The organism is Vibrio sp. E150_018 (assembly GCF_053544035.1).
Genome location: NZ_JBHGNY010000005.1, coordinates 115,344 through 173,014, shown reverse-complemented (window position 1 = coordinate 173,014; position 57,671 = coordinate 115,344). Strand labels below are relative to the sequence as shown.

Annotated in this window: 49 protein-coding genes (1 of these 49 only partly in view); 23 read left to right on the top strand and 26 right to left on the bottom strand. The window is 39.9% G+C overall.

All coding sequences use genetic code 11. From position 1 onward, the window contains the following. Positions 1 to 238: 238 nt before the first annotated feature. Positions 239 to 2,113, top strand: a complete 1,875-nt coding sequence (locus ACE3G9_RS07895; RefSeq protein ID WP_449218858.1) for a polysaccharide biosynthesis protein — start codon at positions 239 to 241, stop codon at positions 2,111 to 2,113. Positions 2,114 to 2,412: 299 nt separating this feature from the next. Here the strand turns inward: ACE3G9_RS07895 and ACE3G9_RS07890 are convergent, their stop codons facing one another. The 10 genes from ACE3G9_RS07890 to ACE3G9_RS07845 form a co-directional block, all read right to left on the bottom strand. Beyond that, a complete protein-coding gene (locus tag ACE3G9_RS07890; RefSeq protein WP_449218857.1) occupies positions 2,413 to 3,330 on the bottom strand; it encodes a glycosyltransferase in 918 nt (305 codons plus the stop codon). A gap of 10 nt (positions 3,331 to 3,340) precedes the next feature. Next, the gene (glf, locus tag ACE3G9_RS07885; protein WP_449218856.1) at positions 3,341 to 4,489 is read right to left on the bottom strand and encodes a UDP-galactopyranose mutase; all 1,149 of its coding nucleotides are present in this window, start codon (positions 4,487 to 4,489) and stop codon (positions 3,341 to 3,343) included. A 1-nt stretch (position 4,490) separates the two neighbouring features. Beyond that, entirely contained in the window at positions 4,491 to 5,843 is a 1,353-nt protein-coding gene (locus ACE3G9_RS07880; RefSeq protein WP_449218855.1) for a glycosyltransferase family 2 protein, read from the bottom strand. Continuing rightward, the gene (locus tag ACE3G9_RS07875) at positions 5,812 to 6,819 is read right to left on the bottom strand and encodes a glycosyltransferase family 2 protein (protein ID WP_449218854.1); all 1,008 of its coding nucleotides are present in this window, start codon (positions 6,817 to 6,819) and stop codon (positions 5,812 to 5,814) included. The genes ACE3G9_RS07880 and ACE3G9_RS07875 overlap by 32 nt, the downstream gene beginning before the upstream one ends. 241 nt (positions 6,820 to 7,060) lie before the next feature. Further along, positions 7,061 to 9,466, bottom strand: coding sequence for a CDP-glycerol glycerophosphotransferase family protein (locus ACE3G9_RS07870; RefSeq protein WP_449218853.1), 2,406 nt, complete (start codon positions 9,464 to 9,466; stop codon positions 7,061 to 7,063). A 12-nt stretch (positions 9,467 to 9,478) separates the two neighbouring features. Then, positions 9,479 to 10,219, bottom strand: a complete 741-nt coding sequence (locus ACE3G9_RS07865) for an ABC transporter ATP-binding protein (RefSeq protein ID WP_449218852.1) — start codon at positions 10,217 to 10,219, stop codon at positions 9,479 to 9,481. A gap of 1 nt (position 10,220) precedes the next feature. Further along, positions 10,221 to 10,985 (bottom strand): ABC transporter permease, encoded by a 765-nt coding sequence (locus ACE3G9_RS07860; RefSeq protein WP_449218851.1) that lies wholly within the window; start codon positions 10,983 to 10,985, stop codon positions 10,221 to 10,223. Positions 10,986 to 11,004: 19 nt separating this feature from the next. Continuing rightward, positions 11,005 to 12,186, bottom strand: coding sequence for a CDP-glycerol glycerophosphotransferase family protein (locus ACE3G9_RS07855; RefSeq protein WP_449218850.1), 1,182 nt, complete (start codon positions 12,184 to 12,186; stop codon positions 11,005 to 11,007). Positions 12,187 to 12,201: 15 nt separating this feature from the next. After that, a complete protein-coding gene (locus ACE3G9_RS07850) occupies positions 12,202 to 12,597 on the bottom strand; it encodes an adenylyltransferase/cytidyltransferase family protein (RefSeq protein ID WP_417879634.1) in 396 nt (131 codons plus the stop codon). Positions 12,598 to 12,600: 3 nt separating this feature from the next. After that, positions 12,601 to 13,824 (bottom strand): CDP-glycerol glycerophosphotransferase family protein, encoded by a 1,224-nt coding sequence (locus ACE3G9_RS07845; RefSeq protein ID WP_449218849.1) that lies wholly within the window; start codon positions 13,822 to 13,824, stop codon positions 12,601 to 12,603. 238 nt (positions 13,825 to 14,062) lie between these two features. On the opposite strand from ACE3G9_RS07845, the gene ACE3G9_RS07840 reads away from it, so the two are divergent. The 4 genes from ACE3G9_RS07840 to ACE3G9_RS07825 all read left to right on the top strand — a co-directional run bounded on the left by ACE3G9_RS07840 (position 14,063) and on the right by ACE3G9_RS07825 (position 18,647). After that, positions 14,063 to 15,586, top strand: a complete 1,524-nt coding sequence (locus tag ACE3G9_RS07840; protein WP_449218848.1) for an MBL fold metallo-hydrolase RNA specificity domain-containing protein — start codon at positions 14,063 to 14,065, stop codon at positions 15,584 to 15,586. 324 nt (positions 15,587 to 15,910) lie between these two features. Beyond that, positions 15,911 to 16,198 (top strand): GIY-YIG nuclease family protein, encoded by a 288-nt coding sequence (locus ACE3G9_RS07835; protein ID WP_417879631.1) that lies wholly within the window; start codon positions 15,911 to 15,913, stop codon positions 16,196 to 16,198. 193 nt (positions 16,199 to 16,391) lie between these two features. Then, on the top strand, positions 16,392 to 17,351 hold the full coding sequence (gene rfaD / locus ACE3G9_RS07830) for an ADP-glyceromanno-heptose 6-epimerase (RefSeq protein ID WP_417879630.1): 960 nt from the start codon (positions 16,392 to 16,394) through the stop codon (positions 17,349 to 17,351). Positions 17,352 to 17,546: 195 nt separating this feature from the next. Next, positions 17,547 to 18,647: an O-antigen ligase family protein gene (locus ACE3G9_RS07825; protein ID WP_449218847.1), complete on the top strand. Its 1,101-nt coding sequence runs from the start codon at positions 17,547 to 17,549 to the stop codon at positions 18,645 to 18,647. On the opposite strand, the gene ACE3G9_RS07820 is transcribed toward ACE3G9_RS07825, so the two are convergent. Next, on the bottom strand, positions 18,615 to 19,712 hold the full coding sequence (locus tag ACE3G9_RS07820) for a glycosyltransferase (protein ID WP_449218846.1): 1,098 nt from the start codon (positions 19,710 to 19,712) through the stop codon (positions 18,615 to 18,617). The genes ACE3G9_RS07825 and ACE3G9_RS07820 overlap by 33 nt on opposite strands. A 193-nt stretch (positions 19,713 to 19,905) precedes the next feature. On the opposite strand from ACE3G9_RS07820, the gene lpxM reads away from it, so the two are divergent. From lpxM to waaA, 5 genes are read left to right on the top strand one after another with little or no spacing between them, the layout of a single operon-like run. Further along, complete coding sequence (gene lpxM, locus ACE3G9_RS07815; protein WP_449218845.1) at positions 19,906 to 20,862, top strand: lauroyl-Kdo(2)-lipid IV(A) myristoyltransferase; 957 nt, start codon at positions 19,906 to 19,908, stop codon at positions 20,860 to 20,862. Positions 20,863 to 20,906: 44 nt separating this feature from the next. Continuing rightward, positions 20,907 to 22,001, top strand: a complete 1,095-nt coding sequence (locus ACE3G9_RS07810; protein WP_449218844.1) for a glycosyltransferase family 4 protein — start codon at positions 20,907 to 20,909, stop codon at positions 21,999 to 22,001. Between the two features lie 15 nt (positions 22,002 to 22,016). Next, positions 22,017 to 23,105: a glycosyltransferase family 9 protein gene (locus ACE3G9_RS07805; protein ID WP_449218843.1), complete on the top strand. Its 1,089-nt coding sequence runs from the start codon at positions 22,017 to 22,019 to the stop codon at positions 23,103 to 23,105. Positions 23,106 to 23,117: 12 nt separating this feature from the next. Next, positions 23,118 to 24,149, top strand: coding sequence for a lipopolysaccharide heptosyltransferase II (gene waaF / locus ACE3G9_RS07800; RefSeq protein ID WP_417879625.1), 1,032 nt, complete (start codon positions 23,118 to 23,120; stop codon positions 24,147 to 24,149). A gap of 12 nt (positions 24,150 to 24,161) precedes the next feature. Further along, positions 24,162 to 25,430 (top strand): lipid IV(A) 3-deoxy-D-manno-octulosonic acid transferase, encoded by a 1,269-nt coding sequence (gene waaA / locus ACE3G9_RS07795; protein WP_449218842.1) that lies wholly within the window; start codon positions 24,162 to 24,164, stop codon positions 25,428 to 25,430. Positions 25,431 to 25,449: 19 nt separating this feature from the next. On the opposite strand, the gene ACE3G9_RS07790 is transcribed toward waaA, so the two are convergent. Next, complete coding sequence (locus ACE3G9_RS07790) at positions 25,450 to 26,169, bottom strand: 3-deoxy-D-manno-octulosonic acid kinase (protein ID WP_449218841.1); 720 nt, start codon at positions 26,167 to 26,169, stop codon at positions 25,450 to 25,452. 252 nt (positions 26,170 to 26,421) lie between these two features. Between ACE3G9_RS07790 and ACE3G9_RS07785 the strand changes: the two genes are divergently transcribed. Both ACE3G9_RS07785 and ACE3G9_RS07780 read left to right on the top strand, forming a co-directional pair. Continuing rightward, positions 26,422 to 27,483 (top strand): glycosyltransferase family 9 protein, encoded by a 1,062-nt coding sequence (locus ACE3G9_RS07785; protein WP_417879622.1) that lies wholly within the window; start codon positions 26,422 to 26,424, stop codon positions 27,481 to 27,483. Beyond that, positions 27,480 to 28,262 (top strand): glycosyltransferase family 2 protein, encoded by a 783-nt coding sequence (locus tag ACE3G9_RS07780; protein ID WP_449218840.1) that lies wholly within the window; start codon positions 27,480 to 27,482, stop codon positions 28,260 to 28,262. The genes ACE3G9_RS07785 and ACE3G9_RS07780 overlap by 4 nt, the downstream gene beginning before the upstream one ends. Before the next feature lie 46 nt (positions 28,263 to 28,308). Here the strand turns inward: ACE3G9_RS07780 and ACE3G9_RS07775 are convergent, their stop codons facing one another. Further along, on the bottom strand, positions 28,309 to 29,313 hold the full coding sequence (locus ACE3G9_RS07775; RefSeq protein WP_449218839.1) for an NAD-dependent epimerase: 1,005 nt from the start codon (positions 29,311 to 29,313) through the stop codon (positions 28,309 to 28,311). A 166-nt stretch (positions 29,314 to 29,479) separates the two neighbouring features. Here ACE3G9_RS07775 and ACE3G9_RS07770 point away from each other — a divergent pair, with 166 nt between their 5' ends. Beyond that, positions 29,480 to 30,520 carry a glycosyltransferase family 4 protein gene (locus tag ACE3G9_RS07770; RefSeq protein WP_449218838.1) on the top strand — a complete coding sequence of 347 codons (1,041 nt, stop codon included), beginning with the start codon at positions 29,480 to 29,482 and terminating at the stop codon, positions 30,518 to 30,520. Continuing rightward, the gene (gene coaD / locus ACE3G9_RS07765; protein ID WP_449218837.1) at positions 30,517 to 31,011 is read left to right on the top strand and encodes a pantetheine-phosphate adenylyltransferase; all 495 of its coding nucleotides are present in this window, start codon (positions 30,517 to 30,519) and stop codon (positions 31,009 to 31,011) included. The genes ACE3G9_RS07770 and coaD overlap by 4 nt, the downstream gene beginning before the upstream one ends. A 499-nt stretch (positions 31,012 to 31,510) precedes the next feature. Here the strand turns inward: coaD and mutM are convergent, their stop codons facing one another. From mutM to radC, 5 genes are all read right to left on the bottom strand, one after another. Continuing rightward, a complete protein-coding gene (gene mutM, locus ACE3G9_RS07760; RefSeq protein WP_417879619.1) occupies positions 31,511 to 32,332 on the bottom strand; it encodes a bifunctional DNA-formamidopyrimidine glycosylase/DNA-(apurinic or apyrimidinic site) lyase in 822 nt (273 codons plus the stop codon). Positions 32,333 to 32,863: 531 nt separating this feature from the next. Continuing rightward, entirely contained in the window at positions 32,864 to 33,031 is a 168-nt protein-coding gene (rpmG, locus tag ACE3G9_RS07755; protein WP_002535344.1) for a 50S ribosomal protein L33, read from the bottom strand. Positions 33,032 to 33,044: 13 nt separating this feature from the next. Beyond that, a complete protein-coding gene (gene rpmB / locus ACE3G9_RS07750; RefSeq protein WP_004728407.1) occupies positions 33,045 to 33,281 on the bottom strand; it encodes a 50S ribosomal protein L28 in 237 nt (78 codons plus the stop codon). Between the two features lie 378 nt (positions 33,282 to 33,659). Beyond that, on the bottom strand, positions 33,660 to 34,016 hold the full coding sequence (locus ACE3G9_RS07745) for a four helix bundle protein (RefSeq protein WP_449218836.1): 357 nt from the start codon (positions 34,014 to 34,016) through the stop codon (positions 33,660 to 33,662). Between the two features lie 89 nt (positions 34,017 to 34,105). Next, positions 34,106 to 34,780, bottom strand: a complete 675-nt coding sequence (radC, locus tag ACE3G9_RS07740) for a RadC family protein (RefSeq protein ID WP_417879617.1) — start codon at positions 34,778 to 34,780, stop codon at positions 34,106 to 34,108. A gap of 327 nt (positions 34,781 to 35,107) precedes the next feature. On the opposite strand from radC, the gene coaBC reads away from it, so the two are divergent. The 6 genes from coaBC (at position 35,108) to ACE3G9_RS07710 (ending at position 43,097) form a co-directional block, all read left to right on the top strand. Beyond that, the gene (gene coaBC, locus ACE3G9_RS07735; RefSeq protein ID WP_449218865.1) at positions 35,108 to 36,316 is read left to right on the top strand and encodes a bifunctional phosphopantothenoylcysteine decarboxylase/phosphopantothenate--cysteine ligase CoaBC; all 1,209 of its coding nucleotides are present in this window, start codon (positions 35,108 to 35,110) and stop codon (positions 36,314 to 36,316) included. A gap of 15 nt (positions 36,317 to 36,331) precedes the next feature. Further along, positions 36,332 to 36,790 carry a dUTP diphosphatase gene (gene dut, locus ACE3G9_RS07730; RefSeq protein WP_449218835.1) on the top strand — a complete coding sequence of 153 codons (459 nt, stop codon included), beginning with the start codon at positions 36,332 to 36,334 and terminating at the stop codon, positions 36,788 to 36,790. A 162-nt stretch (positions 36,791 to 36,952) separates the two neighbouring features. Then, complete coding sequence (gene slmA / locus ACE3G9_RS07725) at positions 36,953 to 37,543, top strand: nucleoid occlusion factor SlmA (RefSeq protein WP_192999792.1); 591 nt, start codon at positions 36,953 to 36,955, stop codon at positions 37,541 to 37,543. 160 nt (positions 37,544 to 37,703) lie between these two features. Further along, positions 37,704 to 38,675, top strand: a complete 972-nt coding sequence (gene lpxL, locus ACE3G9_RS07720; RefSeq protein ID WP_449218834.1) for an LpxL/LpxP family Kdo(2)-lipid IV(A) lauroyl/palmitoleoyl acyltransferase — start codon at positions 37,704 to 37,706, stop codon at positions 38,673 to 38,675. Between the two features lie 180 nt (positions 38,676 to 38,855). After that, positions 38,856 to 40,937 (top strand): ATP-dependent DNA helicase RecG, encoded by a 2,082-nt coding sequence (gene recG / locus ACE3G9_RS07715; RefSeq protein ID WP_449218833.1) that lies wholly within the window; start codon positions 38,856 to 38,858, stop codon positions 40,935 to 40,937. 798 nt (positions 40,938 to 41,735) lie between these two features. Next, complete coding sequence (locus ACE3G9_RS07710) at positions 41,736 to 43,097, top strand: uracil-xanthine permease family protein (RefSeq protein WP_417879613.1); 1,362 nt, start codon at positions 41,736 to 41,738, stop codon at positions 43,095 to 43,097. Between the two features lie 394 nt (positions 43,098 to 43,491). On the opposite strand, the gene envZ is transcribed toward ACE3G9_RS07710, so the two are convergent. From envZ to greB, 3 genes are all read right to left on the bottom strand, one after another. Beyond that, positions 43,492 to 44,835, bottom strand: coding sequence for a two-component system sensor histidine kinase EnvZ (gene envZ, locus ACE3G9_RS07705; RefSeq protein ID WP_417879612.1), 1,344 nt, complete (start codon positions 44,833 to 44,835; stop codon positions 43,492 to 43,494). Between the two features lie 216 nt (positions 44,836 to 45,051). Further along, entirely contained in the window at positions 45,052 to 45,774 is a 723-nt protein-coding gene (gene ompR, locus ACE3G9_RS07700) for an osmolarity response regulator transcription factor OmpR (RefSeq protein WP_089124664.1), read from the bottom strand. A 213-nt stretch (positions 45,775 to 45,987) separates the two neighbouring features. Continuing rightward, on the bottom strand, positions 45,988 to 46,467 hold the full coding sequence (gene greB, locus ACE3G9_RS07695) for a transcription elongation factor GreB (protein ID WP_417879611.1): 480 nt from the start codon (positions 46,465 to 46,467) through the stop codon (positions 45,988 to 45,990). Between the two features lie 160 nt (positions 46,468 to 46,627). Here greB and ACE3G9_RS07690 point away from each other — a divergent pair, with 160 nt between their 5' ends. Beyond that, complete coding sequence (locus ACE3G9_RS07690) at positions 46,628 to 48,961, top strand: Tex family protein (RefSeq protein WP_449218832.1); 2,334 nt, start codon at positions 46,628 to 46,630, stop codon at positions 48,959 to 48,961. Between the two features lie 279 nt (positions 48,962 to 49,240). Here ACE3G9_RS07690 and glpQ read toward each other — a convergent pair whose 3' ends face one another. The 4 genes from glpQ to ACE3G9_RS07670 form a co-directional block, all read right to left on the bottom strand. Continuing rightward, positions 49,241 to 50,353, bottom strand: coding sequence for a glycerophosphodiester phosphodiesterase (glpQ, locus tag ACE3G9_RS07685; RefSeq protein WP_417879609.1), 1,113 nt, complete (start codon positions 50,351 to 50,353; stop codon positions 49,241 to 49,243). A 142-nt stretch (positions 50,354 to 50,495) separates the two neighbouring features. Further along, complete coding sequence (glpT, locus tag ACE3G9_RS07680) at positions 50,496 to 51,857, bottom strand: glycerol-3-phosphate transporter (RefSeq protein WP_417879608.1); 1,362 nt, start codon at positions 51,855 to 51,857, stop codon at positions 50,496 to 50,498. A 247-nt stretch (positions 51,858 to 52,104) separates the two neighbouring features. Then, the gene (gene glpK / locus ACE3G9_RS07675; RefSeq protein WP_417879607.1) at positions 52,105 to 53,604 is read right to left on the bottom strand and encodes a glycerol kinase GlpK; all 1,500 of its coding nucleotides are present in this window, start codon (positions 53,602 to 53,604) and stop codon (positions 52,105 to 52,107) included. A gap of 38 nt (positions 53,605 to 53,642) precedes the next feature. Then, positions 53,643 to 54,491, bottom strand: a complete 849-nt coding sequence (locus ACE3G9_RS07670) for an MIP/aquaporin family protein (RefSeq protein ID WP_417879606.1) — start codon at positions 54,489 to 54,491, stop codon at positions 53,643 to 53,645. Positions 54,492 to 54,878: 387 nt separating this feature from the next. Between ACE3G9_RS07670 and glpD the strand changes: the two genes are divergently transcribed. Both glpD and ACE3G9_RS07660 read left to right on the top strand, forming a co-directional pair. Further along, positions 54,879 to 56,438 carry a glycerol-3-phosphate dehydrogenase gene (gene glpD, locus ACE3G9_RS07665; protein ID WP_449218831.1) on the top strand — a complete coding sequence of 520 codons (1,560 nt, stop codon included), beginning with the start codon at positions 54,879 to 54,881 and terminating at the stop codon, positions 56,436 to 56,438. 115 nt (positions 56,439 to 56,553) lie between these two features. Next, complete coding sequence (locus ACE3G9_RS07660; RefSeq protein ID WP_417879604.1) at positions 56,554 to 57,321, top strand: DeoR/GlpR family transcriptional regulator; 768 nt, start codon at positions 56,554 to 56,556, stop codon at positions 57,319 to 57,321. Positions 57,322 to 57,485: 164 nt separating this feature from the next. Here the strand turns inward: ACE3G9_RS07660 and bioH are convergent, their stop codons facing one another. Further along, positions 57,486 to 57,671, bottom strand: partial view of a pimeloyl-ACP methyl ester esterase BioH gene (gene bioH, locus ACE3G9_RS07655; RefSeq protein ID WP_449218830.1) — the 3' end only. 579 nt of this gene lie beyond the right edge of the window; 186 of the gene's 765 nt are visible here — the last part of the coding sequence; its start codon lies beyond the right edge, outside the window; it ends in the stop codon at positions 57,486 to 57,488.

The window sequence follows — 57,671 nt, the reverse complement described above, 5'->3', positions numbered from 1 at the left end:
AACTATTCAGCGCGATTCTAGTAGATTCCTGCTCTCGCTAAGGCTCGGCTGGAATGACGTCCTATGCGTCATGTGCGAAATGACGATTATTCCGTCATCCTCGGGCGACACCTCTCGCTTTTTGTTTTTCGCCTCTCGCTTCTCGCCTCTCATCTCTCCCCAAAATCCCATATAGAAAATTCCCACAAATCCGTTTACAATCATCCCTCATATTCTACCTACACAAGTTGCCTTCTTAATGCTCAACATCATCAAAAACTTGTTAAAAATTAATCGTCGTGAAAAGCGTATTATCAATGTTATATACGACATTACAGCAATTCTACTTTCTATTTATTTTTCTATTGTTGTGCGCCTCGGACACAGTAACTTTCAAATAGGGCAAGAAGAAATTCTAAGCTGGTCAATCACAACATTAGTCACTGTTTTTATCTTTCTACACTTAGGAATGTATCGTGCGGTAGTCCGTTATATGGTGGTGGCTGCTTTAAGTCATATATTGATTGCTGTGATGGCCTCTAGCATCACTCTTATGATTACTAGCTTTATATTCCATTCTTTCTTACCTAGAAGTGTCCCTTTTATTTTTGCTGGTTTTGCTGTGATGACTCTAGGAACACCACGCATTCTTATACGAAATTATTATCATCAGTTTTATCGCCGCAATAAACCCAATGTCTTTATCTATGGCGCCGGCGCAACTGGTCGAGAACTTGCTTACTCACTGGCTCATGGTGAAAAATATAACCCAGCAATCCTGTTTGATGACGACCCATCTAAAGTCGGTCAGGTTATTCATGGTGTTAAAATTCACTCAAGCTCAGACTTCCACCGCCTTCAACCCCTGTATCAACCGGTTAAGTTACTCTTAGCAATTAATAATATTAATAAAGGCGAACGATTACGCTTGGTTGATAGGCTTTCAAACTTACCAATAGAATTACAGTCGGTACCCTCTGTCGAAGACATCGCGACAGGGCGAGCGCAAACTGGCGAGATTAAAGACTTAGATATCGCAGATTTATTAGGAAGAACCCCGGTAGACCCTGTACCAAAGTTACTCAGTCAAAACATCACCAATAAAAACATCATGGTCACTGGTGCAGGTGGCTCTATTGGCTCTGAACTTTGTAGACAAATACTCAAGCAAAACCCAAACTGTATCGTGTTATTTGAGCTCAATGAATTCAATCTATATAAAATTGACCAAGAACTACAACAAGCAAAAAAACACTTAAAATACGAGACAAAAATTGTCGCAGCACTTGGCTCGGTACAACGTCAAAATCGAGTAGAAAAACTAATGAGAGCTTACAAGGTTGAAACCGTTTATCACGCAGCCGCTTATAAGCATGTCCCCTTAGTTGAAGATAATATCGTCGAAGGCATACGCAATAATGTTTTCGGTACTTGGTGTGTGGCAGAGGCGGCAATCAATACCGGTGTGAAAAACTTCACCTTAATTTCAACCGATAAAGCAGTGCGCCCAACCAATGTAATGGGAGCCAGCAAACGCTTAGCAGAACTCGTATTACAAGCTTTATCTGATAGACAATCTGGTACCAGCTTTACTATGGTTCGTTTTGGTAATGTATTAGGTTCTTCAGGCTCAGTAGTACCACTATTCAAAAAGCAAATTCGGAAAGGTGGGCCTGTTACCGTCACTCATCCTGATATCACACGTTTTTTCATGCTCATTCCAGAAGCAGCACAATTAGTCATACAAGCTGGCGCAATAGGTCATAACGGCCAAGTATTTGTGCTAGATATGGGAGAGCCGGTAAAGATTCTAGACCTTGCTAAACGCATGATCCACCTTATGGGTATGACAGAAAAAGCCACTGAAGAAGGCAATAAAAAAGAAGGGGATATAGAAATTCGCTTTACTGGTCTAAGGCCGGGAGAGAAACTTTATGAAGAATTGTTGATTGGGGAGAATGTAACAGGCACTTGCCACCCTAAAATCATGACAGCAAGTGAAGAAAGCCTAAGCTGGCAAGAAATGGAGGTCGTGATCAAACAACTTGATAGTTGCTGCCACGACTTTGATTTGGAATGTATTAAACGTATTTTGCTGGAAACGCCGACCGGGTATAAGCCTAAACAGCCGTAGTGAGAATCAAAAGACTTCATTTAGGCATATACCCAAGCGACTTCAAGGTGCAAAATTCAGAACTATCATCCAAACCTTTAGACAAGGAAGATTGGTGAAGGAATGTAAGCACCTTTCAAACCAATCTGACGCTGACTATCTCTTATAAAAAAGAAAGGGTTGGATGAAGCTCCCAAAAGGCAAGTTAAAACAAGCTTTATACTGCGTTAAATTGAACAGAGATAGAATCACACTATGATCATATTCAATTTGCCTTGCCTAAAGCTTGTTTTATTCTGACTGAAACTCGTAGCTTGAAGTTACTTGGGCATATACTTTTCGTGATACTTAAATCGATATGACATAGCATCCTCTAATGCATCAAGTATCACTCTAATTTTCTTAAACTCGAACCTGGCACAACAATAAGCGACGACCAAACAAGCTATAAAATAAGGTCGATTACGTACAAATCTATTTTCACCATAAAGTTTTTGAATTCGAAAGAAGTTACGGTAATTAAAATAGGTTTTCCAACTTGCAACATCGTGACTATTACCACTCTCAACCCAGCGAGTCATTCCAGCCTTAGGTATGCATCGAATTTTAAAGCCTAACTTCCTTGCTCTTAACGCAAAATCTAAATCATCACTAAAAATAAAATAGTGTTCATCAGGTAAACCAGTAAACTTCAATACCGGGATAGGGACAATCGGGCCCTCGAAGGGCATAAAATCTATTTCAAATGGCTCTTTATTATACTTTTCGTGGGTATCTTTAATTGAGTTTCGTTTATGGTTAAGTATCCACACCGATTTTAAATCAACATCAGTTGAAGACTGTTCAGCATTCTGCCCTTTTATATCGTATCGCATCGGTTGTAATATCGTTTTTTTATCTAGATAGGGTGTCAGTTTTTCTAAGCAGTCATGATGAAAGGTCACATCATCATCCGAAAACCACACATGGGTAAACTTATCTTCCGACTCCAAAGCCAATTTACAACCTAAAGCAAAACCACCCGCCCCACCTAAATTGGCACCAGTATTCACATATCGAACCCGACCTTTCGTCTTGTCAGCCCAAGCTGAAACTACATTATACGTTTCATCTTTACTGTTATTATCGATGACATAAATTGTATCTACGTTTTGTTTTACCAATGAAGCTAATGTTTTTGCCAAAAGGTAACAGCGATTATAAGTCACCACAATCGATGCAATTTTGTAAGGTTTCATAGACATTCACCTAGACAACATCAACAAAAAACGAAGGGATAGATGAACTCGTTCTAATGTTCGCTAAAATCAACGTTGAAGCATGAAGCGCTTCACGAATCGTCACATCCATATCAAGATAACGATAGGTCCCTAACCGACCAACAAAAGTCACTTTAGATTGCTGTTTCGCAAGTTCAACATAATTGGATAGTTGCTCAACACCTTCACCACCTGCAAAACGAATTGGGTAATAAGGAATATCATTATCTTCAGCCAATCGACTGTATTCTTTATAGATCACAGTGTCATCATGCTTTTCCCAAGGAGAAAAGTACTTATGCTCAGTAATTCGTGTATAAGGTACGGATTCATCTCCATAGTTCATCACCGCGGTACCTTGAAAATCCCCTTCGTAAATTTCAGGTTTGAAATCTAAAGTACGGTAACCTAAACGACCAAATCTATAGTCAAAATACGTATCAATAGGGCCGGAATAGAACACATGTTCAAAGTCTTGTTCCATTGATTTATCAAAGCTCGTACTTAACTTCACTTCAATATTATCGTGATCTAAAATCTTCTCTACAATTTCGGTATAACCATTAACTGGCATACCTTGATATTTATGATTGAAATAATTGTCATCGTAATTAAAACGCACAGGCAGACGCTTTAAGATACTTGCAGGGAGTGTTGAAGGCTCAACGCCCCATTGCTTTTTGGTGTAGCCTTTAAAGAACGCTTCATAAAAATCTTTACCAACAAAGCGCATTGCTTGCTCTTCAAAGGTTTGAGGATCAACAATCGAAGTATCCGCTAGAGATTCAATAAACTCTTTTGCTTCGTTAGGGTTGAGTGTTTTAGCAAAGTATTGATTAATCGTATGTAGGTTAATAGGTAATGAATACACAGCACCCTGTGAAGTCGTTTTCACACGGTTTACATAAGGCTTAAACTCGGCCCACTGATTTACATAGCTCCAGACCTCTTCATCGTCGGTATGAAAAATATGAGGGCCATATGTGTGAACCAAAATATTGGTACTATCATGCCGTTGAGTATGGCAATTTCCAGCCACATGCTCCCGAGAATCAATAACCACCACCTTAAAACCCTGTTCGGCAAGTTGTCTTGCAATAATTGCACATGAAAAACCAGCGCCAACACATAAATACATATTACACCTCATCCTTTAAGCTGACTTTTTCCTGTAACTTAGCCGTATAATTCTGGTTCGATTGACCTTCTTGAGATTGAAGAAGAAAGGCAACCTTAAGCACTTGTACCTCTTGCTTGAGTTCATGAGCCTCACGTTTAACATGCTGTAATTCTTTTAATAAACGTCGATTTGATACCCATAAAAAGGAATGCATTTTCAAGTTATATCGGTATTCCAAGTACGCTTTTATTTTTTTTAATAAAGCTCTAAAACCTTCCGTTTTATATGTATGTATAGATTGTGTGAATAGAGAGTTTATTGAGGTATTTGGAGGGGGGAATTTATTATTTTTTTGCTTATTATCAAGTTTGAGCTTCTTCCCTTTTGCCACAACACAAAAAGCTTCATAATCATTTTCCAGAGCGGTTCTCACTAAATCAGAGCCGTAGCGTCCCAGCACTGATGTATCCAATAGGCTTGTAACCCAATCCAATGAATAAAAAGAGGTCTGTTGCTTGAATGCAATAAATAATTCTTGCATAAACTCAGCCTCCATTTTCCGAGCAATCCAGCATGTATTGCCGACTAACCAACCAAAACTTTGCTCATAAAATCGACTAGAATCAGTCGCATTTAAGATACTCAAAATAGTTTGATGATGCTCATACATCGCCAGTAACTTTTTGTCCGCCCTTGACATTGATTGTCCAGGACGGTTAATACGGTGATAACAACCAATAAAGTCATCAAATACAATCTTGCTTGCTAAAATAGTACTCTGCCAATGAAAGGGGTTATCTTCAAAAAAATAATCACCGACAGGGAAACGAACTTTGTGGTCTTCTAACCAAGTTCGTCGATAAATTTTTCGCCAAGGAACCGGGTTTAATCGCAACAATTTGCGCTTGAATTCGTCAGAATCATTAACTTGCCCCATAAATGAATGGATATCTGGCCATTTTTTTCCATCTGAAGGCACTTTTTTCTGGTTGTTGCTTTCATCAAACTCTAGGTAATTACAAAACGCGATATCGGCATCACCTGAACTCGCCAACTCAAACAAACGCTCGAACATATCCAGCTCATACCAATCATCACCATCAGCAAATCCAATATACTCACCGGTCGCGATATCAAGCCCAGCGTTCGCCGCACTCGATACCCCACCGATAGTATTTTTTTCAAAGTATATGGTTTTTATTCGATCGTCTTTTTTAGCAAATTCATCAATAATTTTTCGGGTACCATCCGTTGATGCATCATCTACTACAATAATTTCAATATCACTTAAGGTTTGGTTCGCAATAGACTCAAGACACTGATGGATATAGTTTTCAATATTAAATGTGGTAACGATGATTGATAGTGTCATAGTCCATTCCTAATTTGAGCAACCCGGCTTGTAGAGCCGTAGCAGGATGATGCAAACTGACTTCCAATACGGTTTGCGATGTGATGTCTTGATATGAATCTTGGATAAGCTGAGATAACTGTGGTTTCAATTCGGGTTGAATACGCTCATAGGCCCAACTTAAAACACTTCGTTTAAACTCTAAAAAAGTAGGATAGAAAACTTTAGAATGGTCTTTATTCTGGTAAAAATAAGCTTGAACTTCTTCCAGCACGGGAATAATGGCTAAGCGTTTCCCATTAAATATGTTGGTAATTTGCTGATTACCAGAGATCACAAAATGATGACAAACAGACTCGGAAAATAAACAGGGGGCTTGAGCATTAAGTAAAATGATCCAGTGTGCATAAATATCGTTATGGACAGGCGTCGTTGAAAATCGCAATTTAATTCGCTTCAAAAAATCATAACGAAGTAGTTTATTCCAAGGGTAATTAATCATTTTAAGAAGCTTTGAACGGTTAGCTTCATTAAATAGTGGCTGCTCAGAGTTAACCAATTGGTTCCAAAGTTTTTCATCGGCTTTATTCATACCAATACTGGCTGTATCAGAAACATAGTATTCATACTGAGCAATAGACACATCACTTTGATTTTGTTCAAGTGACTCGACCCAACGGGACAATACACCTGCAGGCATAACGTCATCCGCGTCAAAAAATAAGACATAATCTGTATTTTCTGGGATATGAGATATACCTATATTTCGACAAGCGCCAGCCCCTACCCCAGAAGAGCCATCATTCAATAACACCTTACCTTCAAAATCACCTGATGCTAGAGCGTCATTCGCAATAGATAAAGTTGAATCGGTAGATTGATCATCGACAACAATGAAGTAGATTCGGTGAGAGTCACCAGATTGAATAGAACGAATACAGCGTAAAAGCTTATCTTGTTCGTTCTTCACTGGGATGATGATTGAAATGTGTGACATAAAAAAGCCCATTAAAGTTTTTTACGATAATGGGCGTTTTTTGTGTCAGTTATTTTACGAAACAATTAATAAAAGATGACAAACCTCATTTAATGAGTGAGATCATGGATTTATTATTGAAAATTTTTAAATACAGAGCCTATCGTCTACTTATAAAAATCCTAACTCCAGAAATTTTTCAATCATATTTACTTGTACTTGAATTAATATCAATGAAGCCTAATAAGGCTTCATTAATCGTTTACTTACTCTCTAATAACCCATAGAATTGCCCTAAAGCTTTAGCGTTATATTCATCCCAATCAACCTCTGCAGAAAACACACTCCCACCAAGGAAATCATTCATACCTTGATACAAACCATCTGTACTATTTTCTACAATAGTGCCATAACCTTTTTCTAAAAAAGCTCTCGGGGCAGGAATATCTGTAGAAATGACTGGTACTCCTAAAGAAATCGCCTCCAACATCACCAAGCCTAATCCTTCATAATGAGATGATAATAAAAATAGATCACACAACTTAAGAATAGGGAATGGATTCCGAATAGAATGGATAATCACAATTCGGTCACTAAATTCAGAGTTTTTTGCCAATTTTAGAGTTTCATTATAAGTTCTTCCAGGTCCACCTATAATAATTAGATATAAATTATCATCCTCGGCGCAAGCTCTTTCAAATGCCGATATCAGTCTATCGTGGCCTTTTTCTGGTGAGAACCGTCCTATATTAATGAATTTTTTCTTTGAGTTATCATTCAATATTAACTCTAATTCATCCTTAGAAATATTCGATTTAGTTTCAGAATCAAACATTATAGGCATGCTTGATTTATGTACAACTAAATCATGAGGGTGTAGGTTTTCAACAACAGTTAACTTCGAACGATCCACTTTAAACTTACCAAAGCAATCCGCTAAAACTGGGTTCACTAATGCAATATTATCATATGAGGTATAGGCATTATCCATCGTTAGTTTATGATAATTTCTCTTCGTAACAAACTCTCCCCACATATCATTATGACAATATATTGTTTTTGTAACATCCGAAGAAGAAAATAAATTAATTACATGCCGATCATAACCACTAAACTGAATTAAATGTGAAAAATCACAATTTGGATATACTTTTTTAAAATTCTCACTGTATATGTTTTTGATAATCCCATTCAAAAACGAGAAGTGAAAATTAAAGTACAAAAACAAAAACAAGGCATCCATATAACTATAATTCAACATTGCCCTGAATGGTATATAGACAATATCACGATCAAGATTTAATATAATATCTTTGTTATTTTTCACTGCATTTTGAGAAAAAGTTAAAAACACATTAAACCGACTTCTATCAATCTCACCTAACAAACTTAAAATTGAGGTTGTAATCCCATTTTTAGCCAAATTTCCAGGGTAAATTAAAATATTTTCTTTATTATTACATTCTGGATAGCCGAAGGATATAGTGTTTTCTTTATTGTAAAATAAGAAATCATTCACCTTTTCAGAACTATAAGCTGTTTCCCATTCACAAAATCTTAAATCTAAAGAGCTTTCTATATTGTCAACATTATCATCTTTAATAAAACTGATAACCTCATCAATATTTTTAGATTTAAAAAATGGGAGACTTTCATTATCAATAGTCACACCTCGATATTCATCATACTCATCATAGTCGAACTGATACAACGCAATTTTTTTATTTGAATTTATAAAATCAAACATTACAGATGAATAATCCGTAATTAAAACATCGGCAACATTCAAAAAGTCATAGGTTTCAACGTACCCTGGGATATAAAATGTATTTTTAAAATCACCTATATTTATCCCTTTCTTCATTAAATAATGAAAACTGACAAATAAAACCTCATTATCTGAAAGCGATCTTGATAACTTTTCAATAAAAAGATATATGTTGGCCAACGTGTACATGTTATTATTTCGACCTAATTTCCCCCTCCATGTAGGCATATACACAAAAACTTTCTTTTCACTTAAGCCTAAATCATATTTTAATTGTTTGTTTCCAGAGAAAAAAACATCATTTCTAGGGTAACCTTCTAGGATGAATTTCCCTTTATATAAATTAGATAACATATATTCTTTCTCCATAACTCTTTTTGTATGAGAATTAGGAAATAGAATATAATCAGACATCAAAAAGTTTCTTTGTATATTTGTTATCATATGTGGCTCATCTACATCAGATCTGCCCATATTTTTTAATGGCGTACCATGCCAAGTATTCAAATATATTTGGCCTTCTCTTTTAAAGAAGTAATCAGGAAAACTAGTACTATTGATTAGAAACTTTGCGACACAAAGCAGATGGCAATATTCTTTAGAATGTATGCGAACAAGCTTAACATCTTCAATGCCATAATAACTTAATCTTTCTTTAATTCTTCCTTCGGAAGATTTTGTGCACGCAATAAAAATACCTACACTTCTATCGCCTCTAAAATATAAATCCTTCATTAAATAAAATTCATTACTAGATATTTGACTACCATGATAAGATTCAAACAACACAACATTTTCCAATGTTAGGTTTTTATTTCTTTCAATTGTATAAATTATCTTTGCTTTTTTATTTTCTTTTTTTATGACAGATTTAAAAAATTTTTTTATTTTATTATACATAGAAACCAACAATTATTTATATTTATTCATAACTTCATCAACAGAACCATCTAGAACCACTTTCCCTTTATCTAGATATATAGCTCTATTACACATATTTTTTATATCTGAATCCGAATGCGAAACAATAATAATAAGGCGTGATTGCTTCATAATTTCTTGCATTCGTTTTTTACACTTTTCCCGAAAATACTTATCACCCACACTTAATACTTCATCAATGATCAAAATATCGCTGCGATAAGTAGTCGCGATCGAGAAAGCCAAACGTGAAACCATACCGCTTGAGTAAGTTTCAATGGGCTTATGAATCGATTCTTCTAATTCAGAGAAATCGATAATTTCTTCAATTTTATCTTCTATTTCTTTTTTATTCTTACCTAATAATGCACCAGCAAGATAGATATTATCTAATCCGCTGAGCTCTTTGGCAAAAAAAGAATTCAAAGAAAGTAACGATCCCACATCTAACTTTGAGTAAAACTGACCACTGGTTGGCTCAAGCACCCCAGATAACACCTTACATATTGTCGACTTTCCCGCACCATTACGCCCGACAATACCAACAATATCGCCCTCATAAAATTTCAGAGACACATTACTCAAAGCCGCTTCACGATTGGCATTAGAGTTAGATACCACTCGTTGCCTTTCATGTTTCGATAAAAACAATCGCTTTAAATTAAAGCTGGTACTATTTGCATACTTAAGTGTGACATCATCAAGCTCGACGACTAAGTTTTTTTCACTCATGTTATACATTCCTGATGATTTGAGGGGCTAGCTTCTTACATATTCTAATTAATACGACTAAGACTAACGATGAAAAAGCTAAGCCATAAAACATATTATCGTATTGAACTTTATCCGTATAAATCAAAGCATTATTATAATAATCAATTAAGTATGCAAATGGATTAAGATCGACTAAAAAACGAAAGTTCTCTGGTACTCTGCTAGAAGGGTAGATAATCGGAGTAATGTAAAAAAGGATCCTTAGACCAAAGCCCACCAAAAATGCGGTGTCTCTTACAAAGACATTTAACATTGCCAAAAATAAAGACAAAGCCGTCACTGCCACCATTGAGGTTACAAATGCCATTATTAAAGCGAATATGTCAGGAGTAAAACCTAGGTACAAAAGTACAGTTTGCAAAATGACATAAGCAAAGAAGAACATGTAACTCTCACCAAATACTTCAGAGGTTGGTAAGATAGGCAGTGGCATCTTCACTTGGCAAACAATCCCTTTATAACGCCTAAAAGAGGTGGTTGCTGTCGACATACTGGAGCTCCACCATTTCCAAAGTGTTACCCCTATTGCAATCATAAGTATTTGATCGGCTCCCCTGTGCCCAAAGATCATTCCTACAACATAACTGTATAAGGCAATGAGCATCATAGGTTCTATGATCCACCATAGATAACCTAAAAATGTGCCACGAATATTGGCTTTTTTCTTCAAATGCGCCAATGTGTAGAGAATATACAAATTTCGAGAGATGGCTTTTGTATTCAATTGAGTACCTATTTAATCATTAACTCTTCATGAGTTGGAATATTAAGTGTGCATTTTGCTTCGCTTGATCAACTTGCACAGAATTAAGCCAATCATTGGCATCTTCACGCTCTTGCGAGTAATACTCAGAATTAAAGAGTAATTGTTCCACTTCTTGTAAAAATTGTTTCTGTGTTTTTGGCTTTGGCCCTGGCGTGGCTTGTTGATATGGAATGGTAAAACCGATTTTAGATTTATACATTTCATAATCATAAGGCAAAAATAACATCGGTTTTTGCGTTAATAAGTAATCAACATAAATGCTCGAATAGTCTGTAATGAGCAAGTCAAATTGCCCAAGCACTTCATTAATATCTGTAATACATGCACGAGATAGGATATTAACACCCTTTATATTTTGTATTTTTTTAGGCATGTTTGATTCAAAATTCGGATGAACTCTCAAATGTAATATACAGTTATGCTTGTGTAAAAATGCTTCGATTTTCTCTTCATTGAAATCTAAAAAAGGGAAAATCACCGTATCATCAAATGGCCGCCAAGTAGGTGCATAGAGTATGTTTTTTTTCGATGAATCAAGCTTTAATACTTCATTGTAATGCTGATAATCACTTCTCAATGCGTCATTTCTCGCTTGACCCGCAATGACGACCTGTTCTTTTCTCAAATTCAAACACGCTCGCCAAGTTTCAGAGAAAGCTTCTGAAGTGGAAAAAAAGTAACTAAAGTTCCCTTTAATTAATCGATAATATAAGGATTTTTTCCAGTTCAAATACTTTTCAGCTCGACCAATCCGTTTTAAAGGTGCGCCATGACCTAAATGAAAAACATTTCGTTTATAAGCCTGACAAAACCCACCTATAGGTGTTTCTAAAGAAGATGTAATCCACGTTTTTGCTTGTAAGATGTACCAACGGCTTTTGATGCTGTAGGTGTCTATAAAGTATGGTCCAATCTCTTGATTAAGAGACTCTTTAAGCTCAAGATCATTAATGACAAAACGTACATCATATTCTGGGTGATGTTTTAAGATATATAGAAACAGATACTTAGAGTTATGGTTAAACTCAGTATTAAATTCCGAATTGAAAATAATCCGTTTAGACTTTCTACTAACAAAAAAACCAAGCAGAGAAAAAAGCGCGCCTTTGATGAAGAGCGCACTTCTTAGCTTTAAGTAACGGTTGCGGTTCTTATTCAAAACTGTATACAACCACTAGATATTTTTAGCTATTTCAATGATTTCAGAAGTGGAAATCGAAGGTGTGCGAGGAAAATACACCACTTCGCAAATATCTGAAAACTCATCAAAGCGGCCTTTCCAGTCATCTCCCATCGCTAATACATCTGCTTTATAAAATTCAATATACTCACGTTTTTTTTCTAAAGAATGCTCAATGAATACTTCATCAACAAAAGAAAGTGATTGAATGATCTTAAGTCGGTCTTGCTCTGAGTAGATTGGATTACGTTGTTTTTTAGAAAAATTCAGTGCATCACTGGATACTCCAACCACTAAGGTATCTCCCAATGTGGCACAACGCTCAAGAATGTTAATGTGTCCCACATGAAAAACATCGAAAGTACCAAATGTAATAACTCGCTTAGACATAGATTAATTACCTAAAATTGTTTGAATGACACGTTGAGCAGACCGCCCGTTTTCGTGAGGATTATAGATCTGATTAAATTGCTTTCGTTGTACTAATGATTTTTCTGGTTCTGTTAATAGCTGAACTAAATCATCCTGCCGTTCAACAACAGGCCCTGGCATATCTGTTTCGACATTCAGATAAGTGCCCCGTAAGTGATTCAGGTATTTATCTTTGTCGTACATATAAAAGTATAGAGGGCGCTCTAATACTAAATAATCAAAGAATAGACTTGAGTAATCGGTAATCACTTCATCAGAGATAAGTAGTAAATCATTAATACTAGGATAGTCAGAAACATTGATAAAAAAGCCATCTTTAGGCTGTTCTACCTGAGCAAAGTAATGCCCTCTAAATAAAAATTGAACATCTGAACCAAAATGTTTTTTAAACTTCTCGTTATCTAATTGATTCACGGCAACATGCTTACCCGCAATAAAGTCATCATCTCTAAATGTTGGCGCGTATAAAATAACTTTTTTATTCTGCTCTATTCCAAGGCTGTCTTTTATTTGGTTCTGATAAGATTTATCGTCTTTGTAATTAACTAAATCATCATTTCTAGGGTAACCCAGTTCCAAAACTTTAGATTTATCTAAACCAAATGATGTAATGAAACATTGTGATGCATAAGCGCTAGGAGATAAAAAATACTTACAGCGCTTTCCTTCCCAGTGATATGCAAAATGCATAGCCTTTAAACTCGAAGTAGGGTGATTCTCAACTTGAATATCTAAACCTAATTTTTTTAACGGCGTACCATGCCAACATTGTAATAAGGTTTGGGTTTTTCTTGGCAACAAACGGTATGGTAAACGGCAATTTACAATCCAGTATTCGCTTGAAGCGTAAGCATTGAAGTAATCTTTACTCCCTCGTTTTACGCACACTGTGTTTGATTCTTGTGAAAGTTTAGAGCAGTCAGAGTGTTTAAGGTTATCAAATACCCATATAAATTTAGCATCAGGTTTAACTTTTTTAAGCTCAAGATAAAGGGCGTAAGGTGAGTCAGAAGCAGATTTACCTTGAAAACTTTCAAAGACAAACTGATTTGATTGAGTTGCTATGCCAATGTGCTTTAATTTGTATATGTACACCGTTAGATGGATGTAAAGCTGCTTAACATAGAGGTCTAAAGCTCCTGTTCTGGATAAAAACTGCTTTACTAACATCTTAAATTGCTTCATTTCACTTACTAGGTCACCAAAATTGGCCGGAATTCTACCACTAACGAGGGCTCTGCGCGAGCGCACGTAGAACAAATCTTCATCAAGATACTATTCTTACTTATGACATTTTAATAACAATTACTAATAACAAAGGATAACTTGATCGAAAACAATACGCCCTATCCAGACTTTCTAACATTAAGCCTTTAGTATTCATTTAAATCAGCAGGTTAAACTTTATTGATAAGGCTTACTTATGACGACTCGCATGTATCAATTACACGATGAATACCAATATTTCCTTCTCCATCATGGCGGTAAAAATACGGTTACTGGATCATGTCATGAATTGCGTATTGATCAGTATGGCATCTTAATTGATTGTGGGTTGTTTCAAGGTAAAGATTCCGCCTCGGAGCCCATTACCGCACTTAATATTGATTTTGATATTCAGCACATTGAAGCCTTACTAATTACCCACACCCATATCGACCACATCGGCCGCCTACCTTGGTTGCTCGCTGCTGGATTTGATAAGCCGATTTATTGCACCAAAGCAACCTCGGCACTTATTCCATTAATGTTGGATGATGGTTTAAAGCTTCAACTGGGGTTGAATAAGAAACAGAGGGCGGTGGTTTTAGAGCGGATTGAAAGGCTTATTGTGCCGGTGGAGTATGGGCAGTGGGGAAAAATAGAGCCGAGATCTGAGGACGCTTCGCTAGAGAGCCGAAAAGATAAAAGCAATCACGCAGAGCTGGGAGGCGAGGACGTTTCACTCAAGAGCCGAGGAAAAGTGTCTCACTCGGCTCTCGGATCTCGAAGCGAAGCGCACTCGCTTCTCTTCAGGTTCCAGCCTGCTGGACATATTCTAGGTTCGGCTTATATTGAGATTAACCTACCAAATGGAGAAATTATTGTCTTTTCTGGTGATTTAGGGCCGAGTCATACGCCTTTACTTCCCGATCCCATTCCACCGAAACAAGCTGACTATCTAGTCATTGAGACTACTTATGGTAATAAGCTACATGATAATGTAAGTACTCGCTCACAGCGCTTGGAACAAATCGTTCAAAAATCATTACAAGATGGTGGCGTGATTTTAATTCCAGCTTTTAGTGTTGGGCGCACGCAAGAAATTTTATTTGATATCGAACGTTTGATTGAACACAGTATTCAAACGAAAACCACTTCCGATGATTTTTGGCAGCAATTGCCTATCATTTTAGATTCTCCATTGGCATTAAAAGTCACCAAAGAATACGAACGCTTTAAGCAACTGTGGAATGATGAATGCACCGCATTTGATGAAAATACCAATAGACATCCACTTTCATTTGAACAACTCATCACGGTTGATAGCCATAAAGAACATACCAAACTCGCCAATCGACTCGCTTCTACGAACGAACCCGCCATCGTCGTCGCTGCCAGCGGCATGTGTCATGGTGGTCGTATTATGAACTACCTACAAGCGCTACTTCCTCACCAACAAACCGACGTGATTCTCACAGGCTTTCAAGCTTATGGAACGCTTGGCCGCGAGCTACAAGAAGGTGACAACTATGTTTATATTTCGAATCAAAAAATAGAGGTAAATGCTCAGGTTCATTCGATGTCTGGGTATTCTGCTCATGCGGATCAGGGTGATTTACTGCGGTTTATTGAAGGGATTGAAAAATTACCGAAGAAGGTATTTTTAATTCATGGAGAGCCAGAGGTGAAGGATGAATTCAAAGCGTTGCTTAAGACAAGATTTACAGGCGACGTTATTGTATAAATTGATAATAGATCTTCGATGTCTCTTAGGCTCCTCAAGAATGACGAGTTAATAACAACCTCAAAAAGGAATGATAGCTCTGTGAAGGCTTCGCATTACTGTATAGCCTTATTGAATCCGTCATTTCTGCGAGCTTTATTCCATCCGTCATTCCTGCCGAGCCTTAGCGAGAGCGGGAATCTACTCACCACGCGCTGAATGTAGATCCTCGATGTCGCTTAGGCTCCTCAAGGATGACGGTTAATAACAACCACAAAGGAATGACGACTTGATACAGACCCCCAAAAGAAATGACGGCTTAATGCAAACCATAAAGGAAAATCAATGATGAAACAGCCTTGTGTGTACATCCTTTCATCCAATAATAAACAATCGTTATATGTTGGTGTCACCAGTCAACTAAAACAGCGTGTATGGCAGCATAAAAACAAACAAGTCAATGGGTTTTCATATAGATATAACACTATCAATCTAGTTTATTACGAAATTCATAATGTAATGGAGTCAGCAATTTCAAGGGAGAAACAATTAAAACATTGGAAAAGACAATGGAAAAACAACCTAATTACAGAACACAATAAAGAATGGGTTGATTTATACTATCAACTGTAAGTTCCCTGCTATCTGTAGGAGATCCTGAACTACACTCGTGCCTCGCTATTCAGGATGACGCATATTTTTAGCCTTAGTGATAAAAGAAGCGTCCTCGAGTCTCGGATCTTGAAGTTCGCTTTTATTTCCTCTCTCAACTTATCTTCTGATATACTTCGCCCTGTCTGTTTTTTAAATTCTTTAGGAAGTAAATATGATTATCGTTACTGGCGGTGCTGGCATGATTGGCAGCAATATTGTTAAAGCACTAAATGAAGCTGGTTACAACGACATATTAGTAGTCGACAACCTAAAAAACGGTAAAAAGTTCGTTAATTTAGTCGACTTAGATATCACGGATTATATGGATCGTGATGACTTCCTAACTCAAATCATGGCTGGCGATGATTTCGGCCCGATTGAAGCGATTTTCCATGAAGGTGCATGCTCTGCAACGACTGAGTGGGATGGTAAATATATGATGCTCAACAACTACGAGTATTCTAAAGAGTTACTACACTACTGCGTTGATCGTCAGATTCCATTCCTTTACGCCTCTTCTGCTGCAACCTATGGCGCACAACCTTCTCGTTCGCAAAAGCCAGAATTCATTGAAGAGCGTGAATACGAAGGTGCACTGAATGTTTACGGTTATTCAAAACAGCAATTTGATAACTACGTGCGCCGCCTATGGGCAGATGCAGAAGTGCACGGCGAAAAACTGTCTCAAATTACCGGCTTCCGCTATTTCAATGTTTATGGCCCACGCGAACAACACAAAGGCAGCATGGCTTCAGTCGCTTTCCACCTAAACAACCAATTACTTGCTGGCGAAAATGCAAAGTTATTTGAAGGCAGCGACGAGTTCAAACGTGATTTCATCTATGTGGGTGATGTGTGTAAAGTCAACCTTTGGTTTATGGAAAACGGTGTATCAGGCATTTTCAACTGTGGTACTGGAAAAGCCGAACCTTTCCGCGCAGTTGCTGAAGCGGTAGTGAAACATCACGGTAAAGGCACGATTGAATCCATCCCATTCCCCGAGCATTTAAAAGGCGCTTACCAAGAATACACTCAAGCGAACTTAGATAAACTTCGCGCTGCAGGTTGCGATGTTAAGTTTAAAACCGTTGCAGAAGGTGTGGCTGAGTATTTGGCTGAGATTAATAAGTAAGCAGGTTTCGGGTTTCGGGTTTCGAAGATTATTTTTATTAAGGCTAACCTTAAATATTAGCCTTAAATATTCCTACAAAATATTATGCCTTCCTATATTCAAAAATATTCACAAAAATTTTTAACCTTACTAGTTTATCTACCGTTTATTTGGCTGGGTACTGGTTTGTGCCTACACGAAGGCGGGCGTTCCATCATGACCAGAGTCATGATCATTGGTATTATCGCTTTATTAATCAAATATCATAAACATAGCTGGTCAATACAGAGAAAAACAAAACAGCAAATATATACTTGTTTGGCAATGATCTCTTTTGTTGCATACTTGTTCGGTCTACAACTCTATCATGGTGCAGATAAAGGTCTAATTAGAACCATAGGACTAATTACCATTTATTACTACTTATTTCCATTACATAAATTCGATCAGCGCTGGATCATTTTCGCCTTACTCATTAATGCTCTTGGGCTTGGATACCTTATTTATAAAAATGCTTACTTATTAAATATTAATAGGCTTGTTATAGACGCAGAGCTGATGAACCCGATACCATTTGCTACGTATTGTATGGTCGCAGCGATCACCCAAGCTTATTACGCTATAAAATCACAAAAAGTATATTTAAGATATTTATGTATAATAGCATCCATAGTGTCAATATTAGGTATGTTGCTAACTGATACAAGAGGTGTCGCACTAGCCTTGTTTTGCATTATATTACTAGCGTCATTTAAAATAATAAAATCCAAGTCTAGATCTTTTATTTCATTATCAATAGCATCCATTACCATTTTAACTTTATTATTAGGATTTATTTTAAAAGACCCTCTCATAACCCGTTATAATAAAACTCAATATGAAATACAACAAATAGAAAAAGGTAATCTAAACACTTCCATTGGTATTCGATTTCAAATATGGAATAGTGGGCTACATACTTTTATGGATCATCCTTTTTTAGGAATTGGAAACAAGAATTTTAGGCCTGAGTTTAAAAAGCATTTTGAAGAAGGATTGATTGCTAAAAAGATTGTTTCATTTAACCCTATGCATTATCACAATCAGTTTTTAGATATATTAGTAAAAAATGGAATTATTGGACTATTTTTATTCTTATCCATATTTATGGTATATATTTTAAAACAAAATAAAATAACTATTTTTTCAAAGACAAGTTTCTACATTATTGCTATTTTTATCTGTAGCTTAACCGATGTACCATTTTCTCATTTAAGTGTTATCTACTTTATGATACTGTTACTTTTATTTCCCTCTCAAACAGATAAAAGAATTTAATGTGTCTAACAAAGATTGATATACATTGTTCTTAGAAAAAAGAATACAATCTGAACTTGAAGTATTTTTATCTTCCATCAATAAAACCTGCCTCATTTTGTTGGCGATAACTTGTTCATCATAAGAGTCGATCAAATATTTAGACAGCTCTCCTCTGAGGATCTCATTAGGTCCTGAAGGACAGTTTACACTTACAACAGGGGTTCCTATTGATAACGCTTCAATAAGAACCGTTGGTAATCCTTCAAAATCAGAAGTTAAAGCAAGAAGCCGGGCTTGGCGAATCCAAGGGTATGGATTTGAAACAAAATCATAAAACAAAACTTGTTGTTGTAACCCTAATTCTGCTACTTGATTTTCAATATCTGTTTTTAGCCCTCCCTCCCCAAGGATCACTAATTTAATCTCGCTGTCATTAAGCAAAGAAAAGGCCTTCACTAATCTATCTAGGCGTTTTTGATGCTCTAATCTACCAACAAAAATAATATAATTTTCAGGGCACTCATCTGTGATTTTTTCTTGTGATTTTTCTTTTATATTTTCAAAATCAAAAGGGTTATATATTGTATGAATGGAATTAAAGTTTTTTTCCCCACAGCATTTTTCGATGAAACTTTTAATGCTATCTGACACACAAAAAACATGTTTATTTTTTAGTTTACGTTTTAATTTAAATCTATATTTATATTTTTTAAAAATATTTCTAGAAAAATAAGAACACTCATCAGAGTTATGGATATATGGTATCAATCTTAGATCGTCAAACTTAGAAATAAGCTTTATCGTTTCACTATGAGATGCAATCAAAAAATCAAAAGAAGGTGATGAATGATACCAATTAAAAAAAGCCTGCTTGATTCGAAGATCTTTATCTTTTGATCTACCAGCGTTTTTTACACTTAAAGAAGTGATTGATAAAGAATCATCAATAGGCAGTTGAATATCATCAAACAAAGTTATGATTTCGACATCATGTCCATTATCTACTAACAGCTTGGCCATTCTCAACGTAACGACTTGAACACCTTCAGTCTTCAAATCACGAATCAGAAACTTTATTTTCATTAATGAACTCTTTTATCTAACTGGTTTGGTTACAGAACATCTAAATCGATTAATACTTGTTTCACATTGTTCTAAAACAGACTTTCTGATTGTCTTACATTCTGCTGTGACTTACAATTTGTCCTTGATGTTATTTCGAAGCACTTAGGGTCACATCGGCTCTTAATAATTTAAACTGGTGGTAACTGATTACATGACTCAACAACGAAATGATTTTGATGAACTTGCATATAACCCTCAGTTTCAATTTAACTTTTTAGCTCCGAAGTATTGGACTACCTGGTTAGGTGTCTTCGTTATTTGTCTAACTAGCTTTTTACCTACACGCCTTCAGCTTTATATTTCAAAAGGATTAGCTTATATCGCTGCCAAATTAAAATCTGGTGCAGCAAAGCGAGCTCGTGTCAACTTAGCCATGTGCTTTCCTGACAAAACACAAGAAGAACAAGAATCCATTTTATTTCAAATGTATGTAACCGCTGTAATGTTCATGATGAACTTTGCATCGTTAAGCCTCCGAAGTAAACATTGGTTGGAACAACACACCGAAATTCGTGGTTTTGAAAACATAAAAAAAGTACTTGATGCCAATGAAAAAGTCATACTATTAGTTCCTCATACTTGGGCTATTGATATCCCAGCCGTTTTATTTGCTTCTAAAGGCTTCCCTGTTTCTGCAATGGCAAAAAGTCAAAAAAACCTTTTAGCTGATTGGCTCATGCATAAGCAACGAGTTCAACACGGAGGCCGAGTTTATGATAGAAGTGTAGGCATCAAACCTTTTATTAAATCGATTCGAAAAGACAACTACCTAGGCTACTATCTACCTGATGAGGACCTTGGCAAAAAACATAGTGTTTTTGTTGATTTTTTTGCTACACAGAAAGCAACAATTGCTGGATTAGGAAAATTATCTAAATTGAGTAAAGCTAAGATTGTGCCATTATTTGCCATGTTTAATTACAAAACAGGACAATTCGAGCTTTATATTAACCCGGCGCTTCCATTCCCGACAGGAGATGAAAGCACGGATGCGCGAATGATGAATGAATGTATAGAAGATTATGTCACTCAACGGCCAGAGCAATATATGTGGATTCTTCGCTTACTGAAAACACGTCCAGACGATGGTAATAACCCTTACAAATAAATAGGAAAAATTCCAACGTATTTAACTACCAAAAGGTTACAACTATGAACATCCTTATTTTTAGTTCCTATAAAGATACCTGGAACAGTGTTCGCCCAGAAGCAGAAATGTTCATTGAAATGGCTAACTTAGGCAATAATATCACTATTGTTACCCAAGGAAAATCCGAATACGTTAAGCGCTTTAAAGCAAATGGAATCAAGGTTATCGACTGTTATCCAAGTAAAAAAGTTTGTTGTAAGACTATTAAAACTTTACGCAATGAACTTAAAGCTACGCATTACGACATTGTTTATGCCATGAACTCCAAAACCATACCAAATGCCGCTTTTGCCTGTATTGGATTTAAAAACACAAAGATGGTGACATACCGAGGAACTGTTGGTGGTTTGTATAAACATGACCCAAGTGCCTACTTGACTCACTTACATCCAAGAGTAAATGGTATAAGCTGTGTCGCTCAGGCTGTAACTGATGATGTACAAAAGCATGTTTGGATGAATGCAAATAACGTAGTAACTATCTATAAAGGACATGATATTTCTTGGTATCAAGCAAAGGCGATATCACGAGAAGAATTAAACATCCCCAAAGATGCGATTATCGTAACTTGTATCGCAAATGCTCGCCCTAGTAAAGGTGTTCATGTGCTGTTAAAAAGTGCATCTCAACTATCTGACCTCGACAGATTACATATTTTACTTATTGGCCGTGATATGGATACCGAAGCTAACCTTGCTCTCGCTAACGCGAGTGGGATGAAAGAACGTATCCATTTTCTAGGTTATAGAAAAGATGTCCCTGAAATTCTAGCGACTAGTGATATACAAATTCAACCATCAGTTAGCGGAGAAGGCTTACCTAAAACCATTATCGAAGCAATGGCAATGGCTGTGCCTTCTATCGTCACAACAACTGGTGGTGGTAAAGAATTAATCATCAATGAGGAATCCGGCTACATTATTCCCGTCAATAATCATATGGCTATTGCAGATAAAATCCGCTTACTCTGTGGCTCGAAAGAAAAACGTCAAAAAATGGGATTACTTGCTCAACAACGTATGATTAACAAGTTTTCCGTTCAAAACACAGCCCAACAACATCTAAACTTTTTTCAAACGTTACTCACTAATAAATAGCGACGATCTTCTATTATGCTAAAGATCCTTAAAAACAAAAATCGCGCCTTTAGAAATAAAATCAAAGCTTGGAAATTAGCTCGAACTTCTCAAAAATACGATAAAGATCCACTATCGGGCAGATCTCCTAAAATAGCTCATGTACGCTCATTAGCAATCCTACGCTGGGATAATAAACTCGGTGATGCGATAATGTGTGGTGTATTTATTCAGGCTTTACAGCAATATAGACCAGATATCAAAGTTACCGTTATCTCACCTGACTTTTGTGCCAACTGGCTGAAAAATGCAACCCATTGCGACATACTTTTATGTGGTAAAAGAAGTCAAAAAACAGCTCTAGAGTTTAAACAATATCGTGGACAATTTGATGCAACTATAGAACTGGGTAGTAGTTTTGATTTTAAAGAATTAACTGCGCTATACCAATTAGGATCACCAATAAATATTGGCTACGAAAAATTTTCTCACCCAATTTTTAATATTAATATTGACTCAAGTGCCGTTCACTTTAAAGACCGTTATTTAGCCGTCGCTAAACTATTTATTCCAAAAGCTTCACTGAAGAATATCAAGATTCCGATGATTCCATTTAATGAATCCATCACGTTGCCCAATCTTTCAAATAATAATAACATCGCTATCAATCTTTTCGGTTCCAGTAAATATAGACAATTCTCAGAAATAGAAGCGATAAAACTACTCACTCGCTGGCTAATAGAGTTTCCAACAGATAATCTTTATTTAATACCGGTACCTGATAAAGTCCCTGTTTTAAAAAGCATCGTAAAGAAAATCAATCATGATAGAATTTTACTCGTATCTGAAATACCATCTCTAGAATTGACGCTAAAATTACTTTCTGAAGTTGATCTATGCTTTACTCCTGATACCTCTGTTGTCCATATGGCAAGTGCTTTAAACACACCAATCATAGGCATTTATGCTGATGACCCGATAAACTTAAAAGAATGGCATCCTTTATCATCACGATATGAAGTGCTATTAAACACTAAAGCAAAAGATAACAATGATCGTGTCTATGTGCATGATTTTAAGTGGCAAGACTTAAAAGAAAAACGCCTAAAACTTTTACAAGAATAACTGGATTACATTATGAGAATTCTAATCATCAGCCCTTCTTGGATTGGCGATATGGTGATGTCACAATCACTCTATATCACATTAAAGCAACAATACCCTGAAGCCTTGATTGATGTGCTTGCGCCCGCATGGTGTAAACCCATTTTAGAGCGCATGCCTCAAGTTCATCAGGCAATAGAAATGCCGCTCGGCCATGGTGACTTTAATTTTCTAGGTCGTCGTGCATTGGGTAAAGAACTTGCACTACAACACTATACTCATGCTTTCGTTTTGCCTAACTCAGCTAAATCTGCCTTAATTCCCTGGTTTGCAGGGATCCCAGTCCGTACTGGATGGAAAGGTGAGATGCGTTATGGCTTATTAACCGATTTAAGAAGTAATAAAAAGGATTTTCAGTACATGGTCGAGCGTTATGTGGCGCTTGCTCACCCAAAATCAGACATGCAAAGCTCTGCTTCTTTACCTGGTCTCGAACAGCTCCCAAAACCAAAACTGCATATTGATGCTTTTACTCAGTCACGTAGTATCGACAAGTTCGATCTCAACCAAGACCGTGCCATAATCGGGTTATGTCCGGGGGCAGAATTTGGTCCAGCCAAACAATGGCCTGTAGAGCATTATGCAGCCGTTGCAGATGAATTCATCTCACAAGGCAAACAAGTATGGTTATTTGGTTCCGCTAAAGACCAAATAACTACCGATGCTATCAAGCAAAAGATCTCAGTTGAAAATCAAGTTCATACCTATGATTTAGCGGGGAAAACTAACCTTATTGAAGCCGTAGACTTACTTGGCGCTTGCGAAACTGTTATCAGTAATGACTCGGGTTTAATGCACGTTGCAGCCGCCGTTGGTTGCCAGGTGATAGGTGTTTATGGCTCAACGTCACCACAATACACGCCACCTTTGGCTGATAAAGTGGCCATTGTTCATACTGATATTGAATGCCGCCCATGTTTTAAGCGTGAATGCCCATTAAAACACTTAAAATGCTTAAAAGAGCTCGCACCGGAACAAGTTCTGAATGCTTACCGTAGCTTATAGGATAAAGTACACATGATCCGATACGTCTACACGTTTCTATTATGCTTGGCAGCCCCTTTTTTGCTGTTTGGACTATATAAGAAAAAACCGGGGAAACCTGCATTTGGCTCTCGTTGGAAGGAACATTTTGGACGAACACCGCCGCTAAAAGATCAATCTACAGCTCCAATCTGGATTCATACCGTTTCGGTTGGTGAAACAATCGCAGCCACTCCCTTTATCAAGCAGTTAAAAGAGAAATATCCAGATACGCCCATAGTGATTACGACAACAACAAGTACTGGTGCTGAACAAGCTGAAAAACTCAGTGATATTGCCGAACACCGCTATATGCCACTGGATTTACCTTTTGCGCTCAAAAGCTTTCTGCGCTCTATTCAGCCTAAAATGATGCTGATTATGGAAACGGAACTCTGGCCGAACACGATTCATTATGTCGCCAAATCAGATATTCCTATTACAGTCATTAACGCTCGCTTGTCTCAGCGTTCAGCTGAGCGTTATGCGAAGTTTCCATCTATATTCAATTTACTATCAAATGGTATTACTCGTATATTGTGTCAATATCAAGCTGATGCTGATCGATTTAAACAACTAGGGGTGTCAGCTGAAAAGCTTGCAGTCACCGGTAGTTTAAAGTTTGATATCACCATACCCCCAGCAACGATTGAAGCCGGTAATCAATTAAGAGAGCAACTTGGTACGGAAAGACCTGTCTGGATAGCAGCCAGTACTCATCATGGGGAAGATGAGCAAGTTTTAGCGGCTCATCAAGCATTATTAAAGACTCATCCCAATGCTTTATTAATCTTAGTTCCTCGTCATCCTGAGCGATTTAATGACGTTTATCTGCTATCAAACACATTGGGATTTAACACAGCAAGACGAACACAACCCCAACCTGATTTTTCTCAAACGCAAGTCTACTTAGGCGATACCATGGGCGAAATGCTTATTTTAATGCAAGCTACTGATGTCTGCTTCATGGGCGGAAGTTTATTGGGAGATAAAGTTGGAGGGCATAATGTGTTAGAACCAGCAGCATTGGGAATACCTTGTCTTATTGGGCAGTCTTATTACAACTTTTCAGATATTACTCATCAATTGACTCAGGTTAAAGCTGCCTTTATTTGTCAGGGGGCAGATGACATATATCATAAATTAATTAAACTGATTGAATCTGAATCAATAAGAAAACAATGCCAAGAACAAGCATTAGCTGTGATTAAAGGAAATCAAGGCGCGGTAAAAAAGACAATTAAAAGTATTTCTATTACGTAACTTTTTCTCTTAGAGGTATTTATTGCTGATAACCTAACAACAACTGAGCCCAATTTTGCTCCACCCATTGAATATTACGTTTATTCCTTTCCTTTTTAAAAGAACGTAATAGGCGGTCTAAATTAGACTTTTGCCAAACTGAAATATTGCTTTCAAATCTATTCGACTCTAAATGACACTTATCAAAATCAATGATCCATACCTTATTAGCTTCATCTAGTAAGATGTTATGAATGTTGAGGTCGGTATGATTTACATTCGCTTCATGCAACTTTTTAATTTGCTGGCCGATAAGTTGATACGTCGCTTCATTCAAGCTGCTCTTTTGCAGAACCGACACTAAATCTTGAGCCCCTTCAATTTTTTGGGTCAGAATGTCAGCTTGATAACAGATTGATCGTTTGACCGCTCTTGCCGCAATCGGCTTGGGAACATTCACCCCCGCATCAACCAGATGCTGTAATAACTGAAACTCTTCACAACTACGGGTTTTATGCCATTGTCTAAACCAATAATGGTCTTTAACTAGCTTGCCAAATAACCCACCACGTCGGTAATGACGTAACGCCGCTGGTAATCGCTCGGTTTGCACAAACCACGTCGTGCCACGGCCTTGTGCCGAACCAATCACTTTTCCTTGAGCGTGCCAATATTCAGGGTCAAACACCTGCTCAACAGAGTTGGTAATTAAGGTTTCGTCATACCAGATGACTTGTTTATGAGATGTGAGTGTTTTCATGTGAGTAGGATACCGTGTCTCGTGTCTCGTGTCTCGTGTCTCGTGTCTCGTGTCTCGTGTCTCGTGTCTCGTGTCTCGTGTCTCGTGTCTCGTGAAGAAGTTTTTCAGCTATATATTTCACGTCAATATATTTCTTTTTTCTCGGCTCTCGAAGCGAAGCGCCCCCGATTCCCGACTCAATTTGAGTTACTTTTCACAAATATAGGGCTTTGCATTATAATCAGCAGAATTTCTTACAAAAATGAATTCTATATGCCCTTATTTACTTCTGCCCCTGAGTCTCTATGTTTCTTGCGCTTATCCGCTATTGGTGATGTATGCCATGCGGTCGCGGCAGTACAAGCAGTACAAAGGCATTGGCCTGAAACAAAAATCACCTGGATTATAGGCAAAGTTGAAGCTCAGTTACTTGAAGGGTTAGAGGGCATTGAGTTTATCATTTTTGATAAGAAAGCAGGTTATGCCGGCATGAAGTCGGTTTGGCAAAAACTTAGTGACCGTCACTTCGATGCTCTCGTTCATATGCAACTCGCCTTACGCGCGAGCCTTCTCACGCTCGGCATAAAAGCTAAATACAAAGTAGGCTTTAACAGACAGCGTGCCAAAGAAGGCCAATGGCTATTTACCAATAAAAAAATTGATGATGTTGAATCACAACATGTTTTAGATAGCTTTTTAGCATTTGTCGAATATTTAGGGGTTCCCAAGTCTGAGCCTAAATGGAATATGCCAATTTCACAGTTGGAGACAGACTGGGTAAATCACCAGATTCCAACACAGCAAAAGGTTCTTGTTATCAGCCCTGCGGCCAGCAAAGATGAAAGAAATTGGCTGACCGAACGATATGCACAATTTGCAGACTATGCCATAGAACAGGGTTATCACGTTATACTATGTGGTTCACCAAGTGAGCGAGAGATACAGCTTGGTGAGAATATTCGTCAATTTATGTGTCATCAAGCCACCAACCTTATTGGTCAAACATCACTCAAGCAGTTACTCGCGGTTTTAAATCGAGCAGATATTGTATTAGCACCAGATTCTGGCCCTGCCCACATGGCTACAACTCAAGGCACACCGGTTATTGGTTTATATGCTCACAGTAACCCGAAGCGAACAGGCCCATATTTAAGTTTAGATACAACTGTAAGTGTTTATGATGAATGCTTGTTCAAACAATATGGAAAATCAGCGTCAGAATTATCTTGGGGAACTCGGGTAAAAGGCTCTGATTTAATGGCGACTATCACTTTAGAAGCCACTATTAACCAACTTAAAAAAATCATTACTAAGCAAAAGGTTGAAGTTTTATGAGCACTCCTACACTGACAGTCGCATTAATTGTTAAAAATGAAGAAAAACACTTAGCGAATTGTTTAGATACAGTAAAGGACTGGGCTGATGAAATTGTTATCTTAGACTCTGGAAGTACTGATAAAACCGAAGAGATTGCTCGTCAATATACGGATAAGTTTTATGTTAATTTAAAGTGGCCGGGATTTGGCCCTCAACGTCGTTTAGCTCAAAGTTATATTTCAAGTGATTATGTATTATGGTTAGATGCTGATGAACAAGTAACCCCTGAACTAAAGCAACAAATACAGAAAGTAGTTAAAGAAAACCATCAACATTGTGTTTATAAATTAGATCGCCTAAGTACAGCTTTTGGAAAACAAATTAAATATTCTGGATGGTCGCCTGATTGGGTTACTCGATTATACAGAACTGAAGATACCCAATACAACCAAGCACTTGTACATGAAAGTGTCGAAATACCAAGCAGCCATAAGGTAATAGCGCTTAAAGGCAAACTATTACACAACACATTTGATGAGTTAAGCCAGTATACTCGAAAAACGTCCCTATATATGAAATCATGGGCAGATCAACGTGAAGGAAAAAAGAAAAGCTCACTTTTTTCAGCCATATCACACGCTTTTTTCCGATTTTTTAAAATGTACATTATTAAACGTGGCTTTTTAGATGGTCGACATGGGTTACTTCTAGCGATATTAAGTGCGAATACAACATTTACACGATATGCAGATTTATGGCTTAGAAATTATCAGAAGCAAAAAAATAACGATTTTTAACTAATGCTTCCCCCCAATATAAAATGAGTAATATTAGGGGTATATTTTAGAGACTGTAAAAACTTTTATACCATTCAACAAAGTTAGCAACACCTTGCTTCACTGACATTGATGGCTTATACCCTGTGACATTAAATAAATCTTGTGTGTCAGCGTAAGTCGCATAAACATCGCCCGGCTGCATTGGCATGAAGTTTTTCTTAGCCTCAACACCGAGAGCATCTTCAAGTGCTTCAATATACTCCATCAATTTAACCGGATTACCATTACCGATGTTATAGACTTTATAAGGGGCTGAACTGGTTGCTGGTGATCCTGTTTCTACTGTCCATTGTGGATTTTTTTCAGGTATCACATCCTGAATTCGAATGATACCTTCTACAATGTCATCAATGTATGTAAAGTCACGTTGCATATCGCCATTGTTATAAACATCGATTTCCTCACCTTCTACTATCGCTTTAGTAAATTTGAACAGAGCCATATCAGGACGCCCCCAAGGACCGTATACCGTGAAGAAACGTAAACCAGTCGTTGGCAATCCATATAGATGGGAATAGGTATGCGCCATTAATTCATTCGCTTTTTTGGCTGCCGCATACAAAGATATAGGATGGTCTACAGTATCGGAGGTATTGAATGGCATTTTTTTATTTAAGCCATACACTGAACTTGAGGAAGCATAAACAAGGTGTTCAATATTATGGTGGCGGCAACCTTCTAGAATCGTTAAGTGCCCCACTAGATTACTATCTGCATACGCCATTGGATTATCAATTGAATAACGCACTCCTGCTTGTGCCGCTAAGTGAATCACTCTTTGAAATCCTTGCTCTGCAAATAATGTAGCCACCCCTTCACGGTCAGCTAAATCCAATTCGATAAAAGTAAAATTATCATGATTAGCACGGTTTAAACGTGCATGCTTCAATTCAACTGAATAGTAGTCATTAAGATTATCAACACCAACAACTTGATGACCTGCTTGACATAAACGCTCTACAACTGCTGAACCGATAAAGCCCGCCGCACCCGTTACTAAATATTTCATCTTATTTCCCAACAAATCACTATATTGTGATGATTCTATGCTAATACACTCATAATAACCAATAGGCATGAATTCTAAACGATAAAACCAATAATACAGATAGATTTACCGTCTACGTTTTGAAATACTAGTCTATTACTTTAATCTAATTTAGTATTAATCACTCATGAATATATGTCACGTTAACCTTGCTTCCGGCTTTAGTGGTGGTGAACGCCAAACCTTACAATTAATCAAACAACAAGTTCATGAAGGCTACCAGTTAACTGTGGTTATGAATCCTAAAAGTGATCTTGTCGGTGAGGTTCGTAAACTTGGCTGTAAGATTGTACTTACTAACCACTTTACTAAAGCTCACAGTAAACGCATCACTCAAGATTGTACTCTCATCCATGTCCATGAAGGACGGGCAATTTATTGGGCCTTGATCCAACACTTATTGCACGATATTCCCTATATTGTCACTCGCCGTATTGATAATCCATTAAAAGATAAATGGCTTTCAAAAGTTGCTTATCGTAAAGCTTCTGCTTTAATTGGCTTAAGTGCTGAGATTGTTTCTAAACTACAAGAATTCCACCCTGCCGATAAAATCCATAAAATCCCAAGTTCTCCTGTTAATTATTCAATAGATCAAAACAAAGTCGATCAAATATGGAATCAGTTTAAGGGAAAGTTTATCGTCATCCATGCGGCCAATATCCTTAAGCATAAAGGTTTTGATGTTACTGTCGCAGCAGCCAAATTACTTGGCGTCAAAAACCCAAGAGTACAGTTATTATTATTAGGTGATGGACCTGAGCGTGAGGAATTAGAACGACAAACACAAGGTTTAACCAATATACGCTTTATGGGGAAACAAAAAGATATGGGGTCTTGGTTTGCTGCAGCTGACTTATTAGTTCATCCTTCATATTCAGAAGGATTGGGCTCTGTCATTTTAGAGGCTATGGTAGCTGGCTTACCCGTTATTGGTAGTAATGCTGGTGGCATTCCAGACATTATTGAACATGATGTATCTGGTCTATTATGTGAAGTAGGTGATGGTAAACAATTAGCACAGCAAATCGATCAGCTAGAAAATGACAAAGCATTACGTCGTAGGCTGCAAGTTGGTGGCAAAGAGAAACTCAAGCAGTTCGATATTGCTTACACCGCCTCTTTATATAAAGATCTGTACACCCAAATAGCGAGCAAATCAATATGACTAAGCTAATCACACCAGCCATTTACCCAGGTACTTTTGATCCCATCACTAACGGTCACTTTGATTTAATCAAACGTAGTGCTTGCCTATTTGACAGTGTCGTCGTTGCAGTTGCAGAAAGCCCAAGTAAAAACACCATGTTTAGCCTGCAAGAACGCGTTGATATGGTGAAAGAAGTCACTAAAGATCTGAAGAATGTCACTACGGTGGGCTTTTCTGGTCTACTTGTTGATTTTGCTAAGCAGCAGAAAACTAATATTTTGATCCGTGGCCTACGTACAACGATCGATTATGAATATGAGTTTGGCTTAACCAGCATGTACCGCAAATTAATGCCAGAGTTAGAAAGTGTCTTTTTAACTCCCACCGAAGAGTTTGCTTTCCTGTCTTCGACTATTGTTCGTGAAGTGGCCATTCATGGCGGAAATGTTGATCAGTTTTTGCATCCGTATGTGGTGGAGAAGGTTAAGGAGAAAGTCCTTAGTTTATAGTTCCTAGTTCCTAGGAAAAGCAAATTGAGATCGCTTGTTTTTACACGCAACCAGTGACACACACCCTCGCTACTTTTTGTTGCGTGATGCGTGAACGCTTCGCTACGTGTTGCGCAAAAGAGTATTGGAGTCTCGTTTATCGAGCGCTTTGCTGCTCGTGGCTAGGGCAACAGTTCCTAGGCCCTAGTTCCTGATCCCTGGGAAGAGCAAATTGCGAGCGCTGTTTTTTACTCGAACTCCATTACTCTCGGCAAACTAACCGTCATTCCTGCCGAGCCTAAGCGAGAGCGGGAATCTACTCACCACGTGCTGTATATAGATCCTCGATATAACCAAGGCTCCTCAAGGTGACGCCTAACTGTTAACATTCTCTGTTACACTCGCCCTATAACACTCTACTCGCAACCATCTTCTAATATTTTCAACTCCCTAGCGCAATCCCCCCACCTCTCGGCTCTGCTCTTCCAAGTTACGAGTAACGAAATGCCCTAGAAACGAGTTACGAAAACGCTTTCCCCTGACACCCTTCACAATAAAAACTATTCCTCTGTCCGATTTTTTCTTCAATGATCAATTCGCTACAAACTGGACAAGGCTTATCGGCTTTACCATATACCAATAGTTCTTGAGCAAAGTAACCAGGCTTACCATCGGCCTGATTAAAGTCTTTTAACGTAGTACCGCCTTGAGTAATCGCTCTTGCTAACACTTTTTTAATTTCATCCACCAACAAGGCAATTTGCTCTAGCGTTAATGTACTGGCGATTGCTTTAGGATGAATTCTGGCACTAAACAAAGATTCACTAGCATAAATATTACCCACCCCAACCACGACTTTATTGTCCATGATGAATTGCTTAGCCACCACTTTACGTTTCTGAGCTTTTTCAAATAGATACTGTGCATTGAAGTCATCAGTTAAAGGCTCAGGTCCAAGGTGACTCATCACGTCATGTTCAATGCCAGTTTCACACCACAACCAAGCCCCAAAGCGACGAGGATCGTGATAACGCAACACTTTGCCATTGGTTAAAATAAGATCCACATGATCGTGCTTATTCGGCTCGATCCATTGATCTAACACTCGCAAATTACCCGACATGCCTAAGTGAATAATCGCTGTACCTTGATCAGTTTCAATTAATAGGTACTTTGCCCGACGTCGAATAGAGCGAATCACTTGCCCTTGAAGTAATAAGATGTCTTCAGGCACAGGCCAACGCAATTTCGGTTGTCTAACGTCAATTTTTTGAATCTTCTGGTCGAGAAGGTGTGGGGTGATCCCCATTCGGCTCACTTCAACTTCGGGTAGTTCGGGCATGATATATCCGGGTAAATAGTTCCTAGTTCCTGGTCCCTAGGAAAAGGTTAGAGACCACCTAGTCGTTGAAAGTGCATTAAAGCCGAAACCAAGTCAAGAAGGATATAAGTTCCTGGTTCCTGGTTCCTAGCTCCTAGTCCCTGAGAAGAGCAAATTGTGGGCGCTGTTTTTTACTCGAACTCCATAGATCTCGGCAAACTAACCGTCATTCCTGCCGAGCCTAAGCGAGAGCGGGAATCTACTTAAGGCGCGCTGTATATAGATCCTCGATGTCGCTTAGGCTCCTCAAGGATGACAACTTTGGTTTATTGGTACACTACATTGTCAGCCATCTTTTCTAAACACAGCAACAAACAGAATTATTTTTATAATCACAAATTTTCAGCGTATCCCCCTAGGAACTAAATACTAGGAACTAGGAACTAGGAACTAAATACTAGGAACTAGGAACTAGATACCAGGAACTTTGTTAAAAAAAAACCCAGCCTACCGAAGTAGTCTGGGTTTTCAATTTCTAAAGAGGAAAACCAATTACTTGATTTTAGCTTCTTTGTACATAACGTGCTGGCGAACTACTGGATCAAATTTCTTGATCTCAAATTTGCCTGGCATGTTGCGTTTGTTTTTGTCAGTTGTGTAGAAGTGACCTGTTCCAGCAGATGATACTAGACGGATTTTCTCACGAATGCCTTTAGCCATTGTTCAATTCCTCTTATACGTTCTCGCCACGAGCACGGATATCAACAAGAACAGCATCGATGCCTTTCTTATCAATAATACGCATACCCTTAGCAGTTAGACGTAGTTTAACAAAGCGTTTTTCGCTTTCGACCCAAAAACGGTGAGTTTGTAGGTTCGGCAGAAAACGACGCTTGGTAGCATTTCGTGCGTGTGAACGGTTGTTACCCGTTACAGGACGCTTACCAGTTACTTGGCATACTCGGGACATGAATGTCTTCTCCAAATCGTTTCAGCTCGATATCACCTTGGGGCAAAAACCGCTATGGAAAAAACCATACCAAGGCTATCAAAGGTCGCGCATTATACTAACTTGACATGCATTGCTCAAGACCTGTGCGGATCCTTTTTAGGAAAAACACGATCTTTTTTTGAGCAGAGCAGTTTTTAAACGCTTTTTTTTGCACAAGAACACAGAGCTGAATAAGGTTCTATAAAATTAGTGCGCGGATTGTAGCAGATTTTCGGCAAAAGCTAAGTGATTTTTTTAATAAAAGAGTAATCGTCGCTCGGAATCTCGTTGCTAGTGGCTCGAAAAAGAAAAAAAGCCATAAGAAACAGCGCTATACCTAGTATTGAATTTTCACCTTTAACCTATTTTTATCTTAATCACCCTAGAACTAATAAGACCAGCTAGCATCTTAGAAATATCACGTACGAGTAGTTCATACTCATCTGCTAGTTCATCATCAAGATACCCAAATTCACGATCCAGCATTAATTGAGTTAAAACTTCTCCTGCCGAGCCTTTGGCAATGTAAAGAAATCTAATGGATTCTTTTAATGTTTGTCGCTCTTCCCCTTCTGCAATATTCGATACTATGGACACAGTGGCTCTGCGAATTTGATCTTTTAAACCGTAATCTTTCCATTTCTCTGATTGTTTATAAATTTTCTTGGTAAGATCAAAACTAAATTGCCATACCCTTAATTTTTCATACCGCATAATCGCCCTATCAATTAGTTAATTGAGATTCCCAGTGTCTTTTCCGAAATACGAGAAGCGAAGCGCCCTTAGTCACGAGCTTCGTTTGCTCACATCCACCCCCTTTCCGCAAATGACACCACTTCCCCATCACCAATGACAAAGTGATCCAGTATTCGTATATCCACCAATCCCATTGCTTCAACTAAGCGACGAGTGATTCTTCGGTCGGCATCACTCGGTTCGGCTATTCCAGATGGGTGGTTATGGGCGAGAATTAATGCAGCAGCATTGTGGTGCATGGCGCGTTTAACGACTTCTCTTGGATACACAGAGGCCGCATCAATCGTGCCTTCAAACATGACTTCATCGCTGATCACTCGGTTCTGGTTATCTAAAAACAAAACATAGAAAGCTTCTCTATGACGGTCTCGCAGTACACTACTAAGGTAATGCTTGGTGTGCTCCGGGCTGGTTAATGCATCGCCACGTTTGATGGTTTCAGCTAAATAACGCTTGGTCATCTCAACCACAGCTTGCAGCTGAGCGAACTTGGCACTGCCGAGTCCTTTATGGGAGCAGAATTGTTGTTGTGAAGAAGAAAGCAACGCACGTAGTGAGCCAAAGTTTTTTAATAAATGGTCAGCGAGTTCTATCGCGTTCATGCCTTGTAGGCCGGTACGTAGAAAAATCGCTAATAATTCTGCATCCGATAGCGATTGAGGGCCTCGTGCGAGTAGTTTTTCACGAGGGCGAGATTCTTCAGGCAATAGTTTTAAAGACATGATAAAGGCTTATATTGAGCAAAACTCGATAACAACAAGCTTTCTCTCATCACTCAAATGGATAAAGCGAAAAAACCGATAAGATCTTAACAATGGGTGAGTAAAAAAAAGGTTACAATCAAAATGTTAATTGGATCGAAGTTACCTAAAATAAGTTTATCGATGCTGAATTATTCTCAATTTATAAACTTATGGTAACTTATACCCATCGACTTCATGGTGACACTCTCTTTTATCGTTTTCTAGCAAGTAATGTCGAGGAAGCAAAAAGATGTAAATCGTGTCAATTGAAGCTTAACTTCATTTCATTCAGGTACGGTTATTGTGATTGAACAAAGCTTAGCAGGAAAAAAAATCCTTTTAGGAATCAGTGGTGGTATTGCGGCTTACAAATGTGCTGACTTCACTCGTCGTCTCATTGAACGCGGTGCACAGATTCAAGTAGTGATGACACCTGCGGCCAAAGAATTTATTACGCCACTAACCATGCAAGCCGTTTCAGGGCGTCCTGTTTCCGATAGTTTATTAGATTCTGCAGCAGAAGCTTCAATGGGCCATATTGAATTAGCCAAATGGGCTGATTTAATTTTACTCGCCCCCGCCACTGCCGATTTAATTGCCAGAATGCGTGCGGGCATGGGCAATGATTTGCTTACTACATTGATTCTAGCCTCTGATGCTCCAATAGCGGTGGCTCCGGCGATGAACCAACAAATGTATGCCAATGTTGCCACTCAAGAAAACCTGTCTGCTTTAACTCAACGTGGCATGATGATTTGGGGCCCAGCAGCAGGACAACAAGCTTGTGGTGATGTGGGCTATGGTCGCATGCTAGAACCAATGGAGCTTGTCGCCCATTGTGAAGCCTTCTTTGGCCCTAAGCCATTGCAAAATATTAAACTCGCAATTACCGCAGGCCCGACTCGCGAAGCCATCGATCCGGTGCGTTATATTTCCAATCATAGCTCTGGAAAAATGGGCTTTGCAATTGCAGAAGTCGCCGCCAATATGGGCGCTGAAGTAACATTAATCAGCGGCCCAGTAGCATTACCAACACCAGCTAACGTCACACGCATTGATGTTGAAAGCGCAGAGCAAATGCACAAGGTGGTGATGGAACATGCGACAATCAATAATATTTTCATCAGTTGTGCGGCAGTTGCCGATTATCGACCAAGTAACGTCGCAGAGCAGAAAATCAAAAAAACCTCCGATAACGATCACATGCAGATCAACATGGTGAAAAACCCCGATATCGTTGCCTCAGTTGCCGCGCTAACAAAACAACGTCCATTTACTGTAGGCTTTGCCGCTGAAACTCAAGATGTCGAACAATATGCTCGCGGCAAACTGAAAAAGAAAAATTTAGATCTCATCTGCGCCAATGATGTTTCCATCGCAGGGTTAGGCTTTAACAGTAACAACAATGCCCTACATTTATATTGGAATGACGGCGAACAAGCCTTGGCAACCTCAAGCAAAACGCAATTAGCCAAACAGTTACTTAACATTATTGCCGAACAATTTAATCAGTAAAAGAAGACATTAAACATGACGAAGAAGATTGATTTAAAAGTATTAGATAGCCGTATCGGTAAACAATTCCCTTTACCAGCCTACGCAACTGAAGGCTCTGCTGGCTTGGATTTACGCGCTTGTTTAGATGAAGTGCTAACCGTTGAACCGGGACAAACTCACCTTGTTCCAACCGGCCTTGCCATTCATATTAATGATCCTCATCTAGCGGCAACTATCCTTCCTCGTTCTGGTTTAGGCCATAAACATGGTATCGTGCTCGGAAATTTAGTCGGCTTAATTGATTCAGACTACCAAGGCCAATTAATGGTTTCAGTCTGGAATCGCGGCCAAGATACTTTTACTATTGAACCTGGCGACCGCATTGCACAATTGGTTTTTGTGCCAGTCGTGCAAGCTGAATTTAATATCGTAGAAGATTTTGATGCCACTGTACGTGGTGAAGGTGGTTTTGGGCATTCGGGGAAGGCATAAAAAGCCGAAGCTCGTGTCTAGGGCGCTTCGCTCCTCGTAACTAGGTATAGATTCGCGCTCTTACCACAACTATCTTTGCTCAACTTAAGTCACATAACCTCGAGAAACGAGAGACTAGAAGCGTAGCGCTCGAAAAACGATAAGATAAAACAAGGAAAAACCATGGCAGGGCCAAAAAAACATAATCGTCGTGAAGAGATCCTTCAGGCATTGGCGCAAATGTTAGAGTCAACAGATGGTGCCTCGCGTATTACTACCGCGAAATTGGCGAAACAAGTTGGGGTTTCAGAAGCGGCACTTTATCGTCACTTTCCAAGTAAAGCACGTATGTTTGAAGGCTTAATTGAGTTTATTGAAGATGCCTTGTTATCTCGCATCAACCGAATTTTAGCCGAAGAAAAAGATACCTTGAACCGCATTCGTTTGGTCCTACAATTGTTATTAGCCTTTGCTGAGCGTAACCCTGGCTTATCTCGTATCATGTCTGGTCACGCATTAATGTTTGAAAATGAACGCCTACGTAGCCGTATTAATCAATTATTTGATCGCATTGAAACTCAGCTACGCCAAATCCTGCGTGAACGTCAAATTCGTGAAGGTAAAAGCTTTCCGGTCGATGAATCGATTTTAGCAGCTCAATTATTAGGTCAAGTCGAAGGTAGTTTAAACCGCTTTGTACGCTCAGATTTTAAATACCAACCAACAGAAAATTTTGAGCAATATTGGGCGTTGTTAAAAGCGCAGATGGAATAAAAGAACGAGACTCGTTACTCGACCGCTGCGCTGCTTGTTTCTCGAAAAAGAAACAATTGCGAAAGTCGAAATCATTTCGAGCAACGAGTCACGAGAAACGAAGTGCCCGAGATTCGTAAATCTTTTAACCATCAATACGCATAATTTTAGAGAGAAATGAATGACCGATAACAAACCATCCCAAAAAGAGGAATCTCTGGTCAATTTTGTGCCACCAAAGTTTTCACTTAACTTATTACACCCGAAATACTGGGGCGTTTGGCTCGGCTTTGGTTTTATCGCTTTACTTGTCAATGTTTTACCGTATCGCGTTTTATATTGTGCTGGCCGTTCATTGGGTTACTTATCGATGTTTATCGTTAAGAAACGTGTAAAAGTTGCCCAACGTAACCTTGAGCTATGCTTTCCAGAAATCAGTCAGACTCGTCGTGATTATGTGGTTAAGGAGAACTTCAAAAATACTGGCTTTGCGATCTTTGAAAGTGCGATTGCTTGGTTTTGGCCTGATTGGCGTTTAAAAAAACGTGTGGGTTATTATCACGTCGATCGTCTAACTCGATTCGAAGAGCAAGGTCGCGGCACGTTGATCTGTGGTGTTCATGCCCTTAATGTTGAATTAACCGCACGCTGTTGCGCGTTATTCTCCCCAGGTTATGGTGTTTATCGCCCACACAACAATCCAGCTTATAACTTTATTCAGCATTGGGGCCGTACTCGCAACGGCAACATTATGGTCGACCGTAAAGACGTAAAAGGTATGTTGAAAGTTCTACGCAGAGGCAAAAAGTTATTCTATCTACCAGATCATGACTATGGCCCTAAAAATTCAGTATTTGTGCCTTTCTTTGCAGTTCAAGATGCCTGCACAACCACCGGCACTAGTGTGTTAGTTGACGCAAGTAAATGTGCGGTACTTCCTGTTTCTTGTTTCAGAGTCGGTTTCCGTTACGACTTCCGAATCGAGCAGGATATTAGTGAAAGCTTCCCACGTCGTGATCCTGAAGGTGCCGCTACTCTCATGAATAAAACCATTGAAAAACTGATTTTACGTGGTGGTGATCAATGGATGTGGCTACATAAACGCTTCAAGACCATGTCTGATGGACAGCCGAAAGGGATTAGGTATAAATAAACGCGAGGCTCGATCGCTTCGCTTATCGTAGCTCGTGACTCGATAGCACTGCCACTAACCGATGAAGTGCTTTATTCGAAAACGTAGCTCCCTAAAACGAAACACGAGAAACGCTCTGCTTGTTGGCTCCTTCTTTTTCGAGTCACGAGCAGCGAAGCGCCCGACATACGAGAATCCTCAATGCAACCACAAATCCTTTCCGCGGTACCATTAACTTCCCTTTCAGGTGTTGGGGCAAAGGTGGCTGAAAAACTAGCCAAGATAGGTTTACATTCAATCCAAGATTTACTGTTTCATTTGCCTTTGCGCTACGAAGATCGTACTCGTGTCTACCCTATCGCCAAATTACATGCCGGATTATTTGTCGCGATTCAAGGTCGAGTGATGAGTTGCGATACTCACTTTGGTCGCAAAAAAATGCTGACCGTCAAAGTGAGTGATGGCAATGGCACCCTGACTTTACGCTTTTTCAATTTCAATGCTGGCATGAAAAACAGCTTTGCCGAAGGTCGCCCGCTCTACGCTTATGGTGAAATCAAACGCGGCAATATGGGGCTTGAGATCATGCACCCTGACTATCACTTTTTAAATGGCAATGATACGCCGCAGTTGGAACAAAGCTTAACGCCGATTTATCCAACGACTGATGGTTTACGCCAAAATACGCTCAAAAGCTTAACCGACCAAGCACTCGAATTATTAGATAGTTCTGCAGTAACTGAATTACTGCCTAGCGGTTTATACGATCATCAAATTACCTTAAACCAAGCGCTGCATACCATTCATCGCCCTTCTCCTAACATTGATATACAACAATTTGAATTGGGTAAGCACCCAGCACAACGACGCTTAATTATTGAAGAATTGCTCGCACAGAATTTATCTATGTTGGATGTGCGTAGTAAAGGGCAACAAGATCCGTCATTACCACTCAACTGCACTGGCCAACTTAAACAGCAACTGCTCGCCACTCTGCCTTTTACGCCAACTAATGCTCAAGCTCGTGTAGTCAGAGAGATTGAAAAAGACTTACAACAGCCACACCCAATGATGCGATTAGTGCAAGGCGATGTTGGCTCCGGTAAAACGCTCGTTGCAGTGTTAGCAGCCACTCACGCATTAGAACAAGGTTATCAAGTCGCATTGATGGCACCAACCGAGTTATTAGCCGAACAACATGCAATTAATTTTGCCCAATGGTTAGAGCCACTCAGTATTTCAGTCGGCTGGTTAGCAGGTAAATTAACAGGAAAAGCCAAACAAACTCAGCTAGGGCGCATTGCCTCTGGTGAAGCAAAGATGATAGTGGGCACTCACGCACTTTTTCAGCAGCATGTGGAATTTAATCATCTAGCGCTAGTGATCATTGATGAACAACACCGCTTTGGTGTTCACCAACGTTTAGAGTTGCGCGAGAAAGGGAAGCGACAAGGTAGTTATCCTCATCAGCTAATCATGACGGCGACGCCAATTCCGCGCACCCTTGCGATGACCGCTTATGCCGATTTGGAAACATCCATTATTGATGAGCTGCCGCCCGGTCGAACGCCGATTCAAACCGTCGCGATTGCTGATACTCGCCGAAACGACATTATCGAACGAGTTCGCATCGCTTGTGCCCAAGAAGGTAAACAAGCATATTGGGTGTGTACTTTAATTGATGAATCCGAAGTATTAGAAGCTCAAGCTGCTGCGGATACCGCAGAAGAATTACAACACCAACTATCTGAACTTAACATTGGTTTGGTGCATGGTCGTATGAAGCCCTCCGAAAAACAGCAAGTGATGCAGCAATTCAAATCCGGTGAATTACATTTATTAGTCGCTACTACCGTGATTGAAGTTGGAGTCGATGTACCTAACGCCAGTTTGATGATCATCGAAAACCCTGAGCGTTTAGGCTTAGCACAACTGCATCAGTTACGTGGTCGAGTAGGACGTGGCTCGGTTGCTAGTTCTTGTGTGCTGCTTTATCACGCGCCACTGTCTAAAACCGCGCAAAAGCGTCTCGGCGTGCTACGTGAAAGTAACGATGGTTTTGTGATAGCCCAGAAAGATCTCGAAATCCGAGGACCCGGCGAAGTACTCGGCACCAAGCAGACTGGCGTAGCGGATTTTAAAATCGCCGATTTACTGCGAGATCAATACCTAATCCCCGAAGTACAACGCATTGCTCGCCACATCCACCAGCAATATCCAAATAATGCCAAAGCGATCGTTGAGCGTTGGTTGGGTGAGCGTAGTGAGTATGTGAAGGCGTAAGAATAAAAGCGGTTTCAAGATCCGAGAGCGCTACGATATAAAGGTTCCTAGGAAGAGCCGTTCAGCGCTCGCTATTGCTTTTACACGTACACGAAACCCACAAAAAAATGTTATTCCTGCCGAGCCTTAGCGAGAGCGGGAATCTAATCACCACGCGCAATAAGCTATGACAAACAGAATGATTCAATACGCTTTTAGTAGATCCCCTATCTTCTTCGCTTAGGCTCATGTAGGGGATGACGACGTACTTACCCCAAGCTCACACGCTTTTACTTTTAATCAAAACACTCAACTCGCCACAATCACTCTGCTCTTTCTTTTCCGAGTCACGAGAAGCAGAGCGCTCTAGATACGAGTAACGAAATAAAGGTTCCTAGTTTCGGTTCCTAGGAAGAGCCGTTCAGCGCTCGCTATTGCTTTTACACGTACACGAAACCCACAAAAAAATGTCATTCCTGCCGAGCCTTAGCGAGAGCGGGAATCTAATCACCACGCGCAATAAGCTATGACAAACAGAATGATTCAATACGCTTTTAGTAGATCCCCTATCTTCTTCGCTTAGGCTCATGTAGGGGATGACGACGTACTTACCCCAAGCTCACACGCTTTTACTTTTAATCAAAACACTCAACTCGCCACAATCACTCTGCTCTTTCTTTTCCGAGTCACGAGAAGTGAAACACCCTAGACTCGATAATCGCTTGCGCGCAAACGTTTGCTTTCTTCATCCAACCTCTTATAATATGCGCAAAATTCTTGACGTATCAGTCAAAAAATATTTGGATTATAAGGAAGATTATGACTGCCCCGCATGCTTCACGACCTACGGAACTGGTGTATCAATTAAATGATCGTCCACCCTTTCCTCAAACCATTTTTGCCGCTCTGCAACACTTACTTGCGATGTTTGTTGCGGTCATCACCCCTTCCCTTATAATTTGCCAATCTTTAGGGGTGCCTGCCGAGCAAACCAATACCATTATCAGCATGTCACTATTTGCTTCGGGTATTTGTTCATTTATACAAATACGCACTATTGGGCCTATTGGTTCTGGTTTGCTTTCCATTCAAGGCACTAGTTTTAACTTTCTCGGACCGATCATCGGCGCTGGCTTATCGTTGAAGGCCGGTGGCGCTTCGATTGAAACTATGATGGCAGCGATTTTCGGCACTATCTTGGTAGCTTCTAGTGCGGAAATCTTCTTATCTCGCATTTTGCAGTACGCACAAAAAATTATTACCCCACTCGTGTCGGGCATTGTAGTGACATTAATTGGTTTAACGCTAATCCAAATCGGCTTAGTCTCAATTGGTGGTGGCTATGGCGCAATGGAAAACAACACCTTCGGCAGTTTGGATAACCTAGCACTTGCTGGCGTAGTATTAGGTTTAATCGTGATTTTAAATCGAGCGAAAAACCCATATTTACGTGTAGCATCCATTGTGATTGCGATGCTTGTCGGCTGCGTTGTAGCTTATTTCATGGGAATGCTTGATCTCAGCCAAACCGCTCATACTGAAGTAGTCGCCTTGCCGATTCCGATGCAATTTGGTCTAGGGTTTGATTGGTCGCTGTTTATTCCTTTAGTGCTAATCTTCCTTATCACCGCACTAGAAGCGATTGGTGATATTACCGCAACGTCAGAAGTTTCAGGCGAGCCAGTTGATGGCCCGGTTTACCTAAAACGTATCAAAGGTGGTGTGTTAGCCGATGGTTTAAACTCTGCCATTGCCGCACTCTTTAACAGCTTCCCTAATTCAACCTTTAGCCAAAACAACGGCATCATAATGTTAACGGGTGTCGCGAGTCGTTACGTGGGTTACTTTATTTCTGGCATGCTGATTATTCTGGGTTTATTTCCGGGCGTAGCAAGTTTTGTACAGTTAATTCCAGAACCAGTACTTGGCGGCGCGACTATCGTGATGTTCGGCACAATTGCCGCAGCTGGGGTTCGTATTATTTCACGTGTTGATTTAGACCGTCGCGCGATTTTAATCATGGCACTGTCGTTCTCGATGGGGCTAGGCATTGCGCAAAAGCCAGAGATTCTGCAATTTATGCCTGAATTTATTAAGAGTATTTTCTCATCAGGTGTGGCTGCAGGTGGGATCACCGCAATTTTACTCAGTATGTTGTTGCCGACAAATAAAGAGGATTAGAAAGTGTAGCTAGATCCGAGTGCGCTCCGCTTCGAGTTACGAGAAGCGAGGCGCACTAGATACGAGTAAGGAAATAAAGGTTCCTAGTTTCTGGTCCCTGGGAAGAGCAGTTCAGCGATCGCTATGCTTTTACACGAACCCCTCAGAAAGCGTCATTCCTGCCGAGCCTTAGCGAGAGCGGGAATCTAATCACCACGCGCAATAAGCTATGACAAACAGAATGATTCAATACGCTTTTAGTAGATCCCCTATCTTCTTCGCTTAGGCTCATGTAGGGGATGACGACGTATCTACCCAGCCACACGCTGTTGCTTTTTACACGCTACTCGAAACACGTCACACGCAACAATCTCCCCGGCTCCCTAGCGCAGCGTCCCCGAAGCTCGGCTCGCGCTTACCCTTCTCTAACCAATCTCTTATCTTTCTTCGCGGTTGGAATACTGATCTGCACTTTCAAACCACCTTGAGTACGGTTGGTGACGACAATTAGGCCTTGATGCTGGCTGACAATACGCTTAACAATCGCAAGCCCTAATCCCGCACCTTCACTGCTACCACGAGCAGTATCCCCCCGGGTGAAAGGTTCAAATAACGATGCGAGTTGGGCTTTATCAATGCCAGGTCCATTATCTTCAACAGTAACCCAAACCAACTTATTATCTGCCGTCATACCGGTAGACACTTTAATCCAGCCATTGCCATAACGTAATGCGTTAACAATTAAGTTAGATACTACACGCTTAAGCGCCACGGCTTCACCTAGAGCATGACGAATCCCTTCAGTAATGGTTAATTCAAAATCGGTACTGTGTTTATCTTGCTCTGCAACCACCACTTCCGAGACAATTTGATTTAAGTTTACCGCTTGGTGATCTTTGGTATGAGCTGGTTTAAGGTAATCCATAAATTGACTAATAATTTCATTACACTCTTCGGTGTCTTTAATCATGCTTTCAGCTAGGTAATCATCTTGCGGTGACATCATTTCGGTGGCTAAACGAATACGTGTTAACGGGGTGCGTAAATCATGGCTAATGCCCGACATTAATAAAGCGCGATCTTCTTCTAGGGCTTGGATACCTTTCGACATTTGGTTAAACGCTTTGGTTACAGCTAAAATTTCTGACGCACCTTTTTCTGGTACCGGATCAGGAATTTCCCCTTTACCCACTTTCTTCGCCGCATCTTCCAATGCCACTAATGGCCTATTTTGCAAACGCATGAAAAACCACATACCAGCAATTAATAACAAGGCAATTAACAGGCTGTTGCGAAACAAAGGTGCAAAATCTTTTTCAGTTAATTCGGTTAGCGGAATACGGATGAGGTGATCGGGCAAAGCATCGACTTTAAGCCATAGAACATAACTTTCAGCACTTAAAACTAACCGAACTTCCGTCGGTGAGCCCACTTCAGCCCCCATTTCTTCACTCAAAAAGTCGATAGCTGAGGCAACCTCAAACTCTTTAGCTTGCGGAGAATCTTTCGGGTAAATTGACACCCCAAGTTCAGCTAGTAGCTCACGACGAAATGGTCGTTCTTGTTCACCTGATTGCTTCAACATATCTTCTTCGTCTAACATCAGCCGAACTTCGTGGGAAAGAATCCGATTAAATTGTTTAAGGCTCGGAAGTAACGCGTAGTTAAACACGATCATATAAGACAAAACTTGGCTAGCGATCAGAAGAACCACTAAGAAAAAAACAGTTTGAGTACGAGAACTGCGAAAGCGAAGCATGGAAAGTACCGATTAAATAAGAAATAGAAAGGTTACTAATAATTAAAAAGAAGTTTGATAGTCATTAGGGTGACTGTCAATCAGTTATCGTTTCTCATGGCTAGGGCGCTTCGCTTGTCGTAGCTAAGATCCATCATAGAGCACATAAAATAAAAGCGCGTTGCTTTGCAGCTCTGCGCTTTTTCGAGTAACGAGCGACGAGGTTCGAGCCCCGTATTACACCTTCTTCCCATCAGGAACAAAGACATAACCTAAGCCCCAAACCGTTTGAATATAACGAGGATGGCTTGGATCTTCTTCTAGCATGCGGCGAAGACGAGAGATTTGTACATCAATCGAACGCTCCATTGCTGAATATTCACGGCCACGTGCCATGTTCATTAACTTGTCACGGGACATTGGTGTACGAGCATGGGTGACCAAAATCTTCAATACCGCAAATTCGCCCGAGGTTAGTGGCATTGGCTCTTCACCGCGGAACATTTCACGAGTACCTAAGTTTAAAGTAAATTCACCAAACTTAACGATTTCTTCATCTGAGCTTGGCGCTCCCGGCGCTTCTACTGATTGGCGACGCAATACTGCACGTAAACGCGCTAGCAACTCACGTGGGTTAAATGGTTTTGGTAAGTAATCATCGGCACCAACTTCTAGACCAACGATACGATCGATTTCATCCCCTTTCGCAGTCAGCATTACAATTGGTAGTTGGTTATTATCTTTGCGTAAACGCTGGCAAATAGATAAGCCATCTTCACCAGGCAACATTAAATCGAGCACCATTAAGTGAAAGTTTTCACGGGTTAATAAACGGTCCATTTGCTCAGCATTGGCAACACTACGTACTTGAAAACCTTGCTCTGATAAATAACGTTCGAGCAATGAACGTAGACGGGCATCGTCATCGACCACTAGAATTTTGTAATTTTCTTGTTGCATTGAATTCTTCCTATTCACTATCACTGGTGATTTTAATCAATATACCCTATACCCAAGTGACTTCAAGATACAGAATTCAGAGCTATCATCTTGAAGTTACTTGGGTATCAATCGGGCTGAACATACACCTAATCGAAACTTTACTCAGAATACTTAAATATAAAGCAAATTGTCTTTAACTAAGTACCAGTTTGTAACAAATGCATACTCTTTTTATGGTTTTTTATAACTAATAGCGTTCACAAACCATGCTTTATCACCATCGGGGGTTTTGACTACGACTTCATCGTCTACTTCTTTTTTCAACAAGGCTCGTGCCATTGGCGAATCAATTGAAATATAGTCTTTTGCATCGCCATAAATTTCTTCCGGCCCCACAATGCGAAATGACTTCACATCCCCAGCTTCGTTTTCAATTTCGACCCAAGCTCCGAAGAAAACCTTTCCTTCTTGTTCAGGAGAATAATCTACTATGGTTACTTCGGGCAGAAACTTGCGTAGGAATCGCACCCGTCGGTCTATTTGACGAAGTAAACGTTTGTTAAAGGTGTAGTCAGCGTTTTCAGAGCGATCACCTAGGCTAGCAGCCCAAGTCACTATCTTAGTGATCTCCGGGCGTTTTTCATGCCACAAATGATCGTGTTCAGCTTTTAGCTTATTATAGCCCTCTCGGGTGATCAGTTTAGTTTTCACATCGATATCCTGAAAAATAACACCAATTAAACGTTAATAGTTTTGATTATACTGCAAAGTCGATTGTTAATTTATCGCCAACTCAAGATTAATCCCTTGCTCCCTAGTCGATTAGCTTGCAGAATCTTAGCCAACAGTAAGCATTATAAAGAGAGACACCATGAGCCAACAGAACCAAATCTGTCAGATCATCGCTCAAGAATTAAATGTTCGCGTTGAACAAGTTCTTGCCACGGTCACCTTAATCGACGATGGCAACACTGTACCTTTTATCGCGCGTTATCGTAAAGAAGTCACTGGCGGCTTAGACGATACTCAACTACGTAATTTAGATAGCCGTTTAAGCTATTTACGTGAACTGGATGACCGCCGCCAAACCATTCTAAAATCGATTCGTGATCAAGATAAGCTAACGCCTGAGCTTGAAAAAGAAATCTTAACGACCGATAGCAAAACCCGCTTAGAAGACCTCTATCTCCCTTACAAACCAAAGCGTCGTACTAAAGGCCAAATCGCTATTGAAGCAGGCCTTGAACCTCTAGCCGATGCACTATGGCAAAACCCGCGACTCGATCCTGAAGTAGAAGCGGCTAAGTACGTTAAAGATTCCATTGCCGATACCAAAACAGCACTGGATGGTGCGCGCGCAATTTTAATGGAACGCATGGCGGAAGATGCTGACCTTCTAGACAAAGTGCGTACTTACTTGCAAAAAAATGCCGAGCTGCAATCTCGTGTGATCACTGGCAAAGAGCAAGAAGGCGAGAAGTTTAAAGACTACTTTGAACATAATGAACTGATCAGCCGAGTACCGTCACACCGCGCCCTCGCCATGTTACGTGGCCGTAATGAAGGCTTCTTACAATTAAGCCTTAATGCTGACCCGGCGCAAGAAGAAAGCGTACGTGGTTCGTATTGTGAAACCATTATTGCTGAACACTACCGCATTCACTTCAGCCCTATTGCTAGTGAGATGGCCCCTGCCGATAACTGGCGCAAACAAGTAATCAGTTGGGCGTGGCGGATTAAGATTTCAATGCACCTTGAAACCGAATTGATGGGCGCAATGAAAGAACGCTCTGAAATCGAAGCGATTGAAGTGTTTGCTACCAACCTAAAAGATTTATTGATGGCAGCTCCCGCTGGCCCTCGCGCGACTCTAGGTTTAGATCCAGGTTTACGTACTGGCTCAAAAATCGCAGTGGTCGATGCCACTGGTAAAGTACTGGCAACGGAAACTATTTATCCACATCAGCCGCATAATAAAATCGAAGCATCGACTAGTACGATTTTGAAATTAGTGAAAGCGCACAATGTCGATTTGATTGCGATTGGTAATGGTACTGCTTCACGTGAAACCGATACTTTGGTTGCCGACATCATCAAGCATCACAACTTAAAAGTGCAAAAAATCATGGTCAGCGAAGCCGGTGCATCGGTGTATTCTGCCTCTGAATTAGCCGCCAAAGAATTCCCCGATATGGATGTATCCCTACGTGGTGCCGTGTCTATTGCTCGTCGCTTGCAAGATCCATTGGCAGAATTAGTGAAGATTGATCCTAAATCGATTGGGGTTGGTCAATATCAACACGATGTCAGCCAGTCAATGCTCGCCAAACGCCTTGATGCGGTAGTAGAAGACTGTGTGAATGCGGTTGGGGTAGATGTCAATATGGCGTCTGCTGCACTGCTGACTCGCGTGGCCGGTTTATCGACGACGATGGCGCAAAACATTGTTGATTATCGTAATGAGCAAGGCCGTTTTGATTCACGTACCGCGCTGAAAAAAGTGCCTCGTTTAGGGCCAAAAGCCTTTGAACAGTGTGCGGGTTTCTTACGTATTATGAACGGTAAAAACCCACTGGATGCTTCATCGGTTCACCCAGAAGCCTACCCTGTCGTCAAGAAAATTGCTGAGCAAACCGGTAAAGCGACCAAAGCATTACTGGGCGATAGCGATTTCTTACGTAATCTACGTGCGACAGATTATACCGATGATACGTTTGGTCTACCGACCGTTACCGACATCATCAAAGAACTAGATAAGCCGGGTCGAGATCCTCGTCCTGAGTTTAAAACCGCAACCTTTGCTGAAGGGGTGAATGAAGTTAAAGATCTGGAAATCGGCATGATTTTGGAAGGTGTGGTATCGAATGTGGCTAACTTTGGTGCCTTTGTTGATATCGGCGTTCACCAGGATGGATTAGTACATATTTCTGCTTTGACCGATCGCTATGTGGCAGACCCACGTGAAGTAGTGAAAGCGGGTGATATCGTGAAAGTTAAAGTCATGGAAGTGGATATTCAGCGTAAACGTATTGCACTCACCATGCGTTTAAACGATCAGCCGGGCGAGCAAAACTCACAACGTAGTGCTAAGACGAATAATGATCGTCGTCAGGCTCCGCGCCAACAAAACCAACGCCAAGCAGAACCGGCTAATGCAGCAATGGGCGGTGCGTTTGCAGCAGCATTTGCTAAAGCGAAAAAGTAGAAAAGAGGTAGCGAATTCAAGTTCCTAGTTTCGAAGAAGAGCGATTTCTCGATCGTTGTTGCTTTTGCACACAACCCGAAACTAGGTACTCATGACTTTTTGTTGCGTTTTACCTGAACGCTGCGCCCGAGTTATGAGAAAGCATGCTCATAACTCGTGCTTCTGGCGCGTTGCTGCTCGTGGCTCGAAAAACCAAAAACACCATTTCCTACAAATAGTTAATAATCTGTTAGCTATGATGCACTGAATATCAATATTCCAGGGTCTAACTTGCAACTATTATTTACGATGCAAAAATGTCACTGCTTTATCTGGAAAATCAGTAAACACACCGTCGACCTTAGCTTTGTTGTAAAAAATATCCAACATATCATTGAAATCTTTCGCATAACTCGGAATACGGCCTTCATCTGCTCGGAAAGTATAAGGGTGAATTTTCAACCCAGCTGTTTTAGCCCGTTCCACCAGAGGCATTACCATGATATTAGAAGGCGTTGATTTTTCATCAATCACCATCGGTTTCCATGGTCCGATACCATCGGCATATTTCGCGACTTTTTGCATTCCATCGGCTTTAAACATCCAGTCATAGCTATAAGGGGTTGATTTGTCACCTTGATATACCATGGTTGTATTCCAGTTGGTATAAGCCATTAACTGAACCAATTTAAGATCCATATTCATTTTTGGCATCAACTCTTTATCAATACGTTTAAGCTCAATTGGATCAAAGGATTGCAAATAAACCTTATCGTTTTTACTGGTGTACCCATAGTGTTTCAACATAACCAGCACCGCCTTGCTGATATCCTTCCCTTCATGGCGATGAAAAGCAGGCGCTTTAATCTCAGGATACAGCCCCACGTTATAGCCTAAAGTTTTATTTAAACCTTGAATCATTTCAATTTCTTCGGCAAAGGTGGGAACAGAAAAGTTAGATTGCCAAATAGGAAAGCGCTCTTGGAATGTGGCTTTAGGGTGACCAGAATTATCCAACACAAAACCTTCGGTTACTTTTAACTGTTTAATTTCCGCCAAAGTGAAATCAATGGCATAATAACGCCCATCTTTTCGAGCACGGTTTGGAAAAATTGTTGCCACATTAGTCACACGATCCAAATAATGGTCATGTAAAACAACCAGTTGGTCATCTTTAGTCATTACTACATCTTGCTCGATATAATCAGGTTTCATTCCATAGGCTAACGCTTTTGCCGGTAAAGTATGTTCAGGTAAATATCCAGAAGCACCACGGTGTGCAATCACGATTTGAGCCGGATCTTTAGCCCAACTAACATTTACTAAACCAATATTCGAAATCACCGCTAAACCCAATAAGCAGGTTCTTTTTTTCATTAACTTTTTTTTCAATAAAAAATGAATTGACAACATTTATTGCTCCTTAAGGCGAATCTGTTAATTGTATTTATCTTGCACATAGTTATTCAAATACGAACAAAAAACACTGTGCTCTTTTAAAGTGACCCCTTAAATAAAGCACAGTGAATTTTTGATGATACATTAATCAATGTGATTAACTTACTTTGAATTTAAGGCTATTTTCACCACGGTATTTACCTTCACCAAAATGCGCCACGATGAAGCAAAGTATAGAAATCACACAGGCTGCGGTTAATACCATGAAGCCGCCATCCCAACCGAAGTGATCGACGGTATAACCGAGAATCGCGTTCGCTGCAACTGCACCACCCAAGTAACCAAATAACCCCGTCAAACCAGCTGCCGTACCTGCCGCTTTTTTAGGCACAAGTTCCAGCGCGTATAAACCAATCAACATGACCGGACCATAGATTAAGAAACCAATAGTGATCAAGGCCAGCATATCGATGGTAGGTTGACCTGGTGGGTTAAACCAATACACAAGCACCGCGATAGTAACAAGTACCATAAATAAGATACCGGCGGGTGCGCGTTTACCTTTAAATAACTTATCGGAAATCCAACCGCACAATAAGGTTCCTGGAATACCAGCCCACTCATAAAGGAAATAAGCCCAAGAAGATTTATCAACCGTAAAGTGCTTTACTTCACCAAGATAAACAGGAGCCCAGTCAAGCACACCATAACGAATTAAATAAACGAAGGCGTTAGCAACAGCAATAATCCAAAGTACAGGATTATTAAATACGAATTGAAAGAAAATTTCTTTGGCTGAAAGCTCTTTTTCATATTCTTGACTGTAATCCTCTGGATAATCATCTTTATATTCTTCAATAGGAGGAAGACCACATGATTGAGGTGTATCGCGCACAGTTAACCAAATAAAGAAAGCAACTAAAATTGCTGCAAAGGCTGGCACATAAAAAGCCGAACGCCAATCATCATTAAATGCCCATAAACCAACTAAAAATAATGGACCAATTAGACCTCCGCCCACATTATGCGCGACATTCCAAACAGAAACGATCTCCCCTCGTTCTTTTTTAGACCACCAGTGCACCATAGTTCGACCACAACCTGGCCACCCCATACCTTGGAACCAGCCATTTAAGAACAACAAAATGAACATGGCAGTAACACTACCTGTTGCCCATGGCATAAAACCAAAACACAGCATAATCAATGATGACATGACCAGACCAACTGATAGGAAATACCTAGGGTTAGAGCGATCCGATACACTCCCCATTAAAAATTTAGATAAACCATAAGCAATAGATACCGCAGAAAGTGCTACGCCTAATTGCCCACGAGTAAACCCTTCTTCAATCAAGTATGGCATTGCCAAACTAAAATTTTTACGTACTAAGTAATATCCCGCATAGCCAAAAAAGATGCCCAAAAAAAGTTGCCAGCGTAAACGAGTATAAGTAGTACTAACTTCACCTTCGCTCAAGCGTTCTATATGCGCTTGAGGCTTAAATATATGAAACATAATGACCCCTGTTATTATTGATTTTATTTCATAACGTATTTTTATATCACTGGATAAATTAAAAGATCAGCAAAGTATTCATATTGAAATACAAGCAATAAAAACCATTCAATCAATATAAAAATAAAATTCACACAAACTAATCATGATCAGGTTTTAAAAAGTCAGATCAAAATTAATTAAAACGTAAGCATAAAAATATTATTATTTTCATGCTTGACGTTTATTTTCCAACATGAATATTAATTTACTCCTGCACCCAACCTTTCGCACATTCAACCGCGCGCTTCCAGCCATCATGACGGCGTTGACGTTTGCCATCATCAGCACATGGTTGGAATGAACGATCGAGCACAGATTTGTGTTTTAACTCATCAATGCTTCCCCAAAATCCAACGGCAAGACCAGCAAGGTAGGCCGCACCTAATGCCGTCACTTCGGTGACCACTGGGCGTTGCACCTCAGTATTTAACACATCCGATTGGAACTGCATTAGGAAGTTATTAGCAACTGCGCCGCCATCAACTTTAAGGAAATCCAACTGAATGCCTGAATCAGCCTGCATCGCTGAAATCACATCTAATGATTGGTAAGCAATACTTTCTAAAGTCGCTCGGATAATGTGATTACGATTCACCCCGCGAGTTAAGCCAACAATTGCGCCACGTGCATACGGGTCCCAGTGTGGCGCACCTAGTCCAGTAAATGCTGGTACTACATAAGCACCGTTAGAGGTTTCTACTTTCGTGGCGAAGTATTCGGTATCCGCAGCATCAGTAATTAAACGTAATTCATCACGCAACCATTGAATTGAAGCTCCTCCCATAAAGACTGCGCCTTCCAATGCGTAACTCACTTCACCTTTAGGGCCACATGCCAGCGTAGTCAAAAGCCCATTTTGTGAGGTCACTTTTTTCTCACCGGTATTCATTAATAAGAAGCAACCTGTACCGTAGGTGTTTTTGGCTTGACCTGCTTCAACACACATCTGACCAAATAATGCCGCTTGCTGATCGCCTGCAATCCCTGCGATTGGAATACGGGTACCGCCTTTACCACCAATATTAGTTTGCGCGTAAACTTCTGAAGAAGACTTCACTTCTGGCATCATGGATTTAGGAATGCCCATCGCATCAAGCAGCTTATCATCCCATTCAAGTGTATTAATGTTAAATAACATTGTACGACTAGCGTTCGTTGGGTCGGTCACGTGAGTACGACCTTGAGTCATATTCCAAATCAGCCATGAATCAACGGTACCGAAAGCAAGTTCACCATTTTCAGCTTGCTGACGAGCACCTTCTACATTATCAAGAATCCATTTTACTTTGGTTCCAGAGAAATATGGGTCAACTACTAGGCCTGTATTTTCTAGAATGTACTCTTCAAGACCGGCTTTTTTTAGCTCTTCACAAATACTCGCAGTGCGGCGGCATTGCCACACAATTGCATTGTAAACTGGTTTACCTGTTTTACGATTCCATACAATCGTGGTTTCACGTTGGTTAGTGATACCAAGCCCGGCGATTTCATCAGAATGCAAACCACCTTTGGCTAATGCTTCAACTAGAGTTGAACTTTGCGATGCCCAAATCTCTAAAGGATCGTGCTCTACCCAACCAGCTTGAGGATAAATTTGAGTAAATTCACGTTGCGCACTACAAACGATATTAGCATCACGGTCGAGTACGACAGCGCGAGAGCTTGTAGTGCCTTGATCTAAAGCGACGATGTATTTCTTTTCCATGTTATTTCCCTACTTTATTCGTTTTATTATTGTGATAATTAAATATTCTTTGGTACTTGAGGTGACTGTTCTGCGGGAACATTAACCTCTTGTGGATCATTATTCAGGTAAAAACCGATTACTTTTGGATACAACCAACCACCAAATGAAGCCCCAAAAATCGGTGCAAGAATTGGTACAATAAAGTACGGAATATCTTTACCACCGGTTAACGCCATATCGCCCCATCCGGCTAAATAAGCGAAAAACTTCGGCCCAAAATCACGTGCAGGGTTCATTGCAAAACCAGTCAATGGTCCCAAAGAACCGCCTATTACCGCAATCAATAGACCGATTAATAACGGAGTCATCGCACCATTAGGAGCACCATTGCGATCATCAACTAAAGCAAGAATTGCGAACATTAATACGGCAGTGATGACAAACTCCACAGCAAAAGCGCCACTAAAACTAAGTAAAGGATTGGGATAAGTCGAAAAGATACCCGCCAACGCCAAACTCTCTTGTGAACCACGCACCATATTGTGTGTCAGTTCATAATTGATAAATAAATTGCCATATAAGCCATACACTAATGCTGCAGCACTGAATGCACCTAGTAATTGTGACCCAATATAAGGCACCACTTTACGCTTATCAAAACCGTGGAATAAAGCGAGCGCGATTGTCACCGCCGGATTAATATGTGCACCAGACACACCACCTGTGCAGTAAATCGCTATCGCAACCCCTATCCCCCAAATAATACTAATTTCCCATTGGCCAAAGCTTGCCCCAGTTAACACTAAAGCAGCAACACACCCGACTCCGAAAAATATCAGTAGGCCAGTACCGATAAATTCCGACAAACATTCCCCGAGCAATTGTTTTTTATTATTTGTAGACATACTGACGACCCATTCTTATTTTTAGTAAAGCTAGTTATTGGAAGAATTCGTTGCTAAACCTACAATATGTTTCATTTATGTAAACAAACAATCACCATAAATGTGCGTACGCTCATACTTTTAATTATTCGAACACAAACGAATGGAGGTGAATTTCATAAATCAATAATTAAAATCAGTAACATATCGATGAAAAATAATAAAAAACAAATAAATCAATAAGAGAAAATCATATAAAATCTATAAAATACAATTAGATAAAACAAAATTCACCTAAACTTACTACAAAAAATTTAAAAATAGCTCTGGACAGAAATTTTATTTTCGGTAGATTAAACAAAAATGCTCGAACGAACATTTAATCGCTAAATTCGAACAGAGGTTAAGATGAACAAGCCAGAAAATGTAAATACAGTGTTAGATATCATTGTTGTCGGTGGTGGGATCAACGGCGCAGGAATCGCTGCCGATGCGGCAGGTAGAAACTTAAAAGTTGGTCTTTATGAGTCGAGTGACTTTGCTTCTGCTACGTCATCAGCCAGTTCGAAATTAATCCATGGCGGCTTACGCTACCTAGAGCATTATGAGTTTCGTTTGGTATCTGAGTCACTCGCAGAACGTGAAGTATTACTGAAAAAAGCGCCTCATATTGCCAAGCCGATGCGTTTCCGTTTGCCACATCGCCCATTTTTACGCCCGGCTTGGATGATTAGAGCGGGTCTATTTCTCTATGATCATCTAGGCAAGCGTACAACGTTAAAAGGCAGCCATGGTGTTGATTTTCGCTCGACCAATGTTTTAAAAGAAGAAATGGTCAAAGGCTTTGAATATTCAGATTGCTGGGTCGATGATGCGCGTTTAGTGCTACTCAATATTCAACAAGCTGAGCAACATGGCGCAGAAATTAAGAACTATTGCCATGTCGAAAAAGCCGAGCGAGTAGGCGACTTGTGGCATGTTACCTTATTGGACAAACGAACTAACACTCGCTTTACACGCCAATCTCACGCGTTAGTGAATGCCACAGGACCTTGGGTTCGTAGCTTCATCACCGATAATATGGATGCTCAATCACCTTACGGTATTCGCTTGATCAAAGGTTCACACATTATCGTACCGAAAATCCACAATGAGGAACAAGCCTACATTCTACAAAACGATGATCAGCGCATTGTGTTTGTCATTCCTTATCTTGAGGACTATTCATTGATTGGCACTACCGATGTCGAATATAAAGGTGATCCACGCCAAGTAGCGATTGATGAACAAGAAATTAACTACCTAATCGAAGTGGTCAATAAACACTTTATTCATCAAATATCGCCAGATGATGTGGTTTCTACATACAGCGGTGTTCGTCCATTATGTGATGATGAATCGGATTCACCGCAAGCCATTACTCGCGACTACACCTTGTCTCTTGAACAAGAAGGTGAAGAAGCGCCACTACTGTCAATTTTTGGCGGTAAGTTAACCACTTATCGTAAACTGGCAGAGTCAGCGATGAAGCAACTGTCTCCTTTCTTCCCACAAATGGGCAATAGTTGGACAGCAGAATCAGTATTACCAGGCGGTCAAGGTTATGATGAGAACTTGCTTACCATGAAACTGCGTCAGCAATGCCCTTGGATGAAGGATAAAACTTTACGCCGCTACTGCCATCAATATGGTGTTCAGGCTCGAGAAATGCTGAAAGGTATTAATTCGGAATCGGAAATGGGGCAACACTTTGGCCAAGGGGTTTATCAATATGAAATTGATTATTTACTTGAGCATGAATATGCCTATACCGCTGAAGATATTTTATGGCGTCGAACTAAATTGGGTGTAGTGTTATCTCAAGTTGAGCAAGCGTTAGTCAATGACTATATTGAACAAAAAACTCAACAACGTACGTCTCATGAAACAGATGACAAAAAGCTCGATTGCGCACAAAAGATGGGATAGTTATAACATTTTGAACATTACTTGAGTGTATGCGATCGGATAAATTGCCTTTCATTACGCGAATCACGTAAACTAGTTTTTATATATTAATGACAAGAATTAAAGGAAAAGCAGCGTGAAAGCGAGTGAAAGGCATCAAAAAATCATCGAACTAGTCAAAGCGCAAGGCTATGTCAGTACCGATGATTTAGTAGAAATGTTTGATGTTAGTCCTCAAACTATTCGCCGCGATCTGAATGAATTAGCGGATACCAACAAAATTCGACGCAATCATGGTGGCGCGACCATGGCCAATAGCGCGGAAAACTCGCCTTATAGTGACCGTAAAGTAATGAATCAAAATGAAAAAAATGACATCGCTCGCGCTCTAGTCAAACACATTCCTGATGGCTCAACTCTATTTATTGATATTGGCACCACGCCAGAAGCCATCGCGAAAGCTTTACTTGAAAGCCACCAGCACTTACGAATCGTAACTAATAACATTAATGCGGCAATTATTTTAATGAGCAATCCAGACTTCAAAGTCATCTTAGCTGGTGGTGAAGTACGCAATAAAGATGGTGGCGTAACAGGTGAAGCCACTCTGGATTTTATTTCTCAATTTCGTTTAGATTTCGGCATTTTAGGCATTAGTGGTGTCGACTTTGATGGATCACTACTCGATTTTGACTATCATGAAGTGCGGGTAAAACGCGCGATTATCGAAAATAGTCGCGCGGTATTCCTACCAATCGACCATTCTAAATTCGGCCGTAACGCGATGGTGAATTTAGGAAAAATTGAAGATGTCGATTTGATCGTCACCAACCAAAATCCACCAAAAGAAATTATCACTTTGATTAAAGATTTAGATATTAAGATTGAGGTTTTAAGGGGATAACATTTGAGGTTGCTGGTTTCTAGTCCCTAGTTTCTAGGAAAAGCATTCGAATCTCGTTTCTCGGCCGCTGCGCTACTCGTTGCTCGGGTGCCCTCTTGACGTTTCTTTTTCAAGCTACGAGAAGCGAAGCGCCCTAGCCACGAGCAACGACACTCTTTTATGCTCTATTCACAAACAAACTCCACCACCTTCTCACAAAACAAATCATGTTCGGTCATAAATGGCGCATGAGACGACGACTGAAAAATATAACAATCACTATTCGGTGCGTATTCACCCACTAAGTCCGCGACTTTCTTCGGTACTAGTCCATCTAGGCGACCATACAAACGCAACATTGGCGCTTGAAT

Coding starts and splice junctions, on each gene's coding strand:
- glf (WP_449218856.1), bottom strand. CDS start 4,489: ATGTATTTATGTGTTGGCGCTGGTTTTTCATGTGCAATTATTGCAAGA.
- ACE3G9_RS07690 (WP_449218832.1), top strand. CDS start 46,628: ATGAGCCAACAGAACCAAATCTGTCAGATCATCGCTCAAGAATTAAAT.
- glpK (WP_417879607.1), bottom strand. CDS start 53,604: ATGGAAAAGAAATACATCGTCGCTTTAGATCAAGGCACTACAAGCTCT.
- dut (WP_449218835.1), top strand. CDS start 36,332: ATGACGAAGAAGATTGATTTAAAAGTATTAGATAGCCGTATCGGTAAA.
- ACE3G9_RS07780 (WP_449218840.1), top strand. CDS start 27,480: ATGAGCACTCCTACACTGACAGTCGCATTAATTGTTAAAAATGAAGAA.
- ACE3G9_RS07835 (WP_417879631.1), top strand. CDS start 15,911: ATGATGAAACAGCCTTGTGTGTACATCCTTTCATCCAATAATAAACAA.
- ACE3G9_RS07825 (WP_449218847.1), top strand. CDS start 17,547: ATGACCAGAGTCATGATCATTGGTATTATCGCTTTATTAATCAAATAT.
- envZ (WP_417879612.1), bottom strand. CDS start 44,835: ATGCTTCGCTTTCGCAGTTCTCGTACTCAAACTGTTTTTTTCTTAGTG.
- ACE3G9_RS07790 (WP_449218841.1), bottom strand. CDS start 26,169: ATGAAAACACTCACATCTCATAAACAAGTCATCTGGTATGACGAAACC.
- slmA (WP_192999792.1), top strand. CDS start 36,953: ATGGCAGGGCCAAAAAAACATAATCGTCGTGAAGAGATCCTTCAGGCA.
- rfaD (WP_417879630.1), top strand. CDS start 16,392: ATGATTATCGTTACTGGCGGTGCTGGCATGATTGGCAGCAATATTGTT.
- ACE3G9_RS07865 (WP_449218852.1), bottom strand. CDS start 10,219: ATGAGTGAAAAAAACTTAGTCGTCGAGCTTGATGATGTCACACTTAAG.
- ACE3G9_RS07880 (WP_449218855.1), bottom strand. CDS start 5,843: ATGACACTATCAATCATCGTTACCACATTTAATATTGAAAACTATATC.
- ACE3G9_RS07785 (WP_417879622.1), top strand. CDS start 26,422: ATGCCCTTATTTACTTCTGCCCCTGAGTCTCTATGTTTCTTGCGCTTA.
- ACE3G9_RS07850 (WP_417879634.1), bottom strand. CDS start 12,597: ATGTCTAAGCGAGTTATTACATTTGGTACTTTCGATGTTTTTCATGTG.
- ACE3G9_RS07810 (WP_449218844.1), top strand. CDS start 20,907: ATGAACATCCTTATTTTTAGTTCCTATAAAGATACCTGGAACAGTGTT.
- ACE3G9_RS07745 (WP_449218836.1), bottom strand. CDS start 34,016: ATGCGGTATGAAAAATTAAGGGTATGGCAATTTAGTTTTGATCTTACC.
- ompR (WP_089124664.1), bottom strand. CDS start 45,774: ATGCAACAAGAAAATTACAAAATTCTAGTGGTCGATGACGATGCCCGT.
- ACE3G9_RS07845 (WP_449218849.1), bottom strand. CDS start 13,824: ATGAAGCAATTTAAGATGTTAGTAAAGCAGTTTTTATCCAGAACAGGA.
- rpmG (WP_002535344.1), bottom strand. CDS start 33,031: ATGGCTAAAGGCATTCGTGAGAAAATCCGTCTAGTATCATCTGCTGGA.
- ACE3G9_RS07840 (WP_449218848.1), top strand. CDS start 14,063: ATGACGACTCGCATGTATCAATTACACGATGAATACCAATATTTCCTT.
- ACE3G9_RS07805 (WP_449218843.1), top strand. CDS start 22,017: ATGCTAAAGATCCTTAAAAACAAAAATCGCGCCTTTAGAAATAAAATC.
- ACE3G9_RS07890 (WP_449218857.1), bottom strand. CDS start 3,330: ATGAAACCTTACAAAATTGCATCGATTGTGGTGACTTATAATCGCTGT.
- lpxM (WP_449218845.1), top strand. CDS start 19,906: ATGACTCAACAACGAAATGATTTTGATGAACTTGCATATAACCCTCAG.
- ACE3G9_RS07875 (WP_449218854.1), bottom strand. CDS start 6,819: ATGTCACACATTTCAATCATCATCCCAGTGAAGAACGAACAAGATAAG.
- recG (WP_449218833.1), top strand. CDS start 38,856: ATGCAACCACAAATCCTTTCCGCGGTACCATTAACTTCCCTTTCAGGT.
- ACE3G9_RS07670 (WP_417879606.1), bottom strand. CDS start 54,491: ATGTCTACAAATAATAAAAAACAATTGCTCGGGGAATGTTTGTCGGAA.
- glpD (WP_449218831.1), top strand. CDS start 54,879: ATGAACAAGCCAGAAAATGTAAATACAGTGTTAGATATCATTGTTGTC.
- waaA (WP_449218842.1), top strand. CDS start 24,162: ATGATCCGATACGTCTACACGTTTCTATTATGCTTGGCAGCCCCTTTT.
- ACE3G9_RS07710 (WP_417879613.1), top strand. CDS start 41,736: ATGACTGCCCCGCATGCTTCACGACCTACGGAACTGGTGTATCAATTA.
- coaD (WP_449218837.1), top strand. CDS start 30,517: ATGACTAAGCTAATCACACCAGCCATTTACCCAGGTACTTTTGATCCC.
- lpxL (WP_449218834.1), top strand. CDS start 37,704: ATGACCGATAACAAACCATCCCAAAAAGAGGAATCTCTGGTCAATTTT.
- ACE3G9_RS07895 (WP_449218858.1), top strand. CDS start 239: ATGCTCAACATCATCAAAAACTTGTTAAAAATTAATCGTCGTGAAAAG.
- mutM (WP_417879619.1), bottom strand. CDS start 32,332: ATGCCCGAACTACCCGAAGTTGAAGTGAGCCGAATGGGGATCACCCCA.
- radC (WP_417879617.1), bottom strand. CDS start 34,780: ATGTCTTTAAAACTATTGCCTGAAGAATCTCGCCCTCGTGAAAAACTA.
- ACE3G9_RS07770 (WP_449218838.1), top strand. CDS start 29,480: ATGAATATATGTCACGTTAACCTTGCTTCCGGCTTTAGTGGTGGTGAA.
- rpmB (WP_004728407.1), bottom strand. CDS start 33,281: ATGTCCCGAGTATGCCAAGTAACTGGTAAGCGTCCTGTAACGGGTAAC.
- ACE3G9_RS07820 (WP_449218846.1), bottom strand. CDS start 19,712: ATGAAAATAAAGTTTCTGATTCGTGATTTGAAGACTGAAGGTGTTCAA.
- waaF (WP_417879625.1), top strand. CDS start 23,118: ATGAGAATTCTAATCATCAGCCCTTCTTGGATTGGCGATATGGTGATG.
- glpQ (WP_417879609.1), bottom strand. CDS start 50,353: ATGTTGTCAATTCATTTTTTATTGAAAAAAAAGTTAATGAAAAAAAGA.
- ACE3G9_RS07775 (WP_449218839.1), bottom strand. CDS start 29,313: ATGAAATATTTAGTAACGGGTGCGGCGGGCTTTATCGGTTCAGCAGTT.
- glpT (WP_417879608.1), bottom strand. CDS start 51,857: ATGTTTCATATATTTAAGCCTCAAGCGCATATAGAACGCTTGAGCGAA.
- ACE3G9_RS07870 (WP_449218853.1), bottom strand. CDS start 9,466: ATGTATAATAAAATAAAAAAATTTTTTAAATCTGTCATAAAAAAAGAA.